We start from the raw sequence: 57,671 nt of genomic DNA, 5'->3' as shown, positions 1-57,671 counted from the left end.
TCGCTGGAGTGGGTACATTGTGGTACCACTTTATAGAGGGCTGGTCATGGTCAGATGCGGGGTACATGACTGTGATTACTCTGGCGACGGTTGGCTATGGCGAAACCAATCCTCTAGGCGAACGCGGACGGCTGTTTACGATCGCCCTAATTTTGATGGGGGTGATCACCATTGGTTATATCGTCAATCGATTTACAGAAGCTTTGATTCAGGGTTACTTTCAAGAAGGAATTCGACTGAGGCAACGACGGCGCTTGATCGATACGTTAACTGACCATTACATTCTGTGTGGGTTTGGGCGCACTGGGCGTCAGATTGCGGTGGAATTTAAGACTGAGGGTATCTCCTTTGTCACGATCGATTCTCAGGCCGAGCAGATAGAGGAGGCCCAAGAGTTGGGTTATGTGGCTCTCCAGGGGGATGCCACGTTAGATGACACGCTCTTTAAAGTGGGAATTGAACGAGCCATCTGTTTGGTAGCCGCGCTCCCTTCCGATGCGGAAAATCTCTACACGGTGCTGTCCGCCAAAACCCTCAATCCCAACATTCGGGCGATTGCTCGTGCGAGTACAGAAGAAGCGGTACAAAAGCTACAACGTGCTGGGGCCGATGCGGTCGTTTCTCCCTACATTACAGGTGGCAAGCGGATGGCGGCAGCAGCCCTGAGACCCCAAGTGCTAGATTTTATGGATGGGATTCTCACGGGCAGCGATCGCGCTTTTTATTTGGAAGAGTTTTTGCTCGATCCCAAAACCAGTCCGATGGTAGGGCAAACCCTGCGGGAAGCTCGACTGCGATCGCAATGTGGTGCTTTAGTTCTGGCCATTCGTCGGGTGGATGGCACGCTGATCGCTGGACCTACGGCTGACACTCAGTTATTGCCGGGAGATGTGTTAATTTGCTTGGGAACCGCCGATCAACTGCGTCAACTCAACCGCATCCTCAGTCCCTTGAATTCCCGTCATCTGCGAAAGCCTAAGCTATTTAATTAGCGTTTGCTTCCTGCCAACCCTGCTGCGCTGCAACACGCTTCAGGATCGGCTCGATCACCCGTGGAGGAGCTGAGGTGAGTAAAGTACTCGGATAAACGGCCTTACCCCAAACCGGATGCTCTAAAACACAGCAACGGTTGCGAATCACGGGCAAGCCCAAAAGCGCCTTGACTACAGCCGTATCATCGTGGAGAATTTCTCCTGGGCGTGATAGCAAGGGATACCCAGTCCGAGGGTCAATCAGGTTACTCAAGAATCCGCGATCGCGTAAACTAAACGCTACCTCAAAACCAAAGCGCAAAAACTTCTCCCTTAACCGCTCTTTCTCTTGCTCACTCTCAGGCGTGATGTCCACCAGTTCGCATCGAGCTTGCTGCAAAACAATCACCACCCACAACACGGGTAAATTCCAATCGGGTAAAACGCGCTCTAAATTCTGGACAACGAAGGGACTGGGACGGTGAATAGACATCTGAACTGTCTGTCCCGTTTCTGTAACCAGATAAAGAAAATTGCGGTAAGCGATTGTCAATGGGTGAAGTTTAAGTTGGTTAGGTTCAAGAAGGGGACAATACTTGGGTAATACGGGTAGGCGCTTGTCTCGGTCGTATCGATTTTACAGCGAAAATTGCTGTGAATAATACAGGGCGGACACTCGTGCATTGTAGCCAGAAACTTTTCAGCAATTTTTAGGGATATTCCGAAACGTTTTCTCCTCCACGTCCCTCCTCAACTCTCCCACACCCAACGCGGTTTCTAGCACTTTTCAGGGGTAAGAGCGGCGTGTCTAGTGTGGTCATTCTAGGATAAATAGTTACAATGGATAGGTTACAGGTTCTACTGGAACGTTGGTGACTGCCAATAGTGTTTTTTGATCTTGACTTTATGAAAAAGGGAACCAAGTCGTCTTGTGGCAGTAGACCGAGCATGTACTCGGAAACTTTAAACGAGATACCCACGGTACCCCCCTGGTAATCCAGGTCATAAACTGAGGTAAAACGGCGTTTCGGGGAATCTGTAATCCATCAAACCCTCCTGTCTTAAGAGACTGAGGGTTTTTTTACACGAAGGTATGCTATCCATCGTAGCGATCGCCGATGAAGCTTTCTGTGATTTTGTCCTGGTATCACCACATTTGGACTTCTGCATTGCTCAAGCATTAATATAAACTAATTTAAATTACCGAGATAGCTGAGATTAGAAAAATTGTTAACTGAGCCGCTGATTGCTTCAAAATTTCCTGCTGATGTCTTCAGGCTGGCGAATGGACTGACTGTAATCTATCAGCACCTCCCAGCGACACCCGTTGTGGTGGTCGATGTCTGGGTACGAGCGGGTGCCAGTACGGAACCTGACCAATGGTCTGGGATGGCACACTTCCTAGAACACATGATCTTTAAAGGCAGCGAACGATTCGCGCCTGGTGTGTTCGACATGGTGATTGAAAGTCGTGGGGGTGTCTCTAATGCCGCCACTAGCCACGATTATGCCCACTTTTTTATCACTACAGCGGCTCAGTACTTAAAAGATACCTTACCGCCTCTGGCAGACTTGCTCTTACACCCAGCTATCCCTGAGGATGAATTTGAGCGGGAACGGGATGTGGTCTTAGAAGAAATCCATGCCTGTTACGACAATCCGGATTGGTTGGGATTTCAGGCTTTGAGTGAAAGCGTTTACCAGCGTCATCCCTATGGGCGCTCGGTTCTGGGAACCGAAGAACACCTGATGATGAACTCACCCCATCAGATGCGCTGTTTTCACTCCACCCACTACCAACCCGAAAATATGACGGTGGTGATTGTCGGCGGGGTTGACCAAGAATCGGCGTTGAATTTAATCAACCAGTCGTTTCAAGACTTTCCTACCCCCATGGAGTGCCCGCCATTTGAGGTACAGGCAGAACCTCCCATTACAGGAGTTCGTCGTCAGGAACTTTATTTGCCGCGCCTAGAGCAGGCTCGTTTGTTGATGGCTTGGGTGGGACCGAGTGTAGAACAACTGCGGGATGCTTATGGCTTAGATTTACTGTCTGTACTCCTCGCCGATGGACGGTCTTCTCGCTTGGTGCGAGAATTGCGAGAAGAGCAGCGATTAGTCTTGAGCATTGGCAGTAATTTCTCACTCCAACGGGATTCAAGTTTGTTTACCATTAGTGCCTGCTTAGAGCCACAATATTTGGAACAAGTCGAAGAGCTAATATGCGATCGCCTGTTTCAATTGCAGAAGGAACCCCTTTCACCACGAGAACTCAGCCGCTGCCAGCGCTTGCTCTGTAATGACTATACCTTCTCCACAGAAACAGCCAGTCAGTTAGCGGGTCTCTATGGCTACTACAACACGATTGCCACAGCAAATATTGCCGTAACGTATCCCAATCAGATTCAGACGTTTACGGTATCGGACTTAATGCACTTGGCACAGCAATATCTTTCTCCTCATCACTACGCCGTTACGGTTGTGAAGCCCATGACGGAAGAGGAGATGGGTTGAAAGTTGAAAGTTGAAAGTTGAAAGTTCTAAGCTTCAGATAGGAGTCAGCCTCGTTTTTCATCCTCAACCTTCTCACTTTCAACCCCTGACCAACATCATAATGCCTCAAACTGTAACCTTTTTACCCCAACAACCGCTCATTCATCGCACGGTTCTCGATAACGGCATCGTTGTACTCGCCATCGAAAATTCTGCCGCAGATATTATAGCCACACGCCTGTTTATGCGAGCGGGGAGTCAGTGGGAACCGCGAGAAAAAGCAGGACTATCTCACCTGCTGTCAGCCGTAATTACGAAAGGCACAGAGCAACTCTCAGCCATAGACATTGCCGAACGGATCGAGTCAGTGGGAGCGAATCTCAGTGCAGATACAGCCACCGATTACTTTTTACTCTCCCTAAAAACCGTCTCCAGCGACTGGCCTGAGATGTTACAGTTAGCGGGACAAATGTTGTTACATCCCAGTTTCCCAGAAGAAGAAGTAGAACTGGAGCGGTACCTAGCCATTCAAGATATTCGGTCTCAAAAAGAACAGCCCTTCACCATTGCCTTTGACCAGTTGCGGCAGGCGATGTATCAAGCTCATCCCTACTCACTCTCAATTTTGGGCACAGAAGCCACTGTCTCTGAACTCGGTCGTGCTGACTTGGAACTGTTCCATCAAACTCACTTTCGACCCGACAATATGGTGATTAGCGTCGTGGGTCGTGTGACCCCAGAAGAAGCCGTGGCTCAGGTTGAGCGAGTGTTTGGCGATTGGCAGTCGCCCGAAACGCCCCTACTGACCCAACAGTTACCGTCTCTTACCTCCCAACCGTCGCAAGTCATGACGCCGCAAGAGACACAGCAGTCGATTGTGATGCTGGGCTATCTGGCCTCACCCATGTACCATAGCGACTATACCACGCTGAAATTGCTCAATACTTACCTAGGTAATGGGCTTTCCAGCCGCTTATTTGTTGAGTTGCGGGAGAAGCGAGGTTTAGCTTATGATGTCTCCGCTTTTTATCCTACGCGCAAGTCGGTGTCCACATTCGTCGTCTATATGGGCACAGCACCTGATAATACGGAAACCGCTATCCTCGGATTACGTAAAGAAATAGAACGTCTTTGCTCGACCTTGCTAACTAGTGAGGAACTCCAAGCCGCCAAAAATAAACTCCTTGGTCAGTATGCACTGGGAAAACAAACGAATGCCCAGTTGGCTCAAGTCTATGGTTGGTATGAGACGCTAGGGTTAGGAATTGAGTTTGACACTCAGTTTCAGCAAGATGTGATCAGTGTTACTCCAGAAATCGCTCAAGCTGTTGCGACTCGTTACTTTACGGAACCTTATATATCCCTGGTTGGCCCTGCTGAAGCCATTAACCCCTTGGCAACACCTATGGTTTAACTTTTTCGCCGGAAGCCCCGCGCTGTACCTGAAAGGTCAGCGTCGGGATAGTCATTGCGGGTTGCCTAATTGTACGGAGGCAACCAATAAATGTAGCGGGAAAACAGGTATTTAGCACAAGTATCAAGCCGTGCTAAACTACTACCATTTTGACTATGAACTTCACGTACAGAATTTATCCAGATGCCAGCCAGCAAGCGCAAATGCTTGATTGGCTGGAAAGTTGTCGCAGGGTTTATAACTATGCCCTGCGAGAGCTTAAAGACTGGATGAATAGTCGGAAGTGCATGATTGATAGATGCTCCCTGGAGAAGGAATACATCATCAGTGCAGATGTGCCCTTTCCGGGATACATGGAACAGAAACGTCAACTGCCAGTACTGAAAGAAACATGGACAGGACTCAAAAACGTTCACTCTCAGGTCTTGCAAGACGTAATTAAACGCCTGCATAACACCTGGGAGAATTTCCGTAAGCGAGACTTTGGGTTTCCTAGATTCAAGAAGTACGGACAGTTTAAGTCGTTTCTCTTCCCACAGTTTAAAGAAAGTCCCATAACTGGGAATCAAATTAAACTGCCAAAAATTGGTCTTGTCCCCATCACACTGCATCGCCCCATTCCTGACGGCTTCGCTGTTAAACAAGTGCGCGTGCTGTCCAAGTGCAGGGGAACTCAATGGTATGTCCTTGTAACCATCCAGTCGGATGTCAGTGTTCCCGACGTACCTGTTCATGGTCGTGCTATTGGCATTGACTTGGGATTGGAGCGGTTCATTACCTCTTCTGACGGCAGTTTTGTGGAACGTCCGAAGTTCTTTAAGTCCCTGCAAAGTAGGCTGAAAGTGCTGCAACGCAGAGCCGCAAGGAAACAGAAGCGTTCTAAAAACTGGGAAAAAGCGCAGATTGAAGTAGCCAAGCTCCATCACCACATTGCCAATCGTCGCTCATATTTTCACTGGAAAAATGCCCACAAGCTTTGCGACCAAGCACAGACTATCTTTGCGGAAAATCTCAACACCGTTGGATTGAACAGAGGGATGCTCACAAAGGAGTGCGTTGACGCATCCTTTGGAGCATTCTTGAGTTTGTTGGAGTGGGTTTGTTGGAAGCGTGGGGTGTACTTTGAAAAAGTACACCCCAACGTAACTTCCCAGACCTGTCCTAATTGCCAAGCGGCTGTGTCTAAGACTCTTGGGGATAGAATTCACAGTTGTCCTGAGTGTCAATACCAGACTCATCGCGACCATGCTGCGGCTCAAATGGTGTTAATTCGTGGGCTGGAGAACGTAGTACCCGTGGACGACGGGGAAGGGAAACTGCCTGGTCTTGCCGTACTGTCGGAGGCATTTTGCCTAGATAAGTGGTTATCCAGGAATGCTCAAGAGCGATCAAGAGCAAGCCAGCGCTCTACCCGTTAGGGTGAGCGTCTGGAGAAGTCACATTGCTATTCCTAACCCTCGCGTCGAGAATCTTACAGCAAGTTGAGTTTGGAGTCATCTTGCTCTCTGGTGCAAGAAGGCAGAAGGCAGAAGCAACATTGCTTGTACAGTAAGCCTTATTGCCTTTGTCAACTGGATAGTTATTTCCGCCGCGCTGCACTAGGAGCTTTCTAATTTGAGCGATCGCCTCACAGGGGCAACACCTGCCATCGAATGCCGGAAGGACTGTAGGGCGATCGCCTCCTCTGGCAACACACTCCCGTCAATATGGCACGAGAAACGGATGGCTCTTGACAGGCTTTCACAGATAAGGCACTATGGCTTGCAATTACGTGGGTGAGTGTATGTGTCTTGCGAATTGGTAGAAGGTTGAGTGCCATGATGAGAAGCCTAACGCCAAGTTTCGCTAACCCTGAGAGCGTCCGCCGTCGGATGATTTACGGTAGCGCCCTTGGTTTAATGATGATTGGCTTGGACAATGTCCCTGTTGCAGCCGGTAGTGGCTTAGCGGGTGAGCAAACGATTGCTCAGCTAATTGCTGATACACCCGTTAACCGACCGGTTCTGAGAATGGGTAGCGAGGGAGCAGCCGTCTCTGAACTACAAGCGGCGCTGAAACTTTTGGGTTACTACAGTGATGTTGTGGATGGGATCTATCGAGAAAGTACGGCAAGTGCTGTCTCTGGGTTCCAGCAAGCTGCCGGTTTAACGCCCGATGGCATCACTGGCCCTGCAACTTGGAATCGTCTATTCCCCAGTACGCCTACAGTCGTGAGGACATCACCACTCCCCTCAACGAATCCAGCGCCGCTCAGGGTTTCACCAGCCTCCTCAAATAACCCAGCGCCGGTCAGGGTTTCACCAACCTCTTCAAATAACCCAGCCTCATCTTTCCCGGTTCCTACTATCGTTCAATCCACGAATACCAGCGAGCGCGTTAATAAACCAGCTCCAGAAGAGCCATCAAAACCCCGTCAAACCAACCGCCCCAATCGCAGCCAACCGGCCTCAACTCCTTCGAGTTCTTCCTCTACAGCCAACCCGTCGGCTACTGCGGTTGCTTTTCCCATTCTCCGGCAAGGGATGCAAGGCCCTGCGGTTGTCCAGTTGCAAGAGCGTCTGAAAACTCTGGGATTTCTCAAAGAACCAGTAGATGGGGTTTTTGGACAAGCGACACAAGCGGCTGTTCAAGCGGCTCAACAGAAGTTCAACCTTGCACCAGACGGAGTAGTTGGGCCTACCACTTGGAGAGCGCTGTTGCGCTAGTACAAGAAGGCAGAAGGAAGACCGGAGCTTTAGTGAGGACAGGAGGCAGAAGGAAAGAAAGTTTATACAGTAAGCTTTTTAAGCTTTTTCAACTGGATAGTTATTTCCGCCATGCTGCACTAGTTTTTCCCGTCTTGGAGTATCACAGCTAAAAAACTTGGCTCCGGCTGCTCTAGAGGCAGTAATTTGGTTCGGGGCAACTCATTGAATATCAGATAAATCTGGCTACGGGCACGATAAGATCGGGTTCTTACTATAGGCTGTCTAAATTTCTGGACAGCTATCAAAAAGTAAATCTTTTGATAGAGGTAAGAATCTTTTTTTAGATAGAGCGAGTTCTGTTCTTTAAACGGATATCTTATGTTTACAGGACAAAACAATTCCAATTTTATATTCACTAACGAATTAAAAAATCTGCTTATTAGCAGATTAAGTGAAGCTGGTGTATGTACCGCTCTATCAAAAGATTTCCTTCAGGAACAAAATTTAATCAGATGAACCCCAATAAAACCCAGATACCAGAAAATCACAATAATGGTGCGGGCAGACTGAATAAAACGGCCTACCGTGATGGTTATATTCACGGTCAAGTTGATAAGCATAATATCCAGCAAGATAACCGTATTGTTCGTGAGAATAATAGTGCTGCTGGTGGCTTACTTACGGGCATTACTCTCTCGGCGATCGCATTTTGTCTGGGCGGGGCACTCTTCTTTCTCACCCAGAGCAATCAGCCCGCAAAAACTAATGTAGAAACAGCTCCTGTTCCTGCGACTAATCAGCCTCAAAACCCCTAGGAACTCGTTAAGCCAACCCGAATATAACCTCTGGTTCACAATGCCTTCTCTGAGCAAGAAGAAGGTATTCTGAACGCCAACGCTCCTGTCTTCTTTTGAATATCTCTTTTAGCAAAACCCATGAACAATCAGCACAACCATACCCCAAAAAATTCAAACACCAACATACAGAATGGACGCCATCTAAATACACCTGTAGAAACGGTTAATCCTGACGCTGTTTCCTATGAAGAAGGTTACGTTCATGGTCGCGTTAGCGAACGCAGCTTGGAAAACCAAGAACAGGAAGTTCGTAGTGAACATAGCGCGGCTCGTGGTTTGCTATTAGGTATGGCTCTCACATCTCTAGTCGGCTTGACCGTTGGAGCCATATTCTACCTAAACCAAAGAGAAGAGTCACCCACACCTACACCCGTGCTGGTGCCTGCCCGTCCCGCTCCTCAACAACCCAACCGAGAAACCACGATTATCGAAAGAACCACGGAAAAAATTCAGCCGCCCGCTCCTATCAACCAAGAACCTTCAACCGCTCCTCAGCAAAGCCAGCCAGATATTAGGATTATTGTTCCGAATTCTGGGCAACCATCAGCTCCTGCTCCACAGGACACCACCCCTCAAACAGCACCGAGGCAATCCCAGAGTCAGCCTCTCTCACCGAATCCTCCTTTGAGTCAACCGAACACTTCTAGAGGTACTTCCCCAACGACGCCACCCGACACGACAAATCAAGACTCACCGGCTCCATCCCAAAAACAGATTCCTACGGTTACAACTCCTACAGAACAGCCAGACACGAGCAATGAGACTTCATCTGAACCAACGCAAAATCAGACCCAACCTGATAGTTCTAATTCAGATCAGTAAAAAGCTGAAGTCTCGAAACAGGCGAATCTAAGCGCTAGAGCAACGATTCAATATTAGACTTGTTGAAAAAATTATGAATTCTTCCTCCTAAACCCTCTCTTGAGTAAGGAAAGGGTTTAAGGGGAAACTTTTTGATCTGGCTCATGAGGGATTAACCAGCGATGAGAGTGAGGAAGGTTATTCAATTTTGTCAATAGGTCTATTATTCATTTACTAGAATTTACCGGATAAACCTATTTACGGATAATCTTTATAGATGATTTTAATGCGGCTGGGCTTGCTTGCCTATCTGACCTATGGCTTAAAATGGAATTCAAGAATTGAGTTTGGCTTTAGTTACGAAGGAGTATCTTAACATGTTAAGTAGTATTAAAAAAATAAGAAAATTATCACTAGTCTAAAAGGATTACTTTTTCAACTTCCTACTGATAGAAATCAAGGTTATTTCTAGGGATTGATGACTGTTTTATCTAAAAAATGACTAAATAGAATAGATCAGCACCGAGAAGAAATGCATTTTGGTGTTGTGAATTATAAAAATATTCCCTCTTAGGAGAGAAGACAAAATGGCTTTAAGACAACACAAAAGAGCCGTAGGTGTTTTTTCAAATCGTCACGAAGCAGAAGTAGCACTTAGGGAACTTAGAGACTCTAACTTTGCGATGGATAGAGTTTCTGTAATCACACAAGATGCAGATAAGCAGCATAGTGACATGGCTGGTGCTGATGTCCGTAAGGATGTTCGCGAACGTAGCGAAGGCAACAAAGCTGACGAAGGCGCGACAACAGGTGCGATCGCCGGTGGGACAGTAGGGGGACTCACTGGCTTACTCGTCGGTTTAGGTACCTTGGCGATTCCAGGTATTGGACCGATTATGTTGGCTGGAGCAACGGCAACAGCGATCGCCACCACATTGGCAGGCGGAGCCATTGGAGCCGTTACAGGTGGACTCCTTGGCGCATTGGTCGGTTTAGGGATTCCTGAAGAGCGAGCCAGAGTTTATCAGGATCGCATCTCGCGAGGGCATTATCTCATCCTGGTCGAAGGCACGGATGAAGAGATTAGTCGTGCAGAAGCCATCTTACGCCATCGCGGGATTGAGGAGTGGGGCGTCTATGATCATCCCGATGCCGCTCACGCCCACACAAGTGCTGCCGCTACCACGACTCCCCGCAGTGCTCTAGTTCACAACAAGCGTGCCGTTGGCGTATTTCCGCACCGTCGTGATGCCGAAGCCGCGATTACGGAGTTAAGAAATGCGGGATTCCCCATGCGCCAGGTTTCTCTGGTGGGCAAAAATGCCAATCCCAACGATAATTTTGGAGGCTTAGATGCCGGCAATCGCGCCACAGGCAACCAGGCTGACGAAGGGGCGAAAGCGGGTGCAACGACAGGCGGTATCCTCGGTGGTTTAGGTGGCTTGCTCGTTGGATTAGGTGCCCTAGCCATTCCCGGCATCGGCCCTGTGATTGCTGGAGGTGCGTTAGCGACAGCCCTCGCCACTGCCGCCGCAGGCGGTGCCATTGGTGCGGCTGCGGGGGGTTTAACGGGCGCACTGGTTGGTTTAGGGATTCCTGATGACCGCGCCCGTGGCTATAACGACCGGGTAAACCGGGGTGATTATCTGGTGATGGTGGATGGCACGGAAGATGAAATCCGTCGTGCTGAAGCGATTCTGGGCCGTCACGGAATTCAAGATTGGGAAATTTTTAATGTAGGAGACGATGACCGTTATAGTCACGGCTATAGTAATCCTGACACTCACTCCCATGGAACTCACTCCCAGGGAGCAGCCAGCGGGAGTCGTTATCGGGGAGTAGGCTTGTTTCCCCATCGGCGTGATGCAGAAACCGCGCTTCAGGAATTGAGAAATGCAGGCTTGTCCATGGATCGGGTGTCTGTGGTTGGTAAAAATGCTGACCATCATGACCGCATTGCCGGGGTGGAAATGAGCGATCGCGCCACGGGCAATAAGGCTGACGAAGGTGCCAAAGCCGGTGCGGCGACAGGAGGTATCCTCGGTGGTTTAGGCGGCTTATTGGTTGGCTTGGGTGCTTTAGCGATCCCCGGTATTGGACCTGTGATTGCTGGAGGGGCTTTGGCAACAGCCCTAGCTACTACGGCGGCTGGGGGTGCCATTGGTGCAGCGGCTGGTGGTATCACTGGTGCACTGATTGGTTTGGGCATTCCTGAAGAACGTGCCCGCTTTTACAACGACCGGGTGAACCGGGGTGATTATCTGGTGATGGTGGATGGTACAGAAGACGAACTTCATCGTGTTCAACCCATTTTGAGCCGTCACGGTATTCAGGAGTGGGGCATTTACGATACAGGGGACGTGGAGGCTGGTCGTAGTCATGATACAACCCCAGATCACGATCGCACCCACAGCAGTTCTGTTGCCGCCGGTACCCATCGCCCGGATTCAGGTCGCCGTCATCGTGCCGTGGGCGTATTTTCCCATCGTCGTGATGCCGAAGGCGCGCTGAGGGATTTAAAAGATTCCGGCTTCTCGATGAATCAAATTTCTCTGGTGGGCAAAGATACTCCCGGAGAACCTCACGTTGGCAATGTCGCTGACCGTACCATGACGGATGAAGGCGCGAAAACGGGTGCTGGAACAGGGGCGGCTCTCGGTGGTTTAGGTGGCTTGCTCGTTGGATTAGGTGCCTTAGCAATTCCAGGGATTGGCCCAGTTTTAGCCGGAGGTGCTTTGGCTACTGCCCTAGCGACGACAGCAGCAGGCGGCGCAATTGGTGCGGCAGCGGGTGGTTTAACAGGTGCATTGGTCGGTTTAGGGATTCCCGATGACCAGGCTCATTTCTACAATGACCGCGTAAACCGGGGTGATTATCTAGTGATGGTAGATGGTACGGAAGATGAAATTCGTCGTGCCGATACGATTCTGAGCCGTCACGGTGTTCAGGATTGGAACATTTTTGATGCACCGTCAGGTGAGCGTCATGACTCTCGCACGACTACCAGTCCCACGGCTACCCGTAATGTGATTGAGCCTAACCCTACACCAGGCGTTACTAAAACTCACGGTGAGGTCAAGGTCGTGGACGATCATCCTGAAGTGATCATTATTGACCGCCGAGATCAGACCTGATAGGTTTCTCTCAAAAAGCTTGAGGAGCAGGAGTAATAAAAAGGTGGTTCCTGCTCCCCTCTACACCTCCCATTTAGCCAGATGATTTGGCAACCGGAAGGGACGAAAAGAACACCAATCACGGAAATTTTGCGAAGGGTGTAGGAGTTCTCACCTCTAATACATTTCCATCATTAACCCTTTTAATACAGGAAACATAACAATGAAAAAACTGACAACTTTTCTACTCTCTGGTGTTCTATTGTTTGGTGCAGCAGCTTGCGCCAACGACGCCAAAACAGCGGCAGATGCTCCCAATACAACTGAAGCTAGTCCAAAAGCTCCGGAGGCGGATGCAGCTAAGGATGCCCAGGCGGATGCTCAAAGCGAACTTCGCCGGAAACAGTTGAATTCTGACATCAGAGCGACTGAGGAGCGCAACAATGCACTGAATGACGGGAAAGCTGAAGGCAGAGATGACGAGGCCATTGCCAGCGAAGTTCGCAGCAAGCTAGAAGCTAACCTTCCAGCGAGTGCGCTCATCGTTGATGGTAAAGAGAATGGTCTGGTGATTGTATCCGGAACCGTCCCAACGAAGCAGCAGTTCGACAAGATTGAAACCTTGGCCAAACAAATCAAAGGTGTTAAGACCGTGCAGGTTAAAGCCACCGTTGCTGCCGCTAAACCTGAAGATAGCAACAAAAAAGCGCAATAACATTAAGCTTTAAAGGCTTTATCACTTAAGAATCCCACGACTCTAGCCTTGGCGGAGTTGTGGGATTTTCAAGTTTGGGTTCTTTAAAATTTTTGAAATAAGTAATTCGCGTGGGGAAAGGAATTTCTATCCCTTCTTCTCGATATCGTTTGTGCAAGCGTTTAATAAATTCATGTTTAACGAGACGTTGATCAAAAAATTCCTTGGTTCTTAAGAAAACTGTAAAATTAATACTAAATTCTCCAAATTCTTGATAACGAATAAACGGTTTAAATTCAGGCACACCACCCGGAACATGTTCCATAACCTCTTGAGCCACATTAAGGGTGACTTGTTCGATTTGATCGAGATCGCTTTCATAACTAACACCCACAGGAACTTGAAATACAATTTCTTTGGCGGGTAGATGATAGTTCTTAAAAATCGCTGAGGCCAAATTTTTATTAGGGACAATAATTAAGTTGTTAGGAATTTCCTTAATTGTTGTGTTCCGCCAGGTAATGTCGGTAACATAGCCTTCTTCGCCACTCGTCAATTTGATATAGTCATTCGGTTTAACTTGTTTAGAAATAATTAAGAAGAGGCCAGCATACAAATTAGCCAGGGTATCTTGAAACGCTAAGGCAACGGCTAAGCTACCAATCCCTAAAGTCGCGATAATGGGTGTAATGGGAATTCCTAATGCCTGAAGAATCATCAGGATACCAAACACAAAAACCAGGGTTTTGACCGAATTATTCAGTAAAGAAGATGCAGGTAATCCTCCTTTAGATTTCTGACCGGCTAAGCAGACAAAGTCACCCGCCAACTTTGCCAAAAAGAGAGTAGCGGTATAGAGAAAAACTATCGTGATAATTTTCTGAACAAGGGTCAAAATAGCAGGAGCGAGTGGAACCGTCAGTAAGGCAGCATACAGACCCCCCAAAAAAAACCAAATTAAGGTTTTGCGGTGTAGTGCTTCAAAAATTAATTCATAACCAAAGAAGTTCGTTCTTGCTGCTAATTTTTTAAGTTTTTTGAGGAAAAATTTTTCAAAGATTACTCCAGCCAGTAAGCTGCCTAAAAGTAGGCCGAGGGGGAGAATCCATTGCATCATTGGTAGAAGCGAGAGTTGAGGCTTAAAAAGGTTAAACAAAGGGTTACCAAAGAAATATAGTAAGAGTTCGGCTGTGAAACTCAAAGAGAAAGGACATACCGCAGGCTTTTAGAAAACAGGCGGTTATGGAATTAGCAATTATTCAGGCAACTGACCTTTAAGCTCGTCGAGATTAGCTGGGCTAAGGGTAATTTTGATTTCTAGTTTTTGCTGTTCGTCTCGCAATGTCAGAATATAGTTTTCACCAACATTCGTGCCTTGCCACTGCGGATTTTGGAGAGCCAGTTTTTGATAAATCCGTTCTGGGGTACTGACACGGATGACGAGTTCTTTCTGAGATTGGGGATAGATATAGAGTTGCTCTTGAGACTTGTCCAGTTCTAGCTTACGGGGCGTGGTGCTGCGTTCTTGATTGGTGTCAGGTTTACGCCAGTAGAGGGTAATGCCGCGAATTTGGGGCATTTGTATCTTAAATACTTCATCAAATCGTTGAGGTTCCCAGTCGAGTGCGCTGACATCCTCCATTTGGATTTGGGGAATGAGTCGCTGTCGCCACATAATTTTTTGGTCATGGAGGCTTGCCCACCATTGCTGGATGGTGGCAAAGTTGTTCCCGTTTTCAGGGTTATCGCTGCCTTGTTGCCAGATGATTTTTTGTTGCATGAGGAATTTTTGAGGAGATCAATTGAGTCATTAACCGGAAGCTGTAGAACTGAATTGTCTCGTAATTCACAAATTTTCGCCATCTTAGGGGGATAGATAACGGTTGTAACCCGGTAAATGATGGCTCAATTGTAAGAAATCGTGCTCTTGCAGACCATGGGGTCTAAAATCGGAATGATGGGATGCAAAGGGGCGACAGATGCTCAAGCGGATTTGGCAGTGGCTTAAGGGGTTGTTTCGACGTCTGTTTGGCGGTGGAACCTCATCCCAATCCTCGTCTTACCGAAATCGAATTCATTCATCTTCCTCCGGTTCTCATGAGGGAATCCGGGAGCAACAAGCGCTACCCCCACTCGCAGATTCAGATTACGAGTATCTGTTTCGGCAACTACTCGAAGGCGTGGGGCATGGTTGGGATCAGCAACGGGTTTCGCGCTGGTTTGAGGGACTCCAAGGGCGCATCACCGAAGCGGACTGGGTTGCGTGGCTGCGCCGTTTTGGGGAACGAGTGTTGGCGTCAGCCGCACCCAACGATGAGTTAGCAATGCGACTCGTGCATTTGGCGGATCAAGTGAACTCTATCCCCTCTTTACATGAACTGGGAAATGTTGCCTATCAGATAGGCAGCCAACTGCTAAACAGGAATACCAACGGAGCGATTTGGGAGTATGAGGGGCCAGATGGGTTGATGACACAGCCTTTTCCTGATGTAGCCTCCTTGGAGCCAGAAGGTGAACAAACCGATGAGGATACCTCAGGCACTGAAACCATCACGCTGGATGAGTTGTTAGTTAGGTTGCAACAAGACCCCAACCTCCTGCAAGTTGTTGCTCAACAATTGGGAATCGAAACCAATGAGCCACAAGTGATTATTGAGGAACTCCTAAATCAATTTAGTGCAGCCGCTCAGCCTGCGAACGATGAGGCAGAAGCTTAGTACATATCTTGCAGAAGTTTGTGACCCGCTCTGAGAAAAGTGGGGGTGGGGAAGGGAGAACTCTTTTTTGTCCCCATTACCCATTCCCTAAAATCAATTAGAGTTAAGTCGCTTGGAGATCTGGCTAGCCAGTCCGCTCAAGAGTGCGCCTGCCATCAATAGACCGATCGCGGGAGTAAATACAGGCTCCCACAGGCGATACCACAGATCAAGCCCTAAGGGAACACCAAGCGATCGCCCAACAACGGCGATCGCTAGCCAAAAAAAGCTCAACAAGACCAGAAAAACATCTAGCATTAAAAATTGGTTGAGCCAACGGACGAGTCGGTCTTTCATTCGGTTATTTTCACTGAGAGAACTCACTCTTGTTCGTCATAAATTGTGAGAGTTTCAGGTCGATCTTGCAAGATGGCAACCTCAATTCCCTGCGCTCCCTCCTGTTCGAGGTCTTCTAGGTAGCCGCTTTGATTCTGTTTCGCTTCGCTGGAACTCTCAAATGGCCCAAAAAAGTACGTGCAATGTGGTGTTTCCGTAACAATTTTCACCCACCAAGCCATGCCGTTATCGGTACTCTCGGAGAATTCCTCCGGAGTCGGTGTTGGTAAAGCCACGTTCAAGGAGCTAGTAGCCGTCGTCGTCTGTCGCTTGGGCAGTTGCAGCCACAGGCAAATGAGGGCGAAAAATAAAAAGAAAAAGAAAACTCCGAGCATTTTTATAATCTTGCGTTGTGTCCGTGGACTGAGTCACTCAGCGTCAAGGGTTTTAATGCAAGACAAGTCACTGCTCACAAAATTTTGCACATCGCTTTCCTGTTGTCAAGCCCAATCAGACTACCAAGACAACGTCGGTTCAAGGAGGGGTCAGTGGCAATGATAATGAATTCTAGGAATCTCTCACCACTGACATCCTAATCCTAGAGGCACGCTCCAACTTCGGGGAGCCACAGTACAAGGAGTCGAGTGTTGATGTATAACTCACTCTTGAATTGAATTATGGCTAAATTCTGCCTGAAACTTCATGGTGCCGCCACCTTAGCCTTGCTGACCTTGACCACGGGCTGTTCCCCCTTCTCACAACCTGAGACTCTCCCCCACAAGACCTCCTCATCAACACGTCAGTCCACTACACGCTCCATTGTGTCCCAAGACTCTCCCTCAAACTGCCTCCGCATCGATCCCTTCACCAAGGGAATTGACAAAGCGATGAGGGCGGCGACATTATCACAATCGGCTAAATCTAAACAAGATTGGGATTTAGTCGGATCAAGCTGGGTACAAGCGATCGGGGCAATGCAAGCTGTTTCCCCAGAAAGTCCCAAACGTGCTTTTGCACAGAAAAAAGTCGCTGAGTATCTCGAATACCTGGATATGGCTATCCAAAAAGCATCAACCGCTACTTCCTCACTGCCCTTTACAAGTTTTGATAACCCAATCTTTGACGAGCAACTACTGCTGTATCTCTCCTATATTTCCGCTGTGGGTCAGCCCGATGTGTTGATTGTCGGGAGTTCCCGTGCTTTAGTAGGCATCGATCCTCAGCAGTTGCAGCAAGCATTAGCCGCTCAAGGGAAAGGCAATCTCAAAGTCTTTAACTTTGGCGTCAATGGTGGAACCGCCCAAATTGTTGATTTTCAGTTGCGGCAACTTTTAAAGAGCGAACAACTGCCACGCTTAATTCTCTGGGCGGATGGGGTACGTGCGTTTAACAGTGGGCGACCCGACCGAACCTATAACAGCATGGTGGCATCTGCTGGATATCAGCGCTTGATGGCAGGTGAGCGCCCTACACTGCCTCAAAACGGCTCTGAAACCACTGAAACCTGTGAAGACTTACCAGGGACTTCCCTGTCAAGAATCAGTCCACAGCGGCTCAAGCCGGCAAGCCGCTCAGCGATCGCGGTGGCGACTTCGGGGCCGTGGTGGATGGCCGGAGTACCCTTGGAGGCGACGAGGCATTCCGTCCCCGCCCCAGATGAACAGCTACTCTTAACTGAGCTAGATGAGATCACAGCACCTTCTCGGCTGGCGATGGCTCGAAACATCACAGGCTACAGTAGCTGGGCGATTAAAGCCAATGGTTTCCTCCCCCTGGATATCCGTTTTGAGCCTAGTAGCTATTATCAGAAAAAGCCACGAGTCTCTGGTCGGTACGATGCGGATTATCAGCCCTTCAATTTAGCCGGCCAGCAAGCCACTGCACTCAATTCAGTCAAAGCGATGGCCAAGCAGCAACAGATGCCCTTGGTTTTCGTCAACTTGCCCCTCAATCAAGATTACTTAGATTCAGTGCGCCGACTGCGAGAACAGCAATTTCAGCAGATGATGCAGAAGCAAGCGGGTGATGGATTGGTTTTTATCGACATGGGGAGGGAGTGGCCCAACCGCAACGAGTATTTTTCCGACCCCAGCCATCTGAACCGCTATGGAGCCGCCGCAGTGGCGAACCAGTTGGCGAATAATCCTCAAATTCCTTGGCCTCAACCTCGCTCTTGAAAATCATCCTAGGTTCCAGGAGAATCCGCTGTGGCTTTAGGAGCCGCAGGAGCATTGCCTGGAGAGGCAGGCTGATTGCTAGGAGAGGCAGAAGGCGGACTCGCCGGGGATTGTTTGCCATTGGGTGATTCTTGACCAGGCGAAGCACTCTTGGGTTCTGTCGCCTCTTTGGCTAGTTGAGCGACTTGATCTTTGTACTTCGGTGGTGCTAAGGAAGCAGCGGTTGTAAACAGGGGTTTGGCCTCGGCGACTTTACCCTGTTCCTTGAGAATCAAGGCTTTGGCGAGTGTGGGTCGAAAATCCTGTTTGTTGGTCTTGATCGCTTCATCATAAATGGTGATCGCTTCTGTGTAGCGTTTCTCATTGGCGTAAACCAAACCCAACAATAGCTGCACCGAGATCACATCCACAGTGCCCGGTTTCATATCATTAATCGGCGTTGCTGTTTTGAGGGTATCTTGGAGCAGACCAATAGCGGCTTCTGGGCGCTTTTGTTGGACGTAGAGACCCACCAGACCTTCCAGGGCATCCAAATTCCCCGGCTTCGAGACTAAGGTCGAGCGATAGGTTTGAGCGGCTCCTTCCTTGTCACCGAGCTGCTGCTTTGCCTGAGCCAGTAAGACGGCGTATTCAGATTGGTCAGGATTCAGCTTTGCCATCTGTTCTAGGGGAGGAATAGCCCCTTGAATATCTCCTAGCTTCAGCCGTGTCTCTAGAAGACCCCGCAAGGCGGATGAATTCTGGGGCTCTCGCTGCACCACCAGTTCGTAACCTCTGGCCTGAGCTTCTAGCTCAGCTTGCTTTTGCGCCGGAATGGTCGGCGTCGAAGCGGTGGTGGCTTCCGTTGACGGTGAATTATCCGATAGGACGATGCCCAGCAAAGGAATCATCGAAATACCAACAAAAGCCAGTATCGCCAGCACCAAGACTAGATTTACCCAGGGACTCCGCTTTTGAGACACAACACTTCCTCGAACTCTAATGACATTATTAAACTACTTGAGACCATTGTGAGATTTTCCAGTACCCAAAACCTGAACCATGCCAGAATTAGGGACAGCATTAAGCTAGATTTGATCAGGTGCAAGCTTGTCCGATTAAAGATTCCATAAACTTTGCGGATATACCAGTCTTTCCACTGCATTTTGTACAATGGGCAGACTGATATTTAGCGCCTTCACACTCTCCAGCTTCTTGAAAACCACAAATCTAAGGGCAATGTCCTTAGGCAAGGTATCAAGCCGCTTGATGATGATGAAAAAAACAACGCTTTTGACGTTAGCCCAACTCCCATAAGGGAATGTGTCTCCGCCGCTAGGAGGTTATATGAGTCCTTCTGTGAATCGGTCTTCCGACTCACCCAAGTCTTCTGGTACTCAGTTACCAGAGACATCCAGTGTACCAAGTCAGGCCCCAACAACGCCAACTGGCGATGCTTCAAACGTTACTACCTCAGCTCAAGAAGCTGATTCGACCGGAATCATGTCATCAGACGTCCAGCGACAGCAACCGATTCCCCCGCCCAGTGAACCAATGCAGTACCGAGCTATCGGACTGATTCGGGGACAATATATGCCTTCCGCCGAACAATTGACGCGGGGGACATTACTGGCGGCCGATGGAACATTGATCGATGCAGTGTTACTGGGTCGCGTAATGAGCTTGGTGAAAAATCACTTAAGCTTAGACCAATCTCACCTTTGGGTGGTTTATCCCCGCTCAAGACAAGAGGACGGAAACTTGCACGTCCAAATTGTTGGTGTCTGGGAACCCGAAAAACTGCAAAAAACGCCATCCCCATCCCCTACTTCAGAGGAAGCGCCCGAACAACCAGAAGAACCAGAAGAACCCGAAAAACCCGAAGGAGAGACGCCTCCAGAGCCGTCTGAACCAGAGGTTTCATCTATTGTCCAAAATGGGTATTTTTCCATTCGCGGTGAAGTTATTTACCACTCGCGAGAGGAGGAACAAGTCATTGTAAAAATCAAACAGTCTCCGCGTAAAGAAGCGGACAAGACTAAGTTTTTCAAGTTAAAGCTCAAAGGTCTCCTGGGAGACCGAGTCGTTGGTCGCTTTTGGGATTTACATATCCAGCTAGAGGGTAATACTCTCGGAATTCAAGAGGCCAATGATATTGGTCTGTTGCCGGCGAAGAAGTATCCCAAAAAGAAACCTTTCAACAAAAGGAGACCGGGGACAGGTGGGAAAAAATATGGTTCCAACCAGCGTCCCATGCGTAAAGGTGAACGACCACCTACAGCAACAGGCACGCCGACAGGCACGCCGACAGGCACACCACCCAAACGCCGAGAACCAGTACCTAAACCCGTCAAACGGAATGAAAAGTCGGGAGGAGGGAACACCGCGGGCAATCCTTCTAGCTAAGGATTAGCAAGGGATGATTGGAGACTGGGGACGATTCTTGCCGCTCCCCAGTTGCCCATAACACCCAATTTAGAAATTTTTTAACAAAAAAATCATCAATTTCACTCAAAGCTTTCCACAAACACGAGGGGAGGCTCATCAAGAGGTGTACAAATCTTGAGGTAAAAAGGATCGGTTCATCGGAATGGAGGCTACGGGTTCAGTCAGCGTAAAGTCACCCTGGAGAATCCACTGCTTTAATTCCACCGCAACTTGCCGCGAACGAAAGATACTCGCCAGAGGCGCGACCTTGACAGATTTGCCATCAACGGTGATGCGACCTGTCTTGAGTTGGGCATAGCTGACTAAACCAAAGGTAGGACGGACGCGCCGGGGGATGGAGAAATCTACCACCGGTGCAACAACATCCTGATCTTGGACAGCACAGCCATTGACCACCTCCTCGTTCAATACCGGGAGTGGCACACCCACACCCAGCATCAGAGACGGGCCATAATTTTTGAAGTAACAACCCCGTACCCACTTGGGACTCATTTGCTTGGCATCCCCGATCAAAGCTAATGTCGCGGATGGGCCGATGGGTGTTCGATTGGGAAGGCGTTTTTGTAAGGGAAAGTGTTGGGTACCTTCCCAGGCGATGTAACCAATGCCACCACCGAGGAAAATTTGGGTGCCGATACCAATGAGTTTGAGCTCGGGGTCATTCAGCAGGGGGGAAATTGCTCCAGGGTTGGAGTAAACGGCATTGGCGAGTCGCGGTTGTAAGGGACCGAGGTAGGTGAACAGTGGGCGATCGCCTCCATTGACCCCAACAATAAAATTTTGATAGAGATTGCGAGGATTAAATAGATAAAATTGATTAATCGTCTCGCGGGTAATCGTTGTCTCAAAAGACGCCCTGGGATAGCAGTCTGTCACCTGTCCCATCGCGCGCAAATGTACAGGTTTATCCGCAATCAAGTCTTCTATCACATGACCGCCGCCTCGTTCTCTCAATTCCTCGACATCAGGCACCTCTCCCGTATCGATATAATCTACCCCTTGAGTGGCTCCCAAATACAAATCCACTGCCCCAAACCCAGCATAGGCGGGAATACCATCCAACCAACACTTGCGAATTTTCATGGGTGGGTCTGTGTGACCCAAATTAATAATGGCACCTGAAGACTCCATTGGCTCAAACGTGCCAGTAGTTACAACATCTACTTCCTTGGCCGTCTGAGTGACACCAACCTCTGCCACCCTGGCTTTAAGTTCCTCTATTGTCCATACCACCGCACATCGGCGACGAATTTTGTCATTAATTTCAGCAAGGGTTCGCATTGTTGGTTAATGGCTCAGACTGGACTATTCCCTAGTTTCTAGCATTTGACCACAATCTGAGCAGTAGACTTTTGTCAAAAGTCGAAACTAGATATGTCTCGCAACTCGTGGTATAACCTAAAACAAGTTTATTTAACATTAATTCATTACTTTCGATATAAGTACCTGGACTTCAGAAGCCCTTAATCTAGCGGATGGAAATTACTTCTCTGCACAATATGAAAAGGGCGCTCGTTTTTGAGGGAATTTTAGAGATCGCCTTTTTCTTTTTACCATTACACAACAGGTGGCGAAGAATTCAGGGATAGGGCGGAAACGAACAAATGCATTGGGTTCATACTCTCACTGTCAAGGACTCTTTCACCTATTTCCTGTGGCCTGTATCTGCCATTACCAAATGATTTAATATCAATCTCTCTTTTTAGGTAGAAAGCCCAAAAAATGGTAAAAGTTAAGTTGATTATTACTTCCTATAGAGCTGGGATTCATCTTTGCATTGAGCACAAATCACCCAATAAATCGGTAACTGATTATCGCCAGAAGCTCAGATTGCTGAATCTAGAGCCACTTCCAACTCGAATATCAAATTGATGGGGTTGATTCATGCTTAGAAACCTCCTATTAAGAGAGATAGTGTTGCCAAGGATAGTTTGCTCAACAGTGCATGAATTGATTGAGATAATGAAGAATTCACTAATTCGGTGAAAATAAAATTATCTGATTCCACATCAATGAAAAGTAAAGATTTAAAGCAATTTGTTCTTTGAGCGAGAAATGAGTTACCAAGTAAGATGAGTATTAATTTGGGAATTAAGTAATATTAACCTCATATTCGCCAGTTTTGTCTATTAGGTTGACCTCCAATTTGATGCTGAAAGCATGTTTATTTAATGACAAGTCGTTGCTAGTTCCCGCTTGACTATCCACCTGAATTAGCGTTCATGGAGGACGTTAGGAAATTACATAGCAATAAACAAATTTCCCAAATTTAGCCAGGACTTGGCTCAAGATCCGACAACACGTCGAATCTGGTACGGGATTGCCCAAGCTCACGATTTTGAAAGTCATGATGGCATGACAGAGGAAAATCTTTATCAAAAGATTTTTGCCTCTCACTTTGGTCATCTAGCCATCATTTTTTTGTGGACTTCTGGCCTTCTGTTCCACGTCGCGTGGCAAGGTAACTTTGAAGTGTGAATTAAAGATCCACTCAATATCCGTCCTATCGCCCATGCGATTTGGGACCCCCAATTTGGTGCACCGGCTGTTGATGCTTTCACCCAAGCAGGCGCAACCTATCCAGTGAACATTGCATACTCCGGTGTTTATCACTGGTGGTACACCATTGGTATGCGGACGAATAACGACCTGTATCAAGGTGCCGTGTTCCTGTTGCTGCTATCTGCGGTTTTCTTGTTTGCCGGTTGGCTACACCTGCAACCTCGGTTCCGCCCCAGTTTGGCTTGGTTTAAGAGCGCTGAATCTCGACTAAACCATCACCTAGCCGGGTTGTTTGGGGTTAGTTCTCTAGCCTGGACGGGTCACTTGGTTCACGTTGCTATCCCCGAATCTCGTGGACAGCATGTGGGTTGGAATAACTTTCTGACGACCATGCCGCACCCAGAGGGATTGAGACCATTCTTCACCGGCAACTGGGGTGCCTATGGCCAGAACCCGGATACGGCTGAGCATATTTTTGGCACATCTCAAGGTGCTGGAACCGCAATTCTCACCTTTTTGGGTGGCTTCCATCCTCAGACTCAGTCCTTGTGGCTGACGGATATGGCTCACCACCATTTAGCGATCGCAGTCATCTTTATCATTGCCGGTCACATGTACCGGACGAACTTTGGGATTGGTCACAGTATCAAAGACAGCGGGTACTCAATCACAAAGAGGCGATTATATCGCACTTATCTTGGGTTTCTCTGTTCCTCGGCTTCCACACCTTGGGGCTTTACGTCCACAACGATGTGGTAGTTGCCTTTGGAACTCCTGAGAAGCAAATCTTGATTGAGCCAGTATTTGCTCAGTTCATCCAGGCATCTCACGGTAAGTTGCTCTATGGAATGGACGTTCTGTTATCGAATCCTGACAGTATTGCTAATACAGCATGGCCGAACTACGGCAACGTTTGGTTACCCGGCTGGCTGGATGCGATTAACAGTGGGACAAACTCTCTGTTCTTAACCATTGGCCCTGGCGATTTTCTGGTACACCACGCGATCGCACTCGGTCTGCACGTCACCACGCTGATTTGTGTCAAGGGTGCGTTGGATGCTCGTGGGACTAAGCTGATGCCGGATCAGAAAGACTTCGGCTTTACCTTCCCCTGCGATGGCCCAGGTCGGGGCGGCACCTGCCAAACTTCAGGTTGGGAACAGTCCTTCTACCTCGCCATCTTCTGGATGCTCAACACCATTGGTTGGGTCACCTTCTACTGGCACTGGAAGCATCTGGGTATCTGGCAAGGCAACGTGGCTCAGTTCAATGAGTCTTCGACTTACATCATGGGCTGGCTACGGGACTACCTTTGGCTGTACTCGGCTCAGGTCATTAACGGCTACAATCCTTACGGCACAACGAATTTGTCTGTTTGGGGCTGGATGTTCCTGTTCGGTCACCTGGTTTGGGCAACCAGTTTCATGCTTTAAAAAAATAAAAGCCCCAGACATTAAGAGCCTGGGGCTTTTTTTCGGTAGGAGGTAAATCACTCAGTGAAGCAATCTGGCGTCTGATACCTAATCCGGCTTCTAGATCCCTGGATTAAGCGTCTAAACAATCACTTCCCCATCCTCCCCCTTAGCCCGACCCCCTCTCCCTGTTTTGGGGAATAAGGGGGTTATCGAAACAGATTGGGTATGACCGCCTGATAGGCATTCAACAGTTAAGTCAAAACTCTATCGATAGGACTGTACCAGTAATTTTAAAATGGCTATCTTTACCGCAAACAGCCCATTTTTTCGCAGACTTATGGGTTGTTTGTCAAGCTCATAGGCATGAACACTGTTAACTCAAACCTGATCTACGGACTGCACCAATAATTTAGCAATGGTTATCTTTGTAGCAAATGGACTACTTCTGAAAGACTCCTAGCTCCTAGTTCTCAGCCTCTAGCCTTGTTCGTTAAGACTATACCTGCTGAGCCAACAAATGAGGTTGTGCCGAAGTCACATCAAAAATGACTTCGTAAGATGCTGTAGGATTTTTGGAGCGGAGAATTTGTAGATGGGATTCAGCGTCACCCCGACGATGAAAGCGCACAATCAGGCGTGATTGCTGGTTAGGTAGTTGCCGGACGATACACCACGGATTTACATGGTTTTTGTAGGTCATGAGATTCTCCTAGTCAGTAGATGCAATTGAGTACGCTCTTGACAAGCGCGTTGACATTAACTCAGCGGCAAAATGAGGAGGAATCACTTGCCGCTTAATAATATTAATAGAGAATCTAAAAAGCCCCGTGGAGGTACAGACCCCTAATCACAATTTAATTTTGGGATTTGGGATGGGCGAATTTAGAAAGTATTGATAGTAGGTAATTTTACCAGGTCAAATATGGCAAACCTAAACCCAACAAATGAGATAAAAAGGTAGCCCAGAGATCGCGTGAGTCAAAGAGGCTTGTTCTAGCCAAGTTCGACTCTATTAAGGATGTGTGCAGGAATCGATTAAAGCAATACAGGTGTGCTTTGAGATATTGATGAGGCGGCTGGAAAAATTGGCAAGGGATTCGCCACAGATAGTTGTACCCGCGTTCCCACTGGCAACAGAGTACTCAGTGTTGTGCGAGCATGGAGTTGTTTTCCTGAGGGAGTTTCTAAACAGTAACGATACTCACGACCGAGAAAGTGGCGATCGCGAATCACTACCTTGGCCTCGTCATCAACCTTAAGAATGAGATTTTCTTCGCGCAACATTAACTCGCCCACGTCGAGAACAGAGGATTGAGTTTCGCCTGTGGGGTTGAGTTTGGAGTCCACCATCCTCATTTCAAAAGACCCGACTTCAGTTTCCCATAAGTGTTCTCGGCGTCGAGCGGGGAGAAAATTGGACTGAGTGACAAATTCTGCCACAAAGCGAGAGGCGGGATGAGTATAAATTTCCTCTGGTGTTCCCAATTGCTCTAAGTGTCCACCACGCATCACACCGACCTTGTCGGAAATGGAAAGAGCTTCTTCTTGGTCGTGGGTGACGAAAATCGCAGAGGTTCCCGTTTCCTTGAGAATCGATCGCACTTCTTGGCGCAACCGCAGACGCACTTGGACATCCAGATTGCTCAAAGGTTCATCCAACAAAATTAAAGCCGGTCTTGGTGCTAAGGCACGGGCGAGAGCCACTCGTTGCTGCTGACCTCCTGAGAGTTCGTGGGGGTAGCGTTGTTCGAGTCCTGATAATCCCACCAGGGCGATCGCTTCTTTGACTTTTTCTTTGAACCCATGCACCTTGCTCCGAGCTCGGCTCTTTTTCAAACCAAAGGCGACATTGTCCGCCACACTGAGGTGAGGAAACAGAGCATAGTCCTGAAACACCATACCCGTGTCCCTTTGTTCTGGCGGTACCCAATAACCGCCACCCGCCACCGGACGTCCTGCTAATTCCACGATGCCCGATTGGGGTTGCTCAAACCCTGCGACAATTCGCAACAGTGTCGTTTTGCCACAGCCAGATGGCCCCAGTAACCCTAATAAATCTCCTTGCTGTAGCGTCAATGTGACATTAGCTACGGCTGGGTAAGAGGAATGCTCAAACTGCTTGGTGATGCCCTCTAAATGTAGAATCGCTGAGTTCGTCATTGAAGTCTTTGAGTTTCGAGAGTTTTGGAGTCCTGGATCGGGGAGTTGGGTTAGTCTATCCCAGATTTCAGTCGCCGAATAGACCCGATGTTAGTTCCGAATTTGCCAGCAACGTTCCAGCCAACAGGCTAGTTCCGGGCGTGAAACGGTTAACTGCCTGACCACACTCCAGAGTTGAATGGCTGCCGTAACATCCTTGATTTGATAGCGCAAAGGCTGGTTAGTGGCACATTCACAAGGAATGGCTAACTCTTGTAAGCGCGTGTACACTTGCCAGCGATCGCCCCAGCTAATCTCAATGTCTTGCTTGGTCTCTATTTTGGAACTCGATCGATTCATGGGTTTCCAAAGATGCGATAATTTATCATTAGTGCTTTCCCAGAAAGCTTCAGTGCTTTCGGGAGACTTGAACAATAAAGGGGTGTCTCAAATCTTTTACCAGACTAAACTACATATAAAACAAATGCCAAGAATTCTCAACTAACTCGCTAAAATTAACGAGAGTCAATCCTAAATAGCTCAGAAAACCAGCAAGCCAGCATACTGATGTATGACTGGTAAGGTATTGATTTGGTGAAATTTCTGAATTAGGCGTGTTAGACTTTATCATTGCCAATAAAACCTGCCTAATGATAGGAGAACACGACCATGGCAGAAACTCAGGGTATATTACGCACCTTTGGCGAAGTCTACGATAATCCAGTCTTGTTAGAGCGGAATGTCACTGCACCGATTTGTGAAGGACTGAACATTGCTTTGGCAAGTTTTCAAGCGCTCTACCTGCAATACCAGAAACATCACTTTGTGGTGGAAGGTGCTGAATTTTACATGCTGCACCAGTTCTTTAATGAGAGCTACGATGACGTGCAGGAGCACGTCCATGATATTGGAGAGCGCTTAGATGGACTGGGCGGTGTTCCGGCAGCTAGCTTCGCGGCACTGGCGCAATTGTGTTGCTTTACGCCAGAAGCGGATGGAGTCTTTTCGTGCCGCGAGATGGTAGAACACGATCTAGCCGCAGAACAAGCCTTGATTCAACTAATTCGGCGTCAGGCAGGACAAGCAGAAAGTTTGGGCGATCGCGGTACCCGCTATCTGTACGAACAAATCCTGCTGAAAACCGAGGAAAGAGCTTACCATTTGGCTCACTTCCTCGCTCCTGACAGCTTAACGCTGGGGTTTGTCTCCGGTTCACAAAACTAGCACTTCAAGTGTGAATTGAACTCTGCCTAAAGATTGAAGTTTTTAACGTTACCCAGGTTTTTGTCAGAGCGGGTTTACCTGTACAACGCGGAGCTTGATCAAAGATTTAGCCAAGGATTTTGAAACGAGCAAACAGAACCATCAAAACCCGTCCTGACTGAATGCCATCATCGGCGAACATAAAATTCACCCCTCAATCATTAAAACCCGCCTTCACCGATACGACGTTAGGGCAAAGTCGAAAGTGAAGGGGGGTTTTATTTTTAAGCGATCGCCTAACCTCCTCGCTCCCCCCCTTCTTTCGCAAGTACTCACAAACCTCTGCCAGAATGCACTAGTGCAGCAACTTCTTTGCCAAGACATCCCTGTCATCTTCACTCAATCTGTCCCAATCCAGTCCCCGCTTAGCGCTCAAGGCTCGCAGTTGTTGTTCTTCCTGCTTTGACTTATCATCTTCAGCTCGCGTCCCTGTTTCGTGATGGAGAGCATCCAAGACTGCGAATTTATCCTTCTTCGGCAGTTGCTTGACCAAATCAATCACTTGGCTAACTGTCAATTCTAGTTTCGGCATAGTTATAACCTCGGCAACTTATTAAATCGACATCTTAAGCCCACAGTGCTGATGAAATTAGAAGGCTTTGTGGGCAACACAGAAAAGCAAACGTCTACGACGAACAAGGAAAGAGCGCACTGAATCGTTTCTATTCAACAGGCACGAATGGCCTTTATTTCAATTCAGCCACTTAGACTATCACAAGCGCGATGGCGAAGTATTCCCCTAGGGTAGATAACTACTGTTCCCTTGTTCAAATGAGATAGGGTATCTTACCTCCAGTAGGGTTGCCAAAGCGGTGGTAGAGGATGACGTTTGATCATTTTAAATGGCACTATTTTTTCAGAGGTAATAGAGCTAAACCTCTGATTCTTTTTTTGCATGGATTTATGGGTGACAGCAATGAATTTAATCAAGTTATTTCCTTATTGTCTGACCAATTTTGTTATCTAAGCGTTGACCTTCCCGGTCATGGAAGAACTAGGGTGATGGGAGGGGAAGAGTGCTACACGATGTCAAACACCGCCCATGCCTTGATTAACTTGCTAGACCAGTTAAATGTGCAAAATTGCTTTTTAGTCGGCTATTCGATGGGGGGTCGATTGGCTTTATACCTAACTCTTCATTTTTCACAACGTTTCTCTAGGATTGTGCTTGAATCTACATCTCCGGGTCTGAAAACCCAAGGGGATCGATTAGAACGAATCCAACGTGATTTTGAGCTAGCGAATAAATTGGAAAAAAGTAATTTTTCAAGATTTTTAGCCAATTGGTATAGCCAGCCGCTTTTCGCTTCTTTAAAAAATCATCCAGATTTTGATTCTTTAAAACAAACCCGATTACAAAATAATCAGTTTGAATTAGCTAAATCACTGCGTAATCTAGGTACTGGATGTCAGCCTTCTTTATGGGAGAAACTCCAAAATAACAAAAATTATCTGCTCTTGCTAGTTGGTGAATATGACACCAAATTTATAACCATCAACTCTGAAATGATTAGATTGTGCCCATTCGCACAGCTAGAAATTGTTAGTAATTGTGGTCATAATATCCACTTTGAAGACCCGAAAACATTTGTTGAGAATGTTCAGTCATTCTTAATATAATGTAATGTATTTAGCCTAAATTAACACAAAGTACTTTGTCTTGCTCTTGGCGATCGCACTCTTTGGTTGTGGTAGCGATCAGGCGATCGCTGCTTCTAAACTGGGAGGGTTAGGACAATCTGTCTGTGGGTTGTTGATTTTTTACGCTGTTAATAAATACTTATGAACGCTGCAAAAAAACTCTTTTTTTTCTTTTTTACTCTGATCAGTAGTCTTTTGATTGCCCCAACCTTCACCCCTCCATCTTCTTATCAGCCCATTGAAGTCATAGACGGTGCAGCTTTGTATAAACAAGAACTAACTGACGGCAACGAAGCCTATCTGCAAGTTATTAACCTGCACAAAATGCAAATAGACCAACTGATTGGAGAGGTAGATAATATGGGTCTACGACAGGGGAAATACTATCAAGGAGAAGGTGAGCATTACAGCCCTTTCTTTCAAAGGAAGCTGTTTGAGGAAGTGACCAACGAATATAAACAACTGTACAGTGACGCAGTTTTTTCCATCATCAATTGTTCTTTTTTTGAGCAATACAAATCCAGTACACAGCTTTCCTTCCCGATTAAACTTAATGGCAAAGTCATCAGTGCTGGAAATAGCCCCTATGGACCTATCAGCCAACCCAGGGATGCGTTTTATAGTAAAGTCCGCCTGAAGGCTTTGGTCTGGGATGACAAGCAAGCGTACATTACGGATTACGACCCGACTACGGGTGCGCCTCTGAACGAAAGGGGTGTTCAAAATGCGCTCGTTACTTACAAATACAGCGACCATCCGGCTAAAGTATTAGCCCAAAATCAACGAAATAGGTATCATGTCATCGGTACACTCAATTTTGATGGTATTAAAGGCGACGAACTGCTGTTAATCGTGACAGTGAACAAAGCAACACTGGACGAAGCCGCCGATTTATTACGTCAATTAGGCGTCAAAGGGGATATCATAACCGTTGACGGCGGCACCTCTACTTACCTGTTCAATTCCCGGATGGGGAATATTATGCTACCTCAATCGGCTAATCCCAAAGATAGTCCTTCCTTCCGCAACCTGCCACATTATCTAGGATTTCGCAAGAGAGGCAAACAGCAGGTTTCGCCACACATCTTTGTCAATCAACCTGCTGGTAAGGTACTCCTTGAGGAGAATCAGCCTTATCTCATATTGTGGAGGGACAATCTCGACGGCGAGGTGACGATTGAGTTGTACGAAAGGAACAAACTGATTCAAGTCATCTCTCCCCGTACTGCCAGCGATGGGGTTTATGAGTGGATACCAGATAGACCCGTGAAAGAGGGCTATTCTATTCGTATTTCTAGCTTAAAAAACCAGAAGATTTTCGATACGTTGCAATTACAATGAAGACTTGCTCATTAAAGTATTTCGGGATAATACCAAGTTCATAAAATAGTGCTAAACATTGACCCCCCAACCTCCTCATCCTCACCTTCGGCTCCGGTCGCTCGGCTTAGTAAGGGGGGAGTCAGAACAACATCATGTAGCAAGTATTTAGGAAGTTAGTAGAAGTGCGTTTTAGAGACACTCGATAAATATGATTGGGTTTACCTCTATGCCCTCTGTGCCCTCTGTGGTTTATAAAAAAACTATGTCCCATCCCATCCTCGATGTTCGTCATCTATCCATCGAGTTTCCCACCCAAAAAAAGCGAGTACCCGCCGTCCAAAATGTCTCTTTCACCCTTACCGCCGGAGAAACCTTAGGAATTGTCGGTGAGTCAGGTTCCGGGAAATCCGTAACATCGCTAGCCGTTATTGGACTGTTATCCCCCACCGCTAAAGTGACTGGGGAAATTTTATTTCATAACCCCAATACGGCGAATACCAATCCCATCAATCTATTAGCACTTCCGACTCACCAAAGACGGATTTATCGGGGTGGGTTAATTTCGATGGTGTTTCAAGAACCCCTGACTTCCCTAAACCCGGTTTACACCTGTGGCGAACAGGTGGTGGAAGCGATTTTGTTACATCATCAGGTTTCTCGCAAGGATGCTTATCGAAGAGCGATCGCACTTTTTGATGAAGTCAAATTACCCGACGCCAGAGGCATGATGAACCGCTATCCTCACCAACTTTCAGGGGGTCAACAGCAACGGGTGATGATTGCGATCGCATTAAGTGGCAACCCCGCCATCCTAATTGCCGATGAACCCACAACCGCGTTAGATGTCACCATTCAGGCGACGATTTTACAATTGCTGCGAGAACTGCGCGACGCTAGAGGCATGTCCATTCTCTTCATTACCCACGACATGGGAGTCATTGCAGAAATTGCTGATCGTGTGGTGGTTATGTATCGGGGTCAGGCGGTAGAAACAGCCAGCGTTTATCACCTATTTGCTAATCCTCAACACCCCTACACTCAAGGATTACTCAACTGTCGTCCTCGCCCGGAAAAGCAGTTAAAACGCTTGCCAACGGTGAGTGATTTTATGGAAGTTACAACGAATGCGGAGGGTGAAATTGAAATTCGCGCTAAAACCCATAGTTTAGAAGAAAGAAACTTGTTGTTAGCTGAAGTCAGTGATGGGGAGGTTAAAAACCGCTATCAGAATTTGCAACAACAGCAACCTTTACTCTCTGTGCGTCACTTAACGAAAGAATTTTCAGTCGGAACGAATTTCTTTGGCAAGAAAACAGGATTCAAAGCCGTTGATGATGTTAGTTTTGAGGTCTATCCAGGTGAAACATTAGGCTTAGTGGGAGAATCGGGTTGCGGCAAAACGACCTTGAGTCGCTGCCTTTTACGCTTGATTGAACCCACTTCCGGCGAGATTATTTTTGATGGTGATTCGGTTCTAGAACTGGATGCTAAAACACTGCGCCGCCTGCGCCGCTATATGCAAATTGTCTTCCAAAATCCCTATGGTTCCTTAGATGCAAGGCAGAGTATTGGCAAAGCTTTGATGGAACCGATGGAAATTCATCGCCTCGGTCATTCGCAACAGGAACGCCGACAAAAAGCGCTCAACTTGTTAGAACGGGTTGGACTGGATGGCAGCGCTTTCAATCGAATGCCCCATGAATTTTCTGGGGGTCAAAGACAGCGAATTTGTATTGCGCGAACCTTAGCTTGTGAACCGCGATTTATTGTTTGTGATGAGTCAGTTTCAGCCCTGGATGTCTCAGTTCAAGCACAGGTACTCAATCTCCTGAAAGATTTGCAACAAGATTTTGGCTTGACTTACATCTTTATTTCCCACGATTTGAGTGTGGTCAAGTTTGTCAGCGATCGCATTATGGTGATGAATCAAGGGCGGATTGAAGAAATTGGCACGGCTGATTCTATTTACAACAACCCCCAACGAGACTATACACGTCAGCTTATTGCAGCAATTCCTGATAGCAATCTAGAAGATATTCAAGCTAGACAATTGCGTTGAGCGATTGAGATATAGTCTTGTTCAACAGTTGGAAGAGCTTTCGATTTAGACGAGGGCTGAGAGCATCAATCAGCCTTCAGATTGGGGCAAAGCGCTCATTTCCTCTAGGTTTAACACTTGCGCTAACTCGTCAGGATTCATCAGTTCTCGTTCCAGAACAATTTGCCGCAAAGATTTGCCGGTTTCTAGAGATTCCTTAGCTACAGCCGCCGCGTTGAGATAACCGATATGAGGATTTAAGGCAGTAACGAGGGCGAGGCTACCTTCTGCATAGGCTAAACAGCGATCGCGATTCACCTGGATTCCCTCAATTCCCCGTTTCGTCAAAGCCGAGAGGGTGTTCCCCAAAATTTCGATGCTGTGAATCAGGTTGTAAGCAATCAGCGGCATCATCACATTCAGTTCTAATTGTCCCGCTTGAGCCGCCAGCGCGATCGCACTATCGTAGCCCATCACCTGAAAGCAAACCATTGAGGTCATTTCTGCCATCACCGGATTATACTTACCTGGCATAATCGATGAACCGGGTTGCACGGGCGGCAACTGTATTTCTTTCAAACCCGTTTTTGGCCCCGAATCCATCAGCCGCAAGTCATGAGAAATTTTCACACAATCTTGTGCCAAGTTGCGTAAACTACCCGAAACACTGACAAAGGGTGCCATACTCTGCATCGCCGCCATCAGGTGCGGGGTGGTTCGCAGGGGTTTATCGATCAACTCAGAGAGAATTTGGGCGACTCGCTGCCGATACTGGGGATGAGTGTTTAAACCCGTTCCTGCGGCACTTCCTCCCAAACCCAGTACCATTAAATCTTCAGAGGCTCTTTCAATCCGATTCATATGTTCGGAGAGGATTTGTGCCCAAGCCCGAAAACTTTCCCCCAATCGCACGGGCACAGCATCTTGCATGTGGGTTCTGCCCGATTTCACAATATCCTGAAATTCATCTGCCTTATTATCCAAGGCGGTAACCGCATCGGATAAAGCGGGGTACAAGCTATGTTCCAAGGCTAATAAACCACCGATGCGAATGGCGGTCGGAATCACATCATTGGTGGACTGACCATAGTTAACATGGTCGTTAGGGCTGACGCGCTTGTAGTTGCCCTTCTCTTCTCCCAGAAGTTCCAGCGCACGATTGGCTAGCACTTCATTGATATTCATGTGGTGGGAAGTCCCCGCCCCAGCTTGATAGACATCCACCACAAATTGATCGCGGAATTTACCTTGGAGAATTTCATCCGCTGCTTGGACAATCGCGTGGCTGAGTTCTTGGGAAATACAACCGAGTTCACCATTAGCGATCGCCGTGGCTTTTTTGATCAGCACGCAAGCATCTACATACGTGGGCAATGGCTTAATGCCACTAATGGGAAAATTTTCCATTGCCCGTAGCGTTTGAATCCCGTAATAAGCCTCAACGGGGATTTGCCGTTCTCCCATTGAATCTTTTTCTATACGGTAAGCTGCGCCTGTTGTTTCACTCATATTCGGTTGCGGTTGGTCTTAACAAAACAGTGAGGGTTCGGGGGAAGCGGTAGTTCCCCAGCTTCTTAGCGTAACGTGCCTAATACACGGATATCTTTTGTCACAAGCCCCACAAGTAAATTTGGGGGATTGAAGGAAAAAGTAAAAAGGGTAAACTATTTTTTCCTTCTGCTAATCCTAGATTACCCGTTGGAACGCAACTTAGTATAAATCACACGCGCAGGGCGCTAGAGGGGTAACCAACGATGATGACTGATTCTCAAGAAACAGCCAAGAAGATATTGGTCATTGAGAACGAAGGGATTATACGTTTAGCCCTGCTCAATCTACTCCATGACAACGGATTTCTAGCTATGGGCGCTGAGGATGGTCTGATCGGAGTCAAACTAGCTAGAGAGGTTATGCCCGAGTTAATTGTGTGTAATGTCAGAATGCCAGGAGTGAGTGGATATGAGGTGTTGAGAGAGTTGCGTACTCATCCTATTACTGCAACAATTCCGTTTCTCTTTCTTAGCGCTGAATCACCTCAAGCTGACATGATTCAGGAGTTACAGCTAGACACAGAACGGTATCTGACGAAACCGTATTCCTCTGAGCAACTTCTACAAGCCATAGCTAAAGCACTTGAATCTTGATCCGCTTACAGGGGGTTGGGGTTCGCATAGGCGGATGATACATCAACGCCCATGATTAAGTTCAGGCAAACATTGGGGTGTGATCCAGGTGATGCCACGAAAGCCACTGGCAACACCCAAGGAATGTTCACTGGAAAGACATGGCTCCAAATTCGTTGTGAGGCGTGACGAATGGAGCGAAAGTACTCGCCTCTGCCTCGACGCCCTCTTCACAAGGGGGAGCGGTACATCTTCGTGTATAGGGATCAAAATGAGGAGGATATACAATGATTTCCTTGCCTAAATCTAATGCTTTATGGTAAAGGGCAATAGCCTCAGCCAAGGAGAAACATTTCATGGGAATCCATCTGTTGCTATAAAAGAAGACTACAACCGGAGTTGTTTCATCCTCCCCCAGTGGGATTGGATTTCTCCAAGGAGAAACTACGTCACGAGTAGATATATCTAAATCTCTGTCTTGACGTAGATCTTTGGTTGGAGCTAGTAGACGACTCATAATCCCTTCTCAAAAAATAATCTGTAATCTGCTCAGATTTTCTTCGTTTCTAAAGTTTATTACTTCAGCAACATGGCTGGAATCCTTTACGCCAATTCGCTGAGAATTTTGACCTAAGTTGAAGAAAATCTAAACTTTATAGAATAAATTGAATTAATTGTTAAGATTAAAGGCTTACTTTTTTAGCCATCTGTCCTAGAAAAGTAACCATGACTCGAATGAGGCAGCAAGTTTCATACAGCCTTCTAGAAGTCATTAAGTCAAGGTTTGTTGATAAATTTGGGGAAAGCTGAGTTAACCGCGATCGCCTACGGTACTGCAAGTGAGTAAGTTGGCATCGGTTTTAATCGCTTGGGCATTGACTAGGAGTTAGACTGGCCTGATTACCCCGGCCTTGCAAGAATTGAGGCAGTCAAACATGCGTCTAGTCGCGTGCAGCTTGTTTGAGCTTACTCTATATTTACTGTCTTTGCCTAAGTCCTGACTTTTTAAGCTACGCCAAATATGACATTTGATGCTCGATGGATAAATTTTGTGTTGTTTAGCTCTTGCGCGATCGCTTCCCTGAGAACTCATCTCCAAGCCAACTCGATTAGAGCTAAACTCGATCCTACAGGATTCTATCCAGGCCAAATGCTTAAATGAGAATATTACCTTTAGGCGAGAAAACAGACAATTACCAAAATGAGTAATTTTCCTGCAATAATGCCCTTTGCCTAATCCGTGTTCTCTCACTAGGCTTGACGGTCAGTGAGCATCCAGCACGCTCTCCTTAACGGATGTTTATAAAGAAAAGATTCGCGTATGTCCATCGAAAAACTTCAGCCTGCCGACAAAGCGGCCGTTGGTGTTTACATGCCCTACTACCAGGGTGCCAAGCGCAACGTCTTACCTTTAGCCATTAGCCTGTATCAACAGGGTTCCCTCGAAGGCCAGCGCCGGATAGAAGGTGGTGATAGCATTCCCTTTGTGGCTACCTGGTTCGTCTCCAAGCTTCCTTCGGAACTGACGCGCTGCCGATTACAGTTTGATGGCAACGCCGACCTCAGTTACGAAGTAACTATGGCAAATTCTGAGTTTATCAATTACTTAATTGAAGTAATTATGAATTTCAAGCGAGCGCGTATGTCCGATTTTTCTCAGGCATTCTATCGCAAGCTGCTACGCATTGACGAGTAAGCACAACTTGAAACTAATTAGGAGAGAAAAAAGGGGTGGCAAAATCCGCTAAATATCTGCTGGTTGGGTCAACAGAGGCTTACTGCGGTAAGTCAGCGACAATTTTGGGCGTTGCCCATCAGCTGAAACAAAAAGGGCTAGAGATCGCCTATGGAAAACCACTAGGAACCTGTCTGAAAGATAGTTGCCCGAATGGAATGGAAGAAGATCTCCGGTTTATCCCACAAGTACTCAATTTGCCCCCAAAGCGGGTATATTCCTCCCTACTCTCTTTGGACGCCCAGAGCATTGAAAAACGCCTGCGGGGAGAGGACTCAACTAATTATCGTCAATCTCTAAAACAGTATATCCAAGAACCAAGCGGCGATTTAATGGTGTTGGAGGGGCCAGGAACTCTGAGTGAGGGGAGTTTGTTTGATCTATCCCTCCTGGAAGTGGCTCAAGAAATTGACGCTTGTGTCTTGCTAGTGGCTCGGTTTCATTCGGTTTTGATCGTAGAGACTCTATTGTCGGCTAAAGAACGCCTAGGTAAGCATTTGCTGGGAGTTGTGATTAACGATATTCCCGCCGACGAACTGTCGATGGCTCAATCAACCGTGCGACCGTTTCTAGAACGCCAGGGGATTCCAGTTTTGGCAATGTTACCCAGAAGTCCACTATTACGTAGTGTCAGCGTTCGGGAATTGGTACATCAGTTGCAAGCGGAAGTACTTTGTCGTTCTGATCGCTTGGATTTGCTGGTTGAGAGCTTGACAATTGGAGCCATGAATGTTAATGCAGCTCTAGGGTATTTCCGCAAGCGAAATAATATGGCAGTGGTAACAGGAGGCGATCGCGCAGACATTCAGATGGCAGCGCTCGAAACTTCGACCCAATGCCTCATCCTCACGGGTCACATGCCACCCCAACCCTTTATCCTCAACCGGGCCGAAGAGTTAGAAATCCCTGTTTTGTCGGTTGACCTAGATACGCTCACCACGGTGGAAATTATTGACTGTGCCTTTGGTCAGGTACGCCTCCACGAACCCATCAAAGTACAGTGCATTCAACAACTGATGGATCAGTACTTTGACATCAATCGCCTGATGAGTCAGTTGGGTTTAGAAACCATCGTGTCAGCACATTCATAGAGAATGGGTAATGGGTAATGGGTAATGGGTAATGGAAGTAAAAGCCGCTTACCGATTACCTATTCCCAATTCCCAATTTCCAAAAGGCAACAGGTATACTCAAAAAGTTGCATTGTCGAGTAATTAGGAATTATGGCGATCGCGCACGCGATTTTGGTATCCCTGATTGAATGTTCCGCGAGTGGCTATGACCTGGGAAAGCGATTTGAGTCTTCAGTCGGTTTTTTTTGGAAAGCCACCCACCAGCAAATTTATCGGGAACTCACCAAACTCGAAGAGCAAGGCTGGATTAGTGCAGAGGTCATTGCTCAAGAAAACCGCCCCGATAAAAAGCTCTACAGCGTTACAGAACTCGGAAAGCAACAGTTGATTGAGTGGATGGTTCAACCGGGCGAACCGACTCCCATCAAAGACGATTTATTGGTTAAAATCTTTGCTGGCTATCTGGCTCCTAAAGAAACGATTTTGGCTGAATTAGAGCGTCATCGCCAACTTCACCAGGAACGATTAAAGACTTACCAAGATATAGAACAAAGAGTCTTTCAAAATCCTCAATCCCTCTCCCAAACTAACAAGTTTCATTATCTAACTCTCCGCAAAGGCATTGGTTACGAGATGGATTGGATTACTTGGTGTGACGAAGCTATTGAACTGCTGAAACAAGACTAAAGCCTGAAGGATAAAGGATGTCATTTGACTCAATTTATCCTTTTTTGATTCAAGGTATTTAACCTAGCCGTATGAGTTTTCATACTTCATACTTCACATGCAATCAATCATTGTCTTCGGCAGCATTAACATGGATTTAGTCACCAAGACCCCTCGGTTACCCGTTGCCGGAGAAACACTTATAGGGTATGAATTTTTTACAGCCGGGGGCGGAAAAGGAGCAAATCAAGCTGTTGCAGCAGCGCGGCTGGGTATCTCCACTCAAATGGTGGGACGTTTAGGAAATGATGATTTTGGGCGTCAACTGCTGCGTCATTTACAAGCCGCAGGTGTTCAGACGGATGGCGTATTGGTAGACGAGACAACGAGTTCTGGCGTTGCTGTGATTACGGTGGATGATGCCGGAGAAAACAACATCATCATTATTGGGGGTGCCAATGGACGGCTGAATGAAACTGACGTGGAACGCCTCCGTAGCCGATTGCCAGGGGCAGCCGCTTTGCTGATGCAGTTGGAGATTCCGATGGCAACCGTACAGTTAGCAGCGCAAGCAGCACACTCGGCAGGAGTACCCGTGATTCTTGACCCAGCACCGGCTCAAGATATTCCAGATGACCTTTACCCACTGATCGATATTATTACTCCCAATCAGTTGGAAGCGTCTCAGTTAGTCGGTTTTCCTGTAGATGGACAAGAGGCAGCGCGTCAGGCGTCGGCTGAGTTACAACAACGAGGTGTCAGTACGGTAATTGTGAAATTAGGCGATCGCGGTGTCTTCTGTGCGACGGCAGAGGAAACGTTCTTCGTCCCGGCGTTCTCCGTCCAAGCGGTTGATACGGTTGCGGCGGGTGATGCCTTCAATGGTGCTCTAGCAGTCGCTTTGGCTCAAGGGCGTTTGTTGCGAGAAGCGGTGGTGTGGGGAGCAGCAGCTGGGGCACTTTCAGCAACGAAAGCGGGGGCGCAACCTTCCCTACCTGATCGGGAGACGTTTGAAGCGTTTCTTAAACAACGGAGCTGATAGTAGCATTTTACGTTTAATGTCTTACACCATCCACCCGCCAGCCCTGCTTGTTAAAGGGGGGAGCAAGACTAAGATTGGTATCCAGCATTGAAGAGATGGGTTTGACACTCTCCGGGCTAAAGCCACGGAGATTCTTCGTTCATAGACCCAGCTTGCCCTGATAGGATTGCTCCAATCAGAGTAGAGGCCGAATCTCCCGAAGCGTTCGGGTCTATGACCCAAGTTCCCACATGCCCTGTGGTACTCAAGGCTAATTTCAGAATATTGACGGCAGCATTCCAGTCTCTGTCTAGGACAAACCCACACTGACAAGCGTGAGTTCTCATAGATAGGGACTTTTTGATCACAGTGCCGCACTTAGAACATTCCTGAGAAGTATAGGCAGGATTGACCGCAACGGTTATCTTGCCGAACTTAGCTCCGAAATACTCTAACCATTTTCTGAATTGATACCAACCTGCATCATTAATAGACTTGGAGAGACAGTGATTTTTGACTAAGTTCTTAATCCTCAAATCTTCATAGGCGACCAAATCGTTAGATTGGGTTACGCAACGTGCCACTCGCTTGGCATGTTCTTGACGTTGCCTACTTATTTTGAGGTGTACTCGTCCTAGTCGATTAATGGCCTTTCTTCGGTTGGCAGAGCCAATATTTTTACGAGAAACGCGCCGTTGTCTAAACTTCAACCGCTTCTCGCCTGTTCGATAAAACTTACGATTAGGTTCCGTATGACCATTGGAATCGGTGTAGAAGTCTTTAAGCCCTACGTCTAGTCCGATCATTTTTCCTGTTAGATCTGCATCTACTTTATTCTCAGCACTCACTAAGAATTGAACGTAGTAGCCATCAGCACGACGTATCAACCTAACCCGTTTTATCTGTTCTAACTGGTAGAAGTTTAAATCCCACGTTCCTTTGAGTTTAAGCTTGCCAATTCCCTTCTTATCTGTGAAAGTGATTGATTTGCGAGTTTCAGATAATGACCAGCCAGATGTTTTGTATTCTACTGACCGACAGTTTTTCTGAAATTGTGGATATCCCTTTTTTCCTAGAATAGACTTTTTGCAGTTGCTATAGAATCGAGCAATTGAACTATAGGCTCTCTCGATAGCTGCTTGGCAAGCACTAGAATTCAGGGCTTTAACAAAGGGGAACTCTTCTCTGAGTGCTTTGCTAAGGCGATACAGCTCTTTCTGTCCTACACCTCGGCTATCCATCCAATGGCGAATGGCTTTGTTGCGGACAAATTGAGTTGTTCTGATCGCGTCGTCTATTGCGGAGTATTGATTTGTCTTCCCCTTAGCCTTGAACTCCAGGACTATCATTTACGTGGAAAATACTACGCAAATATTCTAACCTAGAAAAGCCGTCCTGGAAGGACCCGGAGCGACCGGAGATCTTATGTGAGGATGAGCAGCTTTAAACCCAGTTTTTCGGTAACGCGCAGATTGCTTTGGATTTGATCGAACACTCCACCATCCTGAAAGAACTTCTCATGGATGGCGTTCCATCCACCGAATGCCTCCACTGTAAACAATTTCCTGACAGGGGGAAACTGGTCGGAGAACTCTTGAGCCACCACTGGATCTAACGGTCGAAATCCTACTTTGGCAAACGCACGCTGGGCTTCAGGGGTATAAAGAAATTGCACGAATGCTTCTGCAACTTCGCGAGTTCCTCTGCGATCAACATACTTATCAACGACTGCGATCGGATTGTCGATGGAAATATTAACTTCGGGAATAATGACGACGGCATCTTTAGCCAAACCTTCTTGAGCTGCTAAGATTAGCTCGTTTTCATAGTTAATCAGAACATCCCCCTGATGTTGCCGCAAAAACAAGTCTGTTGCTTCACGGGCATCTTTGGCTAACACCTGAACATTCCGAAAAACCCTCGTTACAAAATCCCAGGCTTGTACCTCAGTTCCCCCAGTCTGAGTCACTGACCCCCAAAAAGCTAGAAAATTCCAGCGGGCAATCCCTGACGTTTTGGGATCAGCGGTAATCACCGAAACTCCGGGCTTAGTCATATCAGACCAGGTCTGGATTTGTTTTGGATTCCCTCCACGCGTGACAATTGCCCCCACGGTATGAGTCACAATACTGTTATGTGAAAGTCTTTTTTCCCATCCTGGCTGGATCAACCCAGCTTTCTGGATTTCGTTGACATCCGGTGCCAGAGCCAGATGGACTACATCGGTTGGGAGTCCATTAATCACGGCACGGGTTTGGGTGCTAGAGCCAGCAAAGCTATGTCGAAATCTGACTTCCTGGTTATGCTCTCGTCTCCATCTCTGTTGAAACAGAGGAATAATTTCAGTGTAAGCGGCTCGTGTCACAGCAAAGGAAACCAGCGTCAGCTCAATCGGTTTACGCTGTTGGCGAGTCAGTTGTGTCTGGGATGCAGGGGATATAGTGGGCGAAATCGTATTCTGTACACAAGTCGGCATGAATAGACAGACGCTGAGGGTCCAAGCTAGCAGCAACACAAACCCTTGATTTGTCTTTCGCCTCAAGGGTTGAAATTGCCAATTTCGACGATTCATGATAGCCACCATCTGCCTCTTGAGTGCTTTCATCCATGACTTCTTTTTTTGTGACTGACGAGATGACATCGCTCTTGACACTCCTCAGGAGTTGCTAAAATTTAAAGCAAAAATACGGTAATCCGATAAAGATAGTGTATATTGAGTGCTGCTCAACCATACAGGATTCTGACCAAGCTTGTAACGAGGCAACTTTGAACGTGTCTCAACTTGGAAGTCACGCGTCCTACTTCATGGCTTGGAGTCAGTTTCAAACCCTGCATCTACCTGCTGCGATTGCATTCAGCACCGCCCTTTCATGCGATCGCAGATTCTATCGCCACCCCTGTGATCAGTCGTCAATCATTGAATCCCCTAATACAAGATGTATCGCTGGTTAATTGATCCAGATTCAACCACAGCCAAATAGGGAACGTCAGCGAGTCCGCACTTATCGGAGCATTCCACGCTTCAGTAATACCTCAGCCGTTGGCGTTTCACCCTTCTGGCTGGAGAAAGGAGAATCAATTGCATGTCACTGTTGAAAGTCAAACTCATCCCCAAACCTAAAGGCTCGATTACCCGTGAAACGTTGCTCAAGATGGCGGTGAGGATTGCCTTAGTCATCGTTGGCTCGACGGGTCTCAGCTACTTGCATTTGATGTCGATTCTAGAAAACCAGACTCTGAGACAACTAGAGAAATATATTGTCGAACGGGGACAGCGGGAAAGTAGTATCTTTACCCTGGCAGAAGACAACCATGGGGTACTCGATCAGGAACTCAGGCGCAGACTAGATGAAGTAGGCAACCAAGACCCCCAAGCCGAATTCAATCGGCTGTTCATGCGTTCCAAAGATGGTGTGATTCGTAATCGCTCTGAAGGCTTTGATCGCAGTCGCCAGCCGGGAGTTTACCTGGGCAAAAACCTGAAGCTCAACGCAGAAATTCGCCGCCGCATCCTTACTTTCTATAATTTGGTGATGTCCTATGGGCCTTCCTGGCGCAGCCGGTTTCAAAACACTTACATTAACGCTCCGGAAAACATGGTTGTCATGTACTGGCCCGAAGTTCCTTGGGCTGATAATGCCACAGCCGATCTCTACATCCCGGATGAGGAATATTTCTGGATTGCTGACCCAGAGCATAACCCAAGCCGTCAGACCATTTGTACCGGACTTTACTATGATAAGGTCGCCAGAAATTGGATCGTTTCCTGTGAAACCCCTGTGGATCGAGCAGGCAAACACATTGCTACATTAGGGCATGACATTGTTCTGAATGAACTGTTGGATCGAACCCTGCAAGACCGCTTACCAGGTACCTATAACATCATCTTTCGGGCAGACGGTCGCTTGATTGCCCATCCCAACAAGATGGATCAAATCAAAGACAAGAACGGCAAATTGGAAATAATCCAATCTGGAGACTCCCATCTAACCCGGATTTTTCAGTTAGTGAAAAATCTGAATTCCGGACAGGTTGTGGTTGAAAATACTAAGGATAAAGAGTATCTTGCTGTTGCCAAGCTACAGGTTCCTGACTGGTACTTTGTCACTGTTTTTCCCAAGTCTATTCTCTCAGGTGTCGCCTTAGAGAATGCCCAGTTCGTCCTAATTTTAGGCGGTATTTCTTTGCTCGTTGAAATTATGGTTCTGTTGTTTGTCTTGCGCCAACAGGTTGCCACTCCCCTGAATAATTTGATGGTTGCCACCGAGCAGATTGCTGCCGGAGACTTTAATATTCACCTAGATACAACACGGCAAGATGAACTGGGACGATTGGCGCATTCGTTCAACGTGATGGCCGCTGAGGTTTATGCCCGTGAGGCAGGACTCAAACAAGCGCAGGAAGCCTTGCAAAAAACTGACAAACTCAAGGATGAATTTTTAGCCAATACTTCTCACGAACTCCGCACACCTTTGAATGGAATTATTGGTATTGCTGAGTCCCTAATTGAAGGTGCAACTGGCAAGCTGTCTCCAGGTACGATTTCCAATCTGACAATGATCGTTACCAGTGGACGGCGACTGGCTAACTTAGTCAATGATATTTTGGATTTCTCCAAGCTCAGACACCAGACCATTACACTGCAATTGAAGCCAGTAGCACTGCGAGAAATTGCAGAAGTTGTCCTGACCCTCAGTAAGCCTTTAGTCCGTCACAAAAATTTGCAACTCATTAATACGATTCCTCCAGATTTGCCCCCAGTGATGGCAGATGAAAACCGTTTACAACAAATCTTGCAAAATCTTATCGGTAATGCGATTAAGTTTACCGATAGTGGCCGCGTGGAAGTATCCGCCCAGCTCGTTAGGAGTGCAAGAGATGAGGAAATCGAAACCTGGAGAGAGGGAGAACGTATCCCAGCTTCTAAGGTAGCGGCGCAGAGCGCGATGCAAAATCTAAAATCCACAATCCAAATCACAGTCACCGACACGGGCATTGGGATTCCAGAGGATAAACTAGACCGCATCTTTGAGTCCTTTGAGCAAGCCGATGGCTCAACCGCTCGAATCTATGGTGGGACTGGCTTAGGATTGGCAATTACGGGGAAACTGGTGGAACTGCACGGTGGGGAGATTTGGGTCGAATCCTCACTCGATCAAGGATCGCGATTTACTTTCACCCTACCCGTGACTCAGGTGTCAGAAAGCGGTAGTTTTGGCTCCCATGTCTCCAGTCTGCGCTATCAACTGCCTTCGTCCTCCGCCCTCCGTCCTGTGTTCTCGGTTTATGACCCAGGTCAAAGCATGGATGACGAGGAACAGATGACGCGTAATGAAGAACTGGTTTTGGCAGACTTGCGAGAACAATTGGCGCATGACCAACAGCGGCCTTACAAAATTCTGGTTGTGGATGATGAGCCAATCAATCGTCGAGTGTTGGTCAATCATCTGTCTTTGTATCACTATGAAGTGACTGAGGCATCCTCCGGTTTTGAAGCACTATCACTTTTGGCAGAAGGGTTCAAACCTGACTTGATCTTGCTCGATGTGATGATGCCCCGCATGACAGGTTATGAGGTTACGTGCAAAATCCGCGAAACATGGCAGGCCAATGAGTTGCCCATTGTATTGCTCACGGCTAGAAACCAAGTCTCGGATCTGGTTGTTGGCTTAGAAGCAGGAGCCAATGATTATTTGACCAAGCCAATTGCTAAGGATGAGCTCTTGGCGCGGATTAAAACCCACTGTACCCAGGCTGCAATCTTCTTGGAAAATACTCGTCTTTATCTGGAATTACAAGCATCGGAAACAAGGGAACGAGAGCGTGCTATGCAACTCGCTCAATCCTTACAACAAGTTCAACAGATGCAACTTCAACTGGTACAGAGTGAAAAAATGGTGAGTATTGGCCAACTCGTGGCGGGAGTCGCCCACGAAATTAATAATCCTGTGAGCTTTATCGCTGGCAATCTGAGTTATGCCGAGACATCGATTCAAGATTTAATTCATCTGTTGAAACTGTATCAACAATATTATCCTCAGCCTGCATCAGAGATTATAAGGGAAATTGAGGAAATTGATTTGCTCTTTTTGCTCGAAGATTTACCCAAATTAATTTGTTCTTTGAAAGTGGGAACAGACCGTATCCACCAGCTCAGTACCTCGTTACGAACCTTCTCCCGATCAGATACCTCAACCAAGGTGACGTTTAATTTACATGAAGGGATTGACAGCACCTTAATTATTTTAAAGCATCGTCTCAAAGCCAATGGGCCTCGTCCTGAAATTCGAGTCATCAAAGAGTATGGTGATTTGCCGCTCGTGAACGGCTATCCCGAACAGCTCAATCAGGTGTTTCTCAATCTTCTTGCTAATGCCATTGATGCCTTAGATGAGGTAATCCAGAGTCAAGTTGAACAAAAGAATGAAGCGAACCTCAGACAGATTATAATCCGCACAGAGGTTTCCCAGGATGAGCAATGGGTGAGTATCCGAATCAAGGATAATGGAGTAGGCATGAATGAAGAGGTCAAACAAAAGGTATTTGACTATCTGTTCACGACCAAACCCGTGGGGCAAGGGACAGGACTGGGCTTATCAATCAGTCGTCAGATTGTGACCGAAAAACATGGCGGCAAACTGACTTGCATTTCTTCACCAGGAAAAGGTTCAGAATTCATCATTGAAATTCCAGTATAGGTACAACTAATTCCATACTCTCTACTTTAAGTATAATAGAGCGATTCTAAGTCATTCCTACTAAGCTCATTATTTCCTAATTAACTCCCTCAGCGTACTCTGTGCCTCGGTGGTTTGTTCCTTATAGATCTTTCTCCATAAACACAGTACAGAAACTATCGTTGTAGGGAGCGATCGCATAAAATCCTATCCGCTTATAAAACTCTAGTGCTTGTGCTTGTTTTTGTTCGTCAAAGAGGTCGAGTCTGACTTTTTTATAGCCTGCATTTCGAGCAAAATCTAAAAGCAACTGAACCATGTTATTGGCTAAACCTCGCCCTCGGTACTCTTTAAGAAACCACATACGCTTGAGTTCACAGATGTCATCGTTCAACCGTCGGATAGCTCCACTGCCAACGACCCTTTCCTGATCGAGCAGTACTAAGAATGTGCCGCCGTTGTCCAAGTAGTGCGAGTAGACATCATCTATGTCAGACATAGTATCGAAGCGCCTAATCGTTTCTTCAGAAACCTGAAAAATTTCATTGCAAACTGCAAAAATTAGGTGCTTGACCTCTTCAGATTGGTGTAATTGTGGGGATTTGATTTCTATCATGTGAGATAGGGCCGTTGATTCTTACCGAAATTGGATATCTATGACACTACCTGATGGGCCACAAACGCCGCAATTTCTAAGGATGCTCAAGCTGATTTTTCGCCCCTTGGACTACCTGGATCAATATTCCCAACGTTATGGCGACATCTTCAAGGTAGGAGGGAAAAAAGGACCACCTTTTGTTTATGTCGGTAATCCAGAAGCGGTTAAGCAGATTTTTACTGCCGATCCAGAGCAATTTATATCGGGTAGAGGGAATGGAGTTTTACGATATCTGCTGGGGGACAACTCCCTAATCATGCTCGATGGTGAGAGCCACGAACGCCAGCGACGGTTGTTGATGCCCCCCTTTCATGGCGATCGCCTACGGACTTACAGCCAGCTCATCTGTAACATAACTCAGGAAATAACAGACGAGTGGACGATGGGCAACCCCTTTGTCGTTCGTCCCTTCATGCAAGAGATTACCTTACGGGTAATTTTACGAGCTGTGTTTGGGTTGGATGAAGGAGAGCGCTTTGAGCAACTGAGGCGCTTGCTCAATTTCATGCTAGATGCGCTGGGCACTCCCCTCAGTTCCACCTTGCTGTTTTTCCCCTCACTCCGCCAGGATTGGGGGCCACTCAGTCCGTGGGGACGTTTTTTGCGAATCAAGCAGCAAGTCCGACAGCTACTTTATGACGAGATTCGGGAACGCCGGGAGCAAGGTGACTTCTCTCGCACTGATATTCTTACCTTACTGCTGTCCGCTCGTGACGAAGCCGGTCAACCGATGACGGATGAGGAGTTACACGATGAGTTGATGACACTCCTGGTTGCTGGACATGAAACCACCGCTTCAGCTCTAACCTGGGCATTTTACTGGATTCATCATCTCCCAGAAGTGCATGACAAGCTGATGGCGGATTTAGAGACGCTGGGTGATGGATTCGATCCAATGGAAATGGCTCGACTTCCCTACCTGAGTGCGATTTGCTCTGAAACGCTGCGGATTTATCCCATTGCTCCGAGTACCTTCATTAGAATTCTCAAATCACCCATGGAGATTGCGGGGTATCAGTTTGAAGCGGGTACGGCGCTGATGCCTTCGATTTATCTGATCCATCAACGAGAGGATATTTACCCAGAACCCAAGCGTTTTAAACCAGAGCGCTTCTTAGAAAGGCAATATTCCCCTTACGAATATTTTCCCTTTGGTGGCAGCAACCGTCGCTGTATCGGAGCGGCATTGGCGCAACTTGAGATGAAATTAGTCATTGCTACCATCATGTCGCGTTTTCAGCTAGGGCTAACCAGTAATCATCCCATCAAGCCAGTACGTCGGGGCTTAACTTTAGCTCCCCCCGCAGGGATGCAGATGGTTGCGATCGCACCTCGGCTTCAGAAAACTCCAGTGAGGGCGTGAATTCGCTGAATTGGGATGGGCACAAGATATGATTATGTCTCTACAAAAATTTGTATTAAACCTGAGCCAAACCCCTATCAACTGTCCAAAATCTAAGCCATTATGCTGATTTAAATTCCGCAATATGGCTAAGCCAAATTTTGGAGAGTCCCATCTACCATGGGGAATGATCGACAGCACGACAGTACGAAAAAAAGTGCATCCCTACAGGCTTTATCTACTCTTGTATTTCTGTAGAGAACGCTTTCAACAATCTTCGATTGATATCTCTGCTTGACAGTGGGTGGCAATAGATTGGCATTCCTCCTGGTGTGTATTGAATCGAGAGTCTTGCACTTGAGTTCAAGATGAATTGGGTTTGAAAATCCCAAACTTTTTCTCTCCAGCAGGAATAGCTGGAAATTAATTGTAACGCTCTGTATAAAGATTTAAACGCATCTCTACAAGTTTCAGGGACTCGTCTGCTGCTGCATGTCCACGCGCAGACTTTTTTTACAGGGAATTTGTCCAATAAGGTGAAGCCGTTGCGGTTGTACCCAACCCCTCAGGGTCATCCTATTTACCGAATGTCTAAACACAGTTCGCACAGACAATAATGCTGAGAACCACCCCGCTTGTTAACAATACCTCCGTTGATCGCTTAGCCAAGCTTTGGGCAGATCGCTATGTACCCGACTTGTCAACATTTTCCTCCTCAAGAGGCTATTTAGCCTCCTCGGAGTTGGTGGAAGCTGCCTCTCCACAGGGACGAGTTCAAACCGTTGCTAAGTTACAGCGCATGGTGGAAATCAACTGTAAGTGCGCTGGCATACAAACGAATGTTATTTTCTCTTACATTCCTAATGTTGTCAGTTTGACTGAAAGCCAAGGAATCGCTAAAGCGGCATCGCAAGTTTATCAAAAGGTACTGGAAATTTACCAGCAACAATCAACGCCTCCTGCTTTACTTTCAGCTATACCTGAGGGAGAAACGCTTGATTTATCGGCTGATGTTTTTAAGTCCGAAATCATGCCCAGATTATCGCTGTTAGAAGTAAAACATTTAGCCACAGCGATTGAACCGATATTATTGCAACTTCAATCCAAGCATCTTTCAACCACTGACAGACGCACCATTGGTTTCATGAGTACGCAGTTTCACTTGAGTGCCAAGTTAGTGCTCAATCGACTGACAATGCCAGAGCAACTGTTGCTAAGTCCCTACTTCAAGTTTGTCGAAGAGCAAGTCTGTATTCCCTGGCAACGAGTCTGTGCCGCTGCTGCAAAGCATGAGCTTAACTCGCCCATCTTAGCCCTTGTTCAGAAACTGTTACCCCTTTCTCAGGAGATTGCCAAGCGAGTCTACAGCCAAGCGGTTCAATTGTATCCTAATCATCGCAGCCGTCGCGGAGGACTCAGCGATGCGGGCGTGAGAACTTCTAGCATCCGAGACATAGAAATGTTCCAAGGATATTTATGGCTGTGTGCTTTAGAGGGAAATATGAGGCCAGTCGAAGAGGAACTGCTTCCCCTGTGTATGATGGTTTTTCCCAGTATTGATGTGACTTGGGAACTGGTAGAGCAATTGTTACCGTTGCTAGTGGCTGAAATTCAAGAGGTCTTGTTGCCAGCTCAGATGCGTCTTTTGCTGCCCTATACCCAAGCGATGAAACAGCTATTTTCTAACTTAGAAGCTAAGGCAGCCGGGAAAACTAAAAACTTTATCATATCCGTTTGAATACTCTCAGGGGTAATGGAGCATGGGTAATGGGTCATGAAGAATCAAAGAACAATGAATGCTGTTGACTATTCAGTTTTTCAGATTAATTTCCACTTGTCTATTGCCAATAGCTCTCTCACCCATCATCTCTATTTTTTCCATTCAGTTCTTGGCGCTTCTGTATGAGCTAATAACTTCCCTTGGGAAATCACATAACGAACAGTCGATTGACGACGAATCGCCTCGTATCGACTATCAGCCTCTAAGACAATCACATTAGCTGGTTTCCCAACTTCAATTCCATAGCTATCTAGCAAATTCAAGGTTTTAGCGCCATGAACGGTCACCATATCAAAACAAGCATCAATTTCAGCCATTCCCGTCATCTGGCAAACGTGAACCGCCATGTGGGCTACATTCAGCATATTTCCCGTTCCTAAACTATACCAGGGGTCTTGGATGCAATCATGACCTAAACTGACATTCAAACCAGCTTGCCACAATTCTTTGACACGCGTTACACCTCGGCGTTTAGGATACGTATCAGTCCGTCCTTGAAGGGTAATATTAATTAAGGGATTGGCAATGAAATTAATTTGCGCTCTTTGCAAAAATCCCATCAACTTATTGGCATAAGCATTGTTATAAGAACCAAAAGCCGTTGTGTGGCTGGCTGTGACTCGCGACGCCATCCCAGTGCGAATTGCACAAGCCGCCACAACTTCCAAAAAGCGCGATTGATCATCGTCAATTTCATCACAATGAATATCAATTAGCCGATGATATTGCTCAGCTAATTCAAAAATCCGATGTACCGATCGCACCCCATCCTCTCGCGTCATTTCATAGTGAGGAATTCCTCCCACTACATCCGCACCTAATCTCAGTGCTTCTTCGAGTAACTCCTCATTTTTAGGATGACCATAAATCCCCTCTTGGGGAAAAGCAACCACTTGCAATGTTATCCAATCTTTGACTTCTTTTCGCACTTCTAACAAGCCCTGAAGCGCGGTTAAAGTCGATTCACTAACATCCGCATGAGTGCGAACAAATAACACGCCTTGAGAGGCTTGCAACTTTAAGGTTTCCTTGGCTCGGTTTTTCACATCTTCCAGCGTCAGACTTTGCTTGCGTTCTCGCCAAATTTCAATGCCTTCAAATAAGGTTCCGCTTTGATTCCATCGAGGTTCACCCGAAGTTAACGCGGAATCTAGATGAATATGTGACTCGACAAAGGGTGGACTCACCAGTTGTCCTTGTATATCCAGTTCTAGTTTCCCTGGTTCGCTGAGTTGAGGGGAAATTGCGGCAATTAATCCATCTCTAATTCCTATATCAACTTCGTCGTTGAACAACCGACAGCGGCGCAGAAGTAAATCGTAAGGTATGGGTGTCATAAATTAGGTTAGTTATCGATCCAGTTTAAAATATAAAAATAATATCTCGGTAATGGCTATAATTTTATAGTGGTAATACCAAACGAAAATCAAGCTGAGTAGAATAACCGCCTCTAAAAGGCAGCTTAAAGCAGGGGGTATTTTACCTAGGATAAGGCGAGATCGCAATACTCAAGAGCTAGAGTGTGAGCGCTTCGTCTGCGGTAACGTTTCTTATAAGAGGGATAAATGCTGCTGATTGTACGCGATCACGCTTTGCTGTCTCTTCACAGCCCCCCATCAGCAGTAGTACTTCATTCTGATATTTATTCACTCACTAATTTTTCTAAGAATCTTCGATAGTGTCTGTAAATACTCCTGTTGTCATGGACAACCATGCTATGTCGCTAGATGCCATTTCTTCACCTCGGAAGTCACCAATCTTTTTTGCGATAGCTAAACTCTGTTGATAATAGTTCATTGCAAGATTATATTCTTGTAAAGAACGGTAGGTACTACCTAAACTTTCTAACGCCGCTCCTTCCCCTCGGCTATCACCAATTTCTCGTGCAATGATCAAACTATTTTGCAAGTATTCAATCGCTTGGTTATAGTCTTCTTTAGATATATAAACACCACCTAAACCGCATAGCGCCCTTACTTCGCCGACCCGAAAGCTAATTTCTCTCACAATATTCAAGCATTGCTCATAATGCTCCATTGCTTGTTCATACCTTTCTGCAAAGCTGTAGGCATTCCCCAAATTTCCCAGTGCCACTGCTTCACATTGGCGAGTACCAATTTCTTGGGTGAGGGCTAAACTCTTTTGAAAGTACTCAATGGCTTGAGTGTACTCTCCTTGGAAATAAAAGACATTACCTAGATCGTTTAGGACATTCATTTCCCCTCGCTGATCGCCGATCTCCCTAGTTATTACTAAGTGCTGCTGATAGTACTCACGAGCTTGATCATATTTTCCCAAAGCACAGTAGGGACGGCCCAGATCACCCAGCGTATTCCCTTCTCCTAGGCGATTACCAATTTCTCGTACAATGGTCAAACACTGTTGATGGTATTCAATAGCTTGCTCATAGGCTCCGAGAGCGTGGTAAGTATTACCCAAACCACTCAGCGTTATAGCATTTGGCCTTGGACTCAACTTGCCTAAAAGTCTGCTGTACAGGTCAATTCGTTCATGATAGTAGCCCCAAGTCCCTAATTGCTCATGTAATTGTTCATTAGTAGGCGTATCGAGGTAAATGCCAAGGATTTTACTAGCTTTTTCCCAAGCTTCTACTTCACTAAGGTGGTGAAATGCTTCCAAAGGCCCCTTTACTTTCTCTAAATTAGTAGCATCTAACTTGGGTTGATAATCTGTGAGCCACTGTACAACTGCTCTGTACTGAAGACGCTGTTCGCGAGTTGGAAAATCGGCACGGAGATTATTAGGATTGATACCTAACTGTTCCAAAACTGACTCACCCGATGGTGTCAAGTTATTTGTCATGATGGAGTTCTTCGTTCAGTTTTCTGGTAGCATTAATCGGTGAGCGATCGCAACACTGCGAATCAAATTATGTTGTCCCACCAACCGATTATCTTCATCGTCAATTCCTCCATCTTCAACTAAATATCGTTCCCGTAGAGTTTCCATTGCAGCCTTTTGTTGCTCCTCAGTGTAACCCTCGTCTTCTAAATTAATCAGCCACCACTTTTCTTTGACTTCGCAGCAATAGATTGATGCAGTGCAAAGCAAAACATAGGCATCATACACATCATTTCTTAACCGTTCAAATGTCTTCTCTATCCGTTCTTCGACTTTCCTTCGCAAAACTTTGGTGTATGATGCTAACTGCCACCTATCCTCATCTCCTTTAACTATTCCTTGGTTACGAGCTTCGTCAATAGCCTCTTTTACCTCTTCAATGTAACGACTATTCTCTTTCCAGTAAGCCCTGACTTTGCCACCATAAGAACCCTTAATTTCTCCGGCGATTGTCCGCAAGGCTAAAGGATGCCCGTCATAAACTTCCCCAATCACTCGCAGGGGACTATGTGGTAATTCCAAATCGCCATCTAGTTCAGCTTTTTGAAATAACGCTACCTGAGCAGGTATTTCTAATCCTTTCAAAAGTTGGCAATACCAGATATTTTTGTAGCGATCGCATTCTGCTGTCTCAAACTTAGTTGGCAAATCCTGAGAGGTAAGAATGAACCGACTTTGACAAGATGGTTCTGCAAAGAAACTTACAAAAAACTTACCCCACCACTCATCGGCAAAATCACCCCAGCCATCCTCTTCATTCCCTGTCAATAGGTACTCCAGAGAATCCATGAGGATTAAATACCGATTTTCCCGCAAGCGTTTAACTAAGCGCCGCAACAATTGCTCTGGTTTTCGCTCCTCATTCGGAACAGTTTCTCCCCACTTCTCCAGCCATTGCAGCGCCACACTAGCAAAATCTGAAGCTTTATTCTCATCTTCAAAATTATCCCTGTGTTCCCTCCAATCTCCTCGCAATTCCTCTACGACACGTTCAGCCAAAGCCGTTTTACCAATACCTGTAATGCCAACCAATAGTAAGACACGACAGGAAGAGTGGACGCGATCGCTCAACTGTTGAATCAGAGTTTCTCGCCCAACCCACGCATCGTCATAGGCTACAAACTCAATGTATGAAGCCTGGGTTGGGCTGTTGCCAACAATCGCTTCCCAGTTCTCCATTCCAACAGCTTTACAAAGAGCAATAAAGCTGTCTTGGCGAATTGGATTTCCTTGCTCAAACCTCTGCACAGTTGAGCGTGAAATACCTATTCGAGTGGTTAAAGAATCAGCATCTTGATTCCATCCCTTCTGATTTCTCGCCTGCTTAAACCTTTTTATTCCTTCTTCCGATGCTCTAATACGAGCCATGCATACCACAATTTGGCTAATTACTAGCTTCAATTTTGACTCAGTTTTTCTAAAGTGCCAAAAATGAAGCAAAAGTCAGGCTGTGCAACCCCTTCAGCTAAGTGATTCTAAAAATGTGAAGCAAAGTTAGCGCTAACCAAAGCTTCTCCTCAATCCAAACCCTAATTTTTCTGAGGAGAAATATCATGGAATCTGAAACTCAGCAAACAGTCCAGACCAACGAACCAATTATTGCTGTACCAACTCATGTTGAGCAAAGCTTGCCCCCACAGCCTACAGGAAGCAGTGTACCTGAAACTCTCTTGGCGATCGCAGTCCTGATTCGCTCAGTAGCCCTACTGATTCAGGTTATAGGGCAACACAAGGGACGCAAGTAAGACTTTTAAACTTTAGAATTAGTCGCATCTCCAGTTTAAGGAGGTGCGATTTTTTTATGGTGAATGGTGCAACATCTAAGTTACAGCTACTTTACTGCCCCTGCTCGATGCCATGACTACCGCAAGGTTAACTCTGCGATACACACATATTTTGTTAATCTTGCCGATAGACTTGGCCTCAACGACCCTGATGCAGTAGAGTCTTGCATTAAGTTCATCGAATCCAACACCAAAGGCGTTGGGCACGGTCGTGCGCGTGCTTTAATGTGCCGCCGTCTCAAGCACTGCACGCTTACCCCACAGCAGCGTGTTCGACTCGTTCGCTACGTCATAGACCGCCTTCACACGGGTGACTTTGCTCAGCAGTTTAAAGATCAGTTGCGGCTGGCTCTGTTTCTTGACTCGCCAAGCCTTTTTGAGGCGGCACAAAAGAGCCTGACCGACGAGCGTGAGTATGTCCGCCGCTATGCAAACTGGATTTTAGCGCATGGGCCGAAGCATCCAAACGTCTAATCCTTAAATATTTCCTATATAAGGCAGCAAAGCAGTAGCCCAAAGCACCTTATATTAAAAAGGGGCGTAATTCTTAAAGTATTGTGAAAGCAATTAATCTTCTCGGTTCAACCGGCTCCATTGGCACTCAAACCTTAGATATTGTGACTCAGTACCCCGACCAATTCCGGATTGTGGGATTGGCAGCAGGGCGTAATGTAGAGATGTTAGCGTCTCAGATTCGGCAGTTTCGACCAGAAATTGTCGCCATCTGTGTCGAAGAGAAATTACCAGAACTCAAAGAGGCGATAAAAGACCTCGACCCCCAACCCATCTTGCTAGCAGGTGAAGCTGGGGTGGCGGAAGTCGCCCGTTACGGCGATGCAGATATCGTTGTTACAGGTATTGTCGGCTGTGCTGGGTTATTACCGACCATTGCTGCCATTGAAGCGGGTAAAGATATTGCTCTTGCCAATAAAGAAACCCTAATTGCCGGTGGCCCAGTCGTACTGCCGTTAATTAAAAAACATGGCGTCAAGCTGCTACCGGCTGACTCAGAGCATTCTGCAATCTTCCAATGCCTTCAAGGCGTACCCAAAGACGGCTTACGCCGAATTCTGTTGACAGCATCTGGGGGCGCGTTCCGAGATTGGCCTGTAGAAAAGTTACCAGAAGCCAAAGTGACAGATGCCCTCAAGCATCCCAACTGGTCAATGGGTCGCAAGATTACAATCGACTCTGCTACCCTGATGAATAAAGGGTTAGAAGTCATTGAAGCTCACTTCCTCTTTGGCATGGACTATGATCGCATCGACATCGTTATCCATCCCCAAAGCATCATTCACTCTCTGATTGAACTACAAGATACCTCAGTCTTAGCCCAATTGGGATGGCCTGATATGCGCTTACCCCTTCTTTATGCCCTATCCTGGCCTGATCGCATTTACACTGATTGGGAACAACTCGATTTAGTAAAAGCTGGCAGTCTCACCTTTAGAGAACCCGACCATCAAAAGTATCCCTGTATGCAGTTAGCTTATGCCGCTGGTCGTGCCGGGGGTTCCATGCCTGCGGTGTTAAATGCAGCAAATGAGCAGGCCGTGGCGCTCTTTTTAGATGAAAAAATTGGATATTTGGATATTGCCCGTTGTATTGAATACGTGTGCGATCGCCACCAAGCGGATAACTGCCAGAATCCGTCTTTAGAAGACATTATTGCAGCCGATCAATGGGCCAGACAAGAAGTTTTGGCAGCTCATAAATTGCTGAGTCAAGGTAATCGTTTGATTTCCCTAGCCTCTACAGCCCAAACCTAGTTAGAATCTGTCTGCAAGCTGCCGTGGAAGCGAAAAAAGCCACCTCTCTCCCCTTCTCTATCTCTACGCTCTCTGTTCCTCTGTAGTTAATTAAAAACAGACTAACGAGCATACCCTAAACGGACAAATTACTCATCCTCTGCCTCTGGCAGCGGAAAAACATCCCCACGAAGATAAGCCTCAAAATGCCGTTGAAAATACATCCAAGAAGTCATATCTTCTTGGTCTAATTTTGCATGAGGAGCATTTCTATACAAAGGCAGGCGAGAGTTAATTTCGTCCTGAAGCAATTCGGGTAAATCAGAAAAGCTGTCGGCTTTGTTTCCAAAAGCGCTATAGATAAGATGGCCCCCTTTATTTCCCATTTTCATCCAGGGAAGCCAAGGCCCAACCCTATCCCAAGAAAGCATGACTTGAGAAGCTGAAGATTTCTCTGGATCGAGAAGCTCATCCGTTGCCGCTGTAAATTTAAACAGTTCGACGGATTGATAGTTAGGATTGGGACTGTAAGCCAAAAATTTTTCATCCTTTAAAGGATTTGGATAATTAGAAAACAAATTAAAAAACACCGTAGCAGTATCACCATTTACTCCAACTTGTAATCGTCCTTGAATGAAACGTTGAACCAATTTATTGGCAACATGAATCACTGTTAGCCGTTCTCCTGTCCAGGGATTTTCCCAAGTCCGGAGAGGACGATCAGTTATTGGATCGAGATAATAAGATAATTCCCTTGAGGTGAGATACCAGCTACCATCCTGATTATCAATAAATCGTCCCACACTCATTCCTACGATGTTAAACAGATGCTTTTGTGGCTCATCGGGAGCAAAGGAGTAAATTGAACCTCTCCAAGTCAGAAACATTTGTTGGGAATCTGTTGAGCCACGGACTTTAACAAAAGCCGTTGCATCCATCTCTTGGATTGAGTAAGCCATGACATCTTCCTAGAACTTTTAATCCAACTTAATCCAAAATAAAAAGCGCCCCCTTGTTGAGGGCGCTTTCGATTCAGCCTTAAGCTAGTTCTTAGCCGTTGATAACCGGAGCGGTCAGAGCCACAGGAGCAGCAACACCAGCGGCCAAGTCGAGGGGGAAGTTGTGAGCGTTACGCTCGTGCATTACTTCAAATCCCAAGTTAGCGCGGTTGAGTACATCAGCCCAGGTGCCAATCACGCGACCTTGAGAGTCGAT

Annotated in this window: 49 protein-coding genes, 1 other RNA gene and 1 pseudogene (1 of these 51 running past the window's edge); 29 read left to right on the top strand and 22 right to left on the bottom strand. The window is 46.8% G+C overall.

Features of this window, described 5'->3' with window-relative positions; translation table 11 throughout:
• On the top strand, positions 1 to 992 hold the 3' portion of the coding sequence (locus NDI48_25340; protein MEP0834492.1) for a potassium channel protein. 76 nt of this gene lie to the left of the window's left edge; only the last 992 of its 1,068 coding nucleotides appear in the window; its start codon lies off the left edge, out of view; the stop codon is at positions 990 to 992.
• On the opposite strand, the gene NDI48_25335 is transcribed toward NDI48_25340, so the two are convergent.
• Complete coding sequence (locus NDI48_25335; protein ID MEP0834491.1) at positions 985 to 1,524, bottom strand: methylmalonic aciduria and homocystinuria type D protein; 540 nt, start codon at positions 1,522 to 1,524, stop codon at positions 985 to 987. The two genes, NDI48_25340 and NDI48_25335, sit on opposite strands and share 8 nt — an antisense overlap.
• Before the next feature lie 302 nt (positions 1,525 to 1,826).
• Here NDI48_25335 and ssrS point away from each other — a divergent pair.
• The 4 genes from ssrS (at position 1,827) to NDI48_25315 (ending at position 6,296) form a co-directional block, all read left to right on the top strand.
• Positions 1,827 to 2,009: non-coding RNA, 6S RNA (gene ssrS / locus NDI48_25330), on the top strand.
• A 189-nt stretch (positions 2,010 to 2,198) separates the two neighbouring features.
• Positions 2,199 to 3,485, top strand: coding sequence for an insulinase family protein (locus tag NDI48_25325; protein MEP0834490.1), 1,287 nt, complete (start codon positions 2,199 to 2,201; stop codon positions 3,483 to 3,485).
• A 100-nt stretch (positions 3,486 to 3,585) separates the two neighbouring features.
• Positions 3,586 to 4,878 carry an insulinase family protein gene (locus tag NDI48_25320; GenBank protein ID MEP0834489.1) on the top strand — a complete coding sequence of 431 codons (1,293 nt, stop codon included), beginning with the start codon at positions 3,586 to 3,588 and terminating at the stop codon, positions 4,876 to 4,878.
• A 155-nt stretch (positions 4,879 to 5,033) separates the two neighbouring features.
• The gene (locus tag NDI48_25315; protein MEP0834488.1) at positions 5,034 to 6,296 is read left to right on the top strand and encodes a transposase; all 1,263 of its coding nucleotides are present in this window, start codon (positions 5,034 to 5,036) and stop codon (positions 6,294 to 6,296) included.
• A 209-nt stretch (positions 6,297 to 6,505) separates the two neighbouring features.
• Here the strand turns inward: NDI48_25315 and NDI48_25310 are convergent, their stop codons facing one another.
• The gene (locus NDI48_25310; GenBank protein MEP0834487.1) at positions 6,506 to 6,697 is read right to left on the bottom strand and encodes a hypothetical protein; all 192 of its coding nucleotides are present in this window, start codon (positions 6,695 to 6,697) and stop codon (positions 6,506 to 6,508) included.
• Between NDI48_25310 and NDI48_25305 the strand changes: the two genes are divergently transcribed.
• From NDI48_25305 to NDI48_25285, 5 genes are all read left to right on the top strand, one after another.
• Positions 6,696 to 7,583 carry a peptidoglycan-binding protein gene (locus tag NDI48_25305; protein MEP0834486.1) on the top strand — a complete coding sequence of 296 codons (888 nt, stop codon included), beginning with the start codon at positions 6,696 to 6,698 and terminating at the stop codon, positions 7,581 to 7,583. The two genes, NDI48_25310 and NDI48_25305, sit on opposite strands and share 2 nt — an antisense overlap.
• 494 nt (positions 7,584 to 8,077) lie before the next feature.
• A complete protein-coding gene (locus NDI48_25300; GenBank protein MEP0834485.1) occupies positions 8,078 to 8,380 on the top strand; it encodes a hypothetical protein in 303 nt (100 codons plus the stop codon).
• A 120-nt stretch (positions 8,381 to 8,500) separates the two neighbouring features.
• On the top strand, positions 8,501 to 9,244 hold the full coding sequence (locus NDI48_25295) for a hypothetical protein (protein ID MEP0834484.1): 744 nt from the start codon (positions 8,501 to 8,503) through the stop codon (positions 9,242 to 9,244).
• 566 nt (positions 9,245 to 9,810) lie between these two features.
• Positions 9,811 to 12,357, top strand: coding sequence for a hypothetical protein (locus tag NDI48_25290; protein MEP0834483.1), 2,547 nt, complete (start codon positions 9,811 to 9,813; stop codon positions 12,355 to 12,357).
• A 202-nt stretch (positions 12,358 to 12,559) separates the two neighbouring features.
• Positions 12,560 to 13,051, top strand: a complete 492-nt coding sequence (locus tag NDI48_25285; GenBank protein ID MEP0834482.1) for a BON domain-containing protein — start codon at positions 12,560 to 12,562, stop codon at positions 13,049 to 13,051.
• A 25-nt stretch (positions 13,052 to 13,076) separates the two neighbouring features.
• Here the strand turns inward: NDI48_25285 and NDI48_25280 are convergent, their stop codons facing one another.
• Both NDI48_25280 and NDI48_25275 read right to left on the bottom strand, forming a co-directional pair.
• Positions 13,077 to 14,147 carry a mechanosensitive ion channel family protein gene (locus tag NDI48_25280; protein MEP0834481.1) on the bottom strand — a complete coding sequence of 357 codons (1,071 nt, stop codon included), beginning with the start codon at positions 14,145 to 14,147 and terminating at the stop codon, positions 13,077 to 13,079.
• 138 nt (positions 14,148 to 14,285) lie between these two features.
• Positions 14,286 to 14,810 carry a hypothetical protein gene (locus NDI48_25275; protein ID MEP0834480.1) on the bottom strand — a complete coding sequence of 175 codons (525 nt, stop codon included), beginning with the start codon at positions 14,808 to 14,810 and terminating at the stop codon, positions 14,286 to 14,288.
• Between the two features lie 199 nt (positions 14,811 to 15,009).
• Here NDI48_25275 and NDI48_25270 point away from each other — a divergent pair, with 199 nt between their 5' ends.
• Positions 15,010 to 15,747, top strand: coding sequence for a hypothetical protein (locus tag NDI48_25270; GenBank protein ID MEP0834479.1), 738 nt, complete (start codon positions 15,010 to 15,012; stop codon positions 15,745 to 15,747).
• Between the two features lie 93 nt (positions 15,748 to 15,840).
• On the opposite strand, the gene NDI48_25265 is transcribed toward NDI48_25270, so the two are convergent.
• Together NDI48_25265 and NDI48_25260 are read right to left on the bottom strand one after the other, a co-directional pair.
• Positions 15,841 to 16,083, bottom strand: a complete 243-nt coding sequence (locus NDI48_25265) for a hypothetical protein (protein MEP0834478.1) — start codon at positions 16,081 to 16,083, stop codon at positions 15,841 to 15,843.
• Positions 16,084 to 16,106: 23 nt separating this feature from the next.
• Positions 16,107 to 16,457: a DUF1816 domain-containing protein gene (locus NDI48_25260; protein MEP0834477.1), complete on the bottom strand. Its 351-nt coding sequence runs from the start codon at positions 16,455 to 16,457 to the stop codon at positions 16,107 to 16,109.
• 282 nt (positions 16,458 to 16,739) lie between these two features.
• Between NDI48_25260 and NDI48_25255 the strand changes: the two genes are divergently transcribed.
• Positions 16,740 to 18,239, top strand: coding sequence for a hypothetical protein (locus NDI48_25255; GenBank protein ID MEP0834476.1), 1,500 nt, complete (start codon positions 16,740 to 16,742; stop codon positions 18,237 to 18,239).
• 8 nt (positions 18,240 to 18,247) lie between these two features.
• Here the strand turns inward: NDI48_25255 and NDI48_25250 are convergent, their stop codons facing one another.
• On the bottom strand, positions 18,248 to 19,201 hold the full coding sequence (locus NDI48_25250; GenBank protein ID MEP0834475.1) for a tetratricopeptide repeat protein: 954 nt from the start codon (positions 19,199 to 19,201) through the stop codon (positions 18,248 to 18,250).
• Positions 19,202 to 19,565: 364 nt separating this feature from the next.
• Here NDI48_25250 and NDI48_25245 point away from each other — a divergent pair, with 364 nt between their 5' ends.
• On the top strand, positions 19,566 to 20,624 hold the full coding sequence (locus NDI48_25245; protein MEP0834474.1) for a hypothetical protein: 1,059 nt from the start codon (positions 19,566 to 19,568) through the stop codon (positions 20,622 to 20,624).
• A gap of 138 nt (positions 20,625 to 20,762) precedes the next feature.
• Here NDI48_25245 and NDI48_25240 read toward each other — a convergent pair whose 3' ends face one another.
• The gene (locus tag NDI48_25240; protein MEP0834473.1) at positions 20,763 to 21,947 is read right to left on the bottom strand and encodes a homocysteine biosynthesis protein; all 1,185 of its coding nucleotides are present in this window, start codon (positions 21,945 to 21,947) and stop codon (positions 20,763 to 20,765) included.
• Between the two features lie 969 nt (positions 21,948 to 22,916).
• Here NDI48_25240 and psaB point away from each other — a divergent pair.
• Positions 22,917 to 24,595, top strand: a pseudogene (psaB, locus tag NDI48_25235) (photosystem I chlorophyll a apoprotein A2).
• 484 nt (positions 24,596 to 25,079) lie between these two features.
• On the opposite strand, the gene NDI48_25230 reads toward psaB, so the two are convergent.
• The 3 genes from NDI48_25230 to NDI48_25220 form a co-directional block, all read right to left on the bottom strand.
• The gene (locus NDI48_25230) at positions 25,080 to 25,283 is read right to left on the bottom strand and encodes a hypothetical protein (protein MEP0834472.1); all 204 of its coding nucleotides are present in this window, start codon (positions 25,281 to 25,283) and stop codon (positions 25,080 to 25,082) included.
• Positions 25,284 to 25,618: 335 nt separating this feature from the next.
• Positions 25,619 to 26,743 (bottom strand): ABC transporter ATP-binding protein, encoded by a 1,125-nt coding sequence (locus NDI48_25225; protein ID MEP0834471.1) that lies wholly within the window; start codon positions 26,741 to 26,743, stop codon positions 25,619 to 25,621.
• Between the two features lie 90 nt (positions 26,744 to 26,833).
• Complete coding sequence (locus tag NDI48_25220; protein MEP0834470.1) at positions 26,834 to 27,082, bottom strand: hypothetical protein; 249 nt, start codon at positions 27,080 to 27,082, stop codon at positions 26,834 to 26,836.
• 309 nt (positions 27,083 to 27,391) lie between these two features.
• Here NDI48_25220 and NDI48_25215 point away from each other — a divergent pair, with 309 nt between their 5' ends.
• Positions 27,392 to 27,946, top strand: a complete 555-nt coding sequence (locus NDI48_25215; protein MEP0834469.1) for a DNA starvation/stationary phase protection protein — start codon at positions 27,392 to 27,394, stop codon at positions 27,944 to 27,946.
• 334 nt (positions 27,947 to 28,280) lie between these two features.
• On the opposite strand, the gene NDI48_25210 is transcribed toward NDI48_25215, so the two are convergent.
• Entirely contained in the window at positions 28,281 to 28,517 is a 237-nt protein-coding gene (locus tag NDI48_25210; GenBank protein ID MEP0834468.1) for a hypothetical protein, read from the bottom strand.
• 290 nt (positions 28,518 to 28,807) lie between these two features.
• On the opposite strand from NDI48_25210, the gene menH reads away from it, so the two are divergent.
• The 3 genes from menH to NDI48_25195 all read left to right on the top strand — a co-directional run bounded on the left by menH (position 28,808) and on the right by NDI48_25195 (position 33,008).
• A complete protein-coding gene (menH, locus tag NDI48_25205) occupies positions 28,808 to 29,605 on the top strand; it encodes a 2-succinyl-6-hydroxy-2,4-cyclohexadiene-1-carboxylate synthase (protein MEP0834467.1) in 798 nt (265 codons plus the stop codon).
• A gap of 162 nt (positions 29,606 to 29,767) precedes the next feature.
• Entirely contained in the window at positions 29,768 to 30,967 is a 1,200-nt protein-coding gene (locus tag NDI48_25200; GenBank protein ID MEP0834466.1) for a phosphodiester glycosidase family protein, read from the top strand.
• Positions 30,968 to 31,211: 244 nt separating this feature from the next.
• Positions 31,212 to 33,008, top strand: coding sequence for an ABC transporter ATP-binding protein (locus NDI48_25195; GenBank protein ID MEP0834465.1), 1,797 nt, complete (start codon positions 31,212 to 31,214; stop codon positions 33,006 to 33,008).
• Between the two features lie 69 nt (positions 33,009 to 33,077).
• Here NDI48_25195 and NDI48_25190 read toward each other — a convergent pair whose 3' ends face one another.
• Complete coding sequence (locus NDI48_25190) at positions 33,078 to 34,496, bottom strand: aspartate ammonia-lyase (protein ID MEP0834464.1); 1,419 nt, start codon at positions 34,494 to 34,496, stop codon at positions 33,078 to 33,080.
• 245 nt (positions 34,497 to 34,741) lie between these two features.
• Between NDI48_25190 and NDI48_25185 the strand changes: the two genes are divergently transcribed.
• Complete coding sequence (locus tag NDI48_25185) at positions 34,742 to 35,131, top strand: response regulator (protein ID MEP0834463.1); 390 nt, start codon at positions 34,742 to 34,744, stop codon at positions 35,129 to 35,131.
• 127 nt (positions 35,132 to 35,258) lie between these two features.
• Here NDI48_25185 and NDI48_25180 read toward each other — a convergent pair whose 3' ends face one another.
• Positions 35,259 to 35,627, bottom strand: a complete 369-nt coding sequence (locus NDI48_25180) for a hypothetical protein (GenBank protein MEP0834462.1) — start codon at positions 35,625 to 35,627, stop codon at positions 35,259 to 35,261.
• Between the two features lie 804 nt (positions 35,628 to 36,431).
• Between NDI48_25180 and NDI48_25175 the strand changes: the two genes are divergently transcribed.
• From NDI48_25175 to rbsK, 4 genes are all read left to right on the top strand, one after another.
• Complete coding sequence (locus NDI48_25175; protein MEP0834461.1) at positions 36,432 to 36,806, top strand: hypothetical protein; 375 nt, start codon at positions 36,432 to 36,434, stop codon at positions 36,804 to 36,806.
• Between the two features lie 35 nt (positions 36,807 to 36,841).
• Positions 36,842 to 37,936: a phosphotransacetylase family protein gene (locus tag NDI48_25170; GenBank protein MEP0834460.1), complete on the top strand. Its 1,095-nt coding sequence runs from the start codon at positions 36,842 to 36,844 to the stop codon at positions 37,934 to 37,936.
• 132 nt (positions 37,937 to 38,068) lie between these two features.
• Positions 38,069 to 38,605 carry a PadR family transcriptional regulator gene (locus tag NDI48_25165; GenBank protein MEP0834459.1) on the top strand — a complete coding sequence of 179 codons (537 nt, stop codon included), beginning with the start codon at positions 38,069 to 38,071 and terminating at the stop codon, positions 38,603 to 38,605.
• 97 nt (positions 38,606 to 38,702) lie between these two features.
• Positions 38,703 to 39,623, top strand: coding sequence for a ribokinase (rbsK, locus tag NDI48_25160; GenBank protein ID MEP0834458.1), 921 nt, complete (start codon positions 38,703 to 38,705; stop codon positions 39,621 to 39,623).
• 119 nt (positions 39,624 to 39,742) lie between these two features.
• On the opposite strand, the gene NDI48_25155 is transcribed toward rbsK, so the two are convergent.
• Together NDI48_25155 and NDI48_25150 are read right to left on the bottom strand one after the other, a co-directional pair.
• Complete coding sequence (locus tag NDI48_25155) at positions 39,743 to 40,954, bottom strand: transposase (protein ID MEP0834457.1); 1,212 nt, start codon at positions 40,952 to 40,954, stop codon at positions 39,743 to 39,745.
• Between the two features lie 74 nt (positions 40,955 to 41,028).
• Positions 41,029 to 42,246 carry a sulfate ABC transporter substrate-binding protein gene (locus tag NDI48_25150; GenBank protein MEP0834456.1) on the bottom strand — a complete coding sequence of 406 codons (1,218 nt, stop codon included), beginning with the start codon at positions 42,244 to 42,246 and terminating at the stop codon, positions 41,029 to 41,031.
• Positions 42,247 to 42,688: 442 nt separating this feature from the next.
• On the opposite strand from NDI48_25150, the gene NDI48_25145 reads away from it, so the two are divergent.
• Entirely contained in the window at positions 42,689 to 46,303 is a 3,615-nt protein-coding gene (locus NDI48_25145; GenBank protein MEP0834455.1) for an ATP-binding protein, read from the top strand.
• 121 nt (positions 46,304 to 46,424) lie between these two features.
• Here the strand turns inward: NDI48_25145 and NDI48_25140 are convergent, their stop codons facing one another.
• Positions 46,425 to 46,781: a GNAT family N-acetyltransferase gene (locus NDI48_25140; protein ID MEP0834454.1), complete on the bottom strand. Its 357-nt coding sequence runs from the start codon at positions 46,779 to 46,781 to the stop codon at positions 46,425 to 46,427.
• 157 nt (positions 46,782 to 46,938) lie between these two features.
• Here NDI48_25140 and NDI48_25135 point away from each other — a divergent pair, with 157 nt between their 5' ends.
• Positions 46,939 to 48,303, top strand: a complete 1,365-nt coding sequence (locus NDI48_25135; GenBank protein ID MEP0834453.1) for a cytochrome P450 — start codon at positions 46,939 to 46,941, stop codon at positions 48,301 to 48,303.
• 595 nt (positions 48,304 to 48,898) lie between these two features.
• A complete protein-coding gene (locus NDI48_25130) occupies positions 48,899 to 50,020 on the top strand; it encodes a hypothetical protein (protein MEP0834452.1) in 1,122 nt (373 codons plus the stop codon).
• A 131-nt stretch (positions 50,021 to 50,151) separates the two neighbouring features.
• Here the strand turns inward: NDI48_25130 and codA are convergent, their stop codons facing one another.
• From codA to NDI48_25115, 3 genes are all read right to left on the bottom strand, one after another.
• A complete protein-coding gene (gene codA / locus NDI48_25125) occupies positions 50,152 to 51,399 on the bottom strand; it encodes a cytosine deaminase (protein MEP0834451.1) in 1,248 nt (415 codons plus the stop codon).
• 325 nt (positions 51,400 to 51,724) lie between these two features.
• A complete protein-coding gene (locus NDI48_25120) occupies positions 51,725 to 52,885 on the bottom strand; it encodes a tetratricopeptide repeat protein (GenBank protein MEP0834450.1) in 1,161 nt (386 codons plus the stop codon).
• 15 nt (positions 52,886 to 52,900) lie between these two features.
• Positions 52,901 to 54,292 carry a helix-turn-helix domain-containing protein gene (locus tag NDI48_25115; protein MEP0834449.1) on the bottom strand — a complete coding sequence of 464 codons (1,392 nt, stop codon included), beginning with the start codon at positions 54,290 to 54,292 and terminating at the stop codon, positions 52,901 to 52,903.
• A 185-nt stretch (positions 54,293 to 54,477) separates the two neighbouring features.
• Between NDI48_25115 and NDI48_25110 the strand changes: the two genes are divergently transcribed.
• The 3 genes from NDI48_25110 (at position 54,478) to dxr (ending at position 56,477) form a co-directional block, all read left to right on the top strand.
• Positions 54,478 to 54,669: a hypothetical protein gene (locus NDI48_25110; protein MEP0834448.1), complete on the top strand. Its 192-nt coding sequence runs from the start codon at positions 54,478 to 54,480 to the stop codon at positions 54,667 to 54,669.
• A gap of 66 nt (positions 54,670 to 54,735) precedes the next feature.
• Positions 54,736 to 55,182, top strand: a complete 447-nt coding sequence (locus tag NDI48_25105; protein MEP0834447.1) for a hypothetical protein — start codon at positions 54,736 to 54,738, stop codon at positions 55,180 to 55,182.
• A gap of 83 nt (positions 55,183 to 55,265) precedes the next feature.
• Positions 55,266 to 56,477 (top strand): 1-deoxy-D-xylulose-5-phosphate reductoisomerase, encoded by a 1,212-nt coding sequence (gene dxr, locus NDI48_25100; GenBank protein MEP0834446.1) that lies wholly within the window; start codon positions 55,266 to 55,268, stop codon positions 56,475 to 56,477.
• A 128-nt stretch (positions 56,478 to 56,605) separates the two neighbouring features.
• Here the strand turns inward: dxr and NDI48_25095 are convergent, their stop codons facing one another.
• Together NDI48_25095 and NDI48_25090 are read right to left on the bottom strand one after the other, a co-directional pair.
• A complete protein-coding gene (locus NDI48_25095) occupies positions 56,606 to 57,415 on the bottom strand; it encodes a DUF1838 domain-containing protein (protein ID MEP0834445.1) in 810 nt (269 codons plus the stop codon).
• A gap of 91 nt (positions 57,416 to 57,506) precedes the next feature.
• Positions 57,507 to 57,671, bottom strand: a 165-nt coding sequence (locus NDI48_25090; protein ID MEP0834444.1) for a photosystem II q(b) protein, incomplete at its 5' end; no start/stop codon positions are given.

Origin of the sequence: Microcoleus sp. AS-A8 (genome assembly GCA_039962225.1) — a bacterium.
Classification (GTDB): Bacteria; Cyanobacteriota; Cyanobacteriia; order Cyanobacteriales; family Coleofasciculaceae; genus Allocoleopsis.
Note: the sequence above shows the minus strand (reverse complement) of the source record. Positions and strands in the feature narration are given on the sequence as shown.

Excerpts from the sequence above, each read along its gene's own strand:
- NDI48_25290 (MEP0834483.1), top strand. The coding sequence starts at position 9,811 with ATGGCTTTAAGACAACACAAAAGAGCCGTAGGTGTTTTTTCAAATCGT.
- NDI48_25165 (MEP0834459.1), top strand. The coding sequence starts at position 38,069 with ATGGCGATCGCGCACGCGATTTTGGTATCCCTGATTGAATGTTCCGCG.
- NDI48_25195 (MEP0834465.1), top strand. The coding sequence starts at position 31,212 with ATGTCCCATCCCATCCTCGATGTTCGTCATCTATCCATCGAGTTTCCC.
- NDI48_25200 (MEP0834466.1), top strand. The coding sequence starts at position 29,768 with ATGAACGCTGCAAAAAAACTCTTTTTTTTCTTTTTTACTCTGATCAGT.
- NDI48_25260 (MEP0834477.1), bottom strand. The coding sequence starts at position 16,457 with ATGCTCGGAGTTTTCTTTTTCTTTTTATTTTTCGCCCTCATTTGCCTG.
- NDI48_25135 (MEP0834453.1), top strand. The coding sequence starts at position 46,939 with ATGACACTACCTGATGGGCCACAAACGCCGCAATTTCTAAGGATGCTC.
- NDI48_25215 (MEP0834469.1), top strand. The coding sequence starts at position 27,392 with ATGGCAGAAACTCAGGGTATATTACGCACCTTTGGCGAAGTCTACGAT.
- codA (MEP0834451.1), bottom strand. The coding sequence starts at position 51,399 with ATGACACCCATACCTTACGATTTACTTCTGCGCCGCTGTCGGTTGTTC.
- NDI48_25095 (MEP0834445.1), bottom strand. The coding sequence starts at position 57,415 with ATGGCTTACTCAATCCAAGAGATGGATGCAACGGCTTTTGTTAAAGTC.
- NDI48_25320 (MEP0834489.1), top strand. The coding sequence starts at position 3,586 with ATGCCTCAAACTGTAACCTTTTTACCCCAACAACCGCTCATTCATCGC.
- NDI48_25190 (MEP0834464.1), bottom strand. The coding sequence starts at position 34,496 with ATGAGTGAAACAACAGGCGCAGCTTACCGTATAGAAAAAGATTCAATG.
- rbsK (MEP0834458.1), top strand. The coding sequence starts at position 38,703 with ATGCAATCAATCATTGTCTTCGGCAGCATTAACATGGATTTAGTCACC.
- NDI48_25220 (MEP0834470.1), bottom strand. The coding sequence starts at position 27,082 with ATGAATCGATCGAGTTCCAAAATAGAGACCAAGCAAGACATTGAGATT.
- NDI48_25140 (MEP0834454.1), bottom strand. The coding sequence starts at position 46,781 with ATGTCTGACATAGATGATGTCTACTCGCACTACTTGGACAACGGCGGC.
- NDI48_25270 (MEP0834479.1), top strand. The coding sequence starts at position 15,010 with ATGCTCAAGCGGATTTGGCAGTGGCTTAAGGGGTTGTTTCGACGTCTG.
- NDI48_25115 (MEP0834449.1), bottom strand. The coding sequence starts at position 54,292 with ATGGCTCGTATTAGAGCATCGGAAGAAGGAATAAAAAGGTTTAAGCAG.
- NDI48_25145 (MEP0834455.1), top strand. The coding sequence starts at position 42,689 with ATGTCACTGTTGAAAGTCAAACTCATCCCCAAACCTAAAGGCTCGATT.
- NDI48_25180 (MEP0834462.1), bottom strand. The coding sequence starts at position 35,627 with ATGAGTCGTCTACTAGCTCCAACCAAAGATCTACGTCAAGACAGAGAT.
- NDI48_25280 (MEP0834481.1), bottom strand. The coding sequence starts at position 14,147 with ATGATGCAATGGATTCTCCCCCTCGGCCTACTTTTAGGCAGCTTACTG.
- NDI48_25130 (MEP0834452.1), top strand. The coding sequence starts at position 48,899 with ATGCTGAGAACCACCCCGCTTGTTAACAATACCTCCGTTGATCGCTTA.
- NDI48_25310 (MEP0834487.1), bottom strand. The coding sequence starts at position 6,697 with ATGGCACTCAACCTTCTACCAATTCGCAAGACACATACACTCACCCAC.
- NDI48_25315 (MEP0834488.1), top strand. The coding sequence starts at position 5,034 with ATGAACTTCACGTACAGAATTTATCCAGATGCCAGCCAGCAAGCGCAA.
- NDI48_25120 (MEP0834450.1), bottom strand. The coding sequence starts at position 52,885 with ATGACAAATAACTTGACACCATCGGGTGAGTCAGTTTTGGAACAGTTA.
- NDI48_25245 (MEP0834474.1), top strand. The coding sequence starts at position 19,566 with ATGAGTCCTTCTGTGAATCGGTCTTCCGACTCACCCAAGTCTTCTGGT.
- NDI48_25265 (MEP0834478.1), bottom strand. The coding sequence starts at position 16,083 with ATGAAAGACCGACTCGTCCGTTGGCTCAACCAATTTTTAATGCTAGAT.
- menH (MEP0834467.1), top strand. The coding sequence starts at position 28,808 with ATGACGTTTGATCATTTTAAATGGCACTATTTTTTCAGAGGTAATAGA.
- NDI48_25295 (MEP0834484.1), top strand. The coding sequence starts at position 8,501 with ATGAACAATCAGCACAACCATACCCCAAAAAATTCAAACACCAACATA.
- NDI48_25225 (MEP0834471.1), bottom strand. The coding sequence starts at position 26,743 with ATGACGAACTCAGCGATTCTACATTTAGAGGGCATCACCAAGCAGTTT.
- NDI48_25230 (MEP0834472.1), bottom strand. The coding sequence starts at position 25,283 with ATGACCTACAAAAACCATGTAAATCCGTGGTGTATCGTCCGGCAACTA.
- NDI48_25210 (MEP0834468.1), bottom strand. The coding sequence starts at position 28,517 with ATGCCGAAACTAGAATTGACAGTTAGCCAAGTGATTGATTTGGTCAAG.
- NDI48_25150 (MEP0834456.1), bottom strand. The coding sequence starts at position 42,246 with ATGTCATCTCGTCAGTCACAAAAAAAGAAGTCATGGATGAAAGCACTC.
- NDI48_25185 (MEP0834463.1), top strand. The coding sequence starts at position 34,742 with ATGATGACTGATTCTCAAGAAACAGCCAAGAAGATATTGGTCATTGAG.
- NDI48_25240 (MEP0834473.1), bottom strand. The coding sequence starts at position 21,947 with ATGCGAACCCTTGCTGAAATTAATGACAAAATTCGTCGCCGATGTGCG.
- NDI48_25285 (MEP0834482.1), top strand. The coding sequence starts at position 12,560 with ATGAAAAAACTGACAACTTTTCTACTCTCTGGTGTTCTATTGTTTGGT.
- NDI48_25175 (MEP0834461.1), top strand. The coding sequence starts at position 36,432 with ATGTCCATCGAAAAACTTCAGCCTGCCGACAAAGCGGCCGTTGGTGTT.
- NDI48_25255 (MEP0834476.1), top strand. The coding sequence starts at position 16,740 with ATGGCTAAATTCTGCCTGAAACTTCATGGTGCCGCCACCTTAGCCTTG.
- NDI48_25275 (MEP0834480.1), bottom strand. The coding sequence starts at position 14,810 with ATGCAACAAAAAATCATCTGGCAACAAGGCAGCGATAACCCTGAAAAC.
- NDI48_25305 (MEP0834486.1), top strand. The coding sequence starts at position 6,696 with ATGATGAGAAGCCTAACGCCAAGTTTCGCTAACCCTGAGAGCGTCCGC.
- NDI48_25110 (MEP0834448.1), top strand. The coding sequence starts at position 54,478 with ATGGAATCTGAAACTCAGCAAACAGTCCAGACCAACGAACCAATTATT.
- NDI48_25155 (MEP0834457.1), bottom strand. The coding sequence starts at position 40,954 with ATGATAGTCCTGGAGTTCAAGGCTAAGGGGAAGACAAATCAATACTCC.
- NDI48_25300 (MEP0834485.1), top strand. The coding sequence starts at position 8,078 with ATGAACCCCAATAAAACCCAGATACCAGAAAATCACAATAATGGTGCG.